This is a genomic window from Methanoculleus sp. SDB (genome assembly GCA_001412355.1).
Classification (GTDB): Archaea; Halobacteriota; Methanomicrobia; order Methanomicrobiales; family Methanomicrobiaceae; genus LKUD01.
The window spans coordinates 1-57,671 of the sequence record LKUD01000047.1; the positions used below are offsets into that span (position 1 = coordinate 1).

Sequence of the window (57,671 nt, forward strand, 5' to 3'; positions counted from 1 at the left end):
AAACTCTTTTTTAATAAATATCCCGAAATCTCCGAAGAAAATTCCCGTATATTTCGCGAGCAGATTAACAATCCCGCTCGATAGGACAAAGAAGAGGTCGGGGTCCGGAAACGACTGCCGAAACGCACCGCCCACAACGCCATCCGTTTCGCACGCCTTTTTTATGACGAACAGGGCATCATCCGGTATCGTGCAGTCGACATGCAAAAAAAGGAGGATATCCCCGCGGGTGACTGCCGCTCCGGCATTCATCTGGATACCCCTGCCCGTCGGAGCCGTGAGGAGTGTCAGGGGTGCCGGGAATTCCGGGCGGCACTGCTCGATTGCCGCAACCGTCCCGTCCGAACTCCCGCCGTCTGCGACGATCAGTTCGAAATCTCCCTGCAGGTGGGCAAGATTGTCAAGAAACGGCCCGATGGCTGCCTCTTCATTCAGAACCGGCGTGATGATCGAGATCAGGGGCATCGGGATTGCGCTCTCCAACATATCATCTGAATAGCGGAAGCGCTCGTCACATTTATTAGTTGACATGCAGAATTGGCGGTTATGAGGATCGATTACGAACGGGTAATGACAGCAGGATTCGGCGTGCTGATCCTCGGAGTTGCCTGGCTGGTCTTCTGGCTGGGCCCTGCCTTCCCTCTCTACGAGGGTGATGTGCGCTGGGCTCATAACTTCGCGTTTGCGCTTATATTCATCATCGTCGGGCTTGCTTCATGGAAACGATCAGTGTCCTCTGGCATTATCGCCGTCATCGCATCTTTTCTCATGGTCCCGGCCGAACTCGCCTTTTTTTCGGGCGAGACGGCAACCGGGATTGCCGGTGTATTTTTTGCGTTAATGCTCGCTGTCATTGTCATTGAGCGGCTGACGGGGAAGGACCTCGTCCAGCCACCGCCACGGCTGAATGCCTGGCTCAGGATTCACCTCCTCACTTTTGCATACATAGGAATTGCCCATATGCCGTTCATCTTCTTCTTCGTCCGCTGGTACGCCGCTGATCCATTCCTTCTCTATCTCCCCGTCGAACACGAACCCTCGACGTCGATCTTCAACGCAATGCTCGTCATCCTCGTCATCCTCGCCATCATGGAACGATACGTGAAAACCATCGGGAGATTCCGGGTGTCCCGGACCGACTTTTACTGGGGCGGTGCTGATGCTCCTCCTCCCGCTTGCATCTATTGGAATCTTCGGAGAATGATCACGAATGTCTATATTGTATTTCACACATTTCCTGTATAGTAATCAGGCCTGTACTGACATCGGCAGGGGGGGGCGTCGGTAAGATGGCTGAACCCGATTCTGTGGTCAGCGGAGGGTGCCTTCACCCCGATTCGTCGGAAGTCACCCGTTTTTTTGAGGAATCAAAGGTGTACTCGGTCCAGATCGAGTCGTGTCTTTCCTGTCCGCAGGGCTGCCGGTACTGCTACGCGGCAGCGGACGACGCACCCTCTGCGGAACTGCCAAAGGCGAGTATAATCCGGCTTCTTGACGAGGCGGTGGCACTGGATGTGCGTGCTATCGACTGGCTGGGCGGTGATCCCCTCATGAGAAGCGACTGGTACGAACTGATAGAGGCAGCACAGGGTCGTGGCCTGAAAAACAACATCTGGACGAGCGGCATGCCGCTATCCGATCCTCTGGTTGCAGAACAGGTTGTGAAAGCCTCTGATGGTGGTTTTATCAGCGTTCATCTCGACACCCTCGATGAGACGATCTATGGAGCCCTCCACACGGAAAATCCTGCGGGGAAGATCCGTGCGATTCTCGAGGGGGTGGAGCATCTCCTCAGGTGTGGCAAGAATCCGGACGAGATCATTAACTGCATCACGTTTACCCGGCCGCTCGCAGGAGAAGATGTCGAAAGAACGATACGATTCTTCGCTTCCAAAGGGATCCGGACGTGCCTGACACAGATTTGCATGGCCGGGCTCGGGGCGGAGCACCCGGAATGGGTCCCGACACCTGATGAGATCCGGCATGCCTGCGATGTGCGGGACCGGGTGAATTATCCCGGATCGCCTCTCTCGATGAGCACGATGGATGTGAACAAGTTCTACTGCAGCGGGATTGTCTGTGTAACGGTTGACGGGGATGTGACTCCCTGTTCTGTTATCAGAAAGAGTTTTGGAAATATCGGCGAGATGCCGTTTCGGGAGATCATCAACAAAAACCGGCGAGAGCTGACGTTTGCACCGCTCCGGAACGGAGAAATGCCCAAAAAATGCACGACCTGCCAGAACAGGCCTGTCTGCTGGGGGTGCCGGGCGACGGCATATTATACGTCCGGGGATATGATGGGGGAGGATCCGAACTGCCCCTACAAAACAGGTGGTGATACACATGATTGAGAGAAGACAGGATGTCACGATCGCTGACGTGACCGGGGCATACGCCGGAGCGGTTGGCGAAATCTGGGAAATGGTAATGGGAGAAGAAATCCACGTCGGGGGCGGACATTCGACAGATGAACTCGCACAGAGGGCCGGTGTGACCGCAGATGTCCACGTCCTTGATATCTGCAGTGCGCTTGGGGGTCCGGCACGGCATCTCGCCCGGACGTATGGATGCCGGGTTACCGGCCTCGATGCAACACCGGAAATGGTGGCGGAGGCGGCCAGAAGAACGGAGTTGGCAGGCCTGTCGGGGCGTGTTGCCTTTAAATGTGGAAATGCGCTTGATATACCGTTTCGGGCATCGACATTCGATATTATCTGGGGGCAGGATGCCTGGTGCTATGTGACTGATAAAGAGAGGCTGATTTCCGAGGCCGCACGCGTGATCAGACCCGGAGGTGTGATTGCTTTTACCGACTGGATCCAGACGGGAGTTATGTCCGAAAGCGAGTGGGAGCATCTCGTCTCCTTCATGATCTTTCCCTCGCTCGGAACGCTTGAAGGGTATGCGGGGCTCCTCCGGGAGAATGGGTTTCTCGTATCAGTCGCAGACGATTTAAGCAGGGACTTTGCCGACCATTGCCAGGCGTACAAAGACGCGCTCGAAGGAGATCTCCGGGTACCGATCATGAACCGGTTCGGGTCGGATCTCTATCAGGCGGTCGTTCGCGGAGTCGCACTCTGGGCAGACGCCGCAGATGCCGGAAAAGTGGGACGGGGTCTCTGGATCGGGCGGAGGAGAGAAATCTGAACAGTCCCCGAAATGCCATCGTGATCATGGCAAAACAACCGGTGCCGGGCACCGTCAAGACACGCCTCTGCCCGCCGCTCACACCGCTGGCAGCTGCAGAATTGTATGGTGCGTTTCTCCGTGATACTGTCTTAAACGTATCAGGAATCCGGGATGCTGATTGTTTCGTCGCATATGACCCGGAGACAGCAGGGGATTTCTTTTCCCGGATGGCACCGGAGAGGGTCCGGTGCATTGCGCAGGGTGATGGAGATCTGGGTGGAAAACTCTCCGGGATCGCAGAGAGACTGTTCTCTATGGGATACGGGAAGGTGATCCTCATGGGAAGCGACACCCCACACCTGCCCGCGGAGTATCTCACGAAGGCGCTCCGGCGGCTCGATTTTAGGGATGTCGTGCTGGGCCCTTGTGACGACGGCGGGTATTATCTCATTGGGAGCCGTCAACACCTCCCTGCTCTGTTTTCCGACATGCCGTGGAGCACATCACGGGTATTGAGCATGACGCTTGAAAGGACACGGGGAAAAGGTCTCTCCGGATATCTGCTGCCGGTCTGGTATGATCTTGACACAATAGAGGATGTGCGGAGACTTGCAGGGGATATGGCGAGTTATACGGGCGGTTATCAGTTCACATGCCCGAGGACGGAACGGGCGATTGCCGGGCTTGGAGAAGTGCTTGGTGCAGGATCGCATACGGAGGAGACAACTTGGCGGAAGTAGTGATACCTTTCAATCGCAGGAGCGCTCGCGTATTTCCTAAAAAAAATTACCTTTTTCTCATGCAGATGGTAAAAGCGAGCGCTCCTGCCGCCCCGATCACGGCAAACCCGGGGGTGGCCTCTCCTGCTGGCTCCTCCGTCTCAACCGGGCAGTCGGGATCCTGCTCGGGGCGGCAGTCGGGATCGCAGATGCCGTCCTGCACCCCGTCGCAGCAGATGTCCCCGCCGCCCGAGGGGCAGTCGGCCGGGCACGCGGTGTGGTTCTCGGGGCCGACGGTGCAGACTCCGTCGCCGCATATGGCTGAAACAGGGCTGAATTCCCTGAAATCGAGTGCCATGAGAGTGGTTGCCTCCTCCTCGGACCCGTCCGGCAGAATGCAGACGGCGCAGGTGCAGGAATAGACTGGCGAGCACCGGTCGCAGTCATGGATGGTTTTCGTTTCATAGCCCTGCCGTGCGCAGTAGCCCGCCTCGGGAGCCGATATCCCCGCGAGGAAATCCCATGTCCTGATATAGCGGCCGTCGGGGAGTCTGCAGGCGTCGACCTGCCCCGTGTCGGTCATGACCGGGACATACTCGTACCCGAGTTCGGTGCAGTACACCATCGCGGGATCGCGAAGCGCTCCTGCCGGTGCGGCGATAAGGAGCAGGGCGAGGAGCATGTGCAGGGATCGCCGGGTCATCCCGGCCTCACCCCCCGGACGTTCCATTTTTCGTTCACTTCCCACCACGAAGTGGAGGTCCAGCGGTGGTCGTAGGGGATCGACCCGAACCCGCCGGATTCACTCCCGCGCGACCAGAGGGTACCCCAGCTGTTTTTGATAATCCACTCACGGGCGGTCTCGTCCCAGCCGATGATGAGGATGCAGTGCGAGGCGCCGGGATCGCCTGCATTGTACTCGCAGGAGATGATCGGGCCGTAGCAGACCAGCGCCCGCTTCACCCGCCCCTCCTCGATCCCGTCCGTCGCACTGTCGCCGACGTCCCGCTCCCGCGAGATCGTCCATGCCCGCGAGCTCCAGTCGCTGCAGCGGCGGAAGCACCCGGGGGTTTCGATCTCGCCGCATGAGGTGCTTTCGTCGCTGTACGGGAAGCAGGTCTCATCGGGCACGCCGTCATTTTGGATGTAGTCGAAGAGGAACGGCCCCGGCCATCCACCGCAGCAGTGGCCGCTGCCCGCTCCCGCGGCACCCCAGCAGGAGACGATCGCCTGCTCGGAGAGATCGAGCTCGGGAAGGCCACGGGCGTTGATGCGCGGATAGAGGCCGAAGTCGAGCGTTCCCGCCCGGAACTCCGCGGCGTTTTCGATATTGTAGGTCGCCTCCATTGCCGCAAGGGTTGCGAAGGCGTAGCATGAGCCGCAATTGCCCTGGTTTTTCACCTCCGTGATCCAGTTCACGCCCAGCCAGTCGCGCCAGTCAAAGACATCAGGGAGATCATCCGCATGGCAGAGGTCGCAGGCGGTGTCGCAGGGCCCGCCACAGTCCACGTCGGTTTCGCCATGATTCTGGATGCGGTCGTCGCACGTGGCTGCCTGGCATGCTCCGTAACTGCAGAGCCCGTCGCAGGTGTGGGTCACGGTCGCAGCCGCACATCCGCCGCCCGAGCGGTCCGGGTAATATTCGACAAGCGTCCGTGAGTCGGTGCAGTAATCCTCGTTCGTGCCGATCCGCCCCCTTCTGTCGTAATTGAGCCCGCCGTCCGAGTCCTCGCAGACGCAGGCCCCCGAATCGCAGCCGAACGGGCAGGTGATCAGGCTGCTGTGCGCAGCAAAATGGCCCGCATAGTCGAGCCCGCAGGTGTATTCCACGAGGCTTAGCGCATTCCAGCAGTAATCAGTCTGTCCTGCCACTGTTCCCTGCACGTAAGGATTGTTCCCCCCGTCCGTATCCGGGCAGGTGCAGGCACCGTGCTCGCATGTGCCGTAGGGGCAGGCGGTGATGGTGCTCACGAGGCCGTCGGGTCCGCAGGAAAATTCCTCGATGTGGGTTGCGTTCACGCACCGGTCGGCATACTCCCCGCAGGTAGTCCGGGCGGGCGTGCAGGAGCGCACGAATGTCCCCCGCATCTCGTTCCAGATATCAGTGCAGCTCTCCTCAGTCTGGCGCTCGATGTAGACGCTTCCGGAGACGAAGGTCTCCTCGCCGCCGTCCGTATCCCTGCACCCGCAGCCGTTTCCGGCAACGGAGCCGTAGAGGTCCTCCCAGTAGTAGCGGATCCGCCCGGTATCGCTGTCATACGCTGTCAGAGAATCGCGGCAGGTGTATGCCGCGGAGGGATAGTACAGCGGATCGAGATCCGCACAGCAGTATTCGGGCTCGAGGAGATCGGTGTCGCCGCAGGCCGGACAGCAGGCGTCGCAGGCATTCCCGACACCGTCGCCGTCGGTATCGGCCTGATCGGGATTGGGTACGTCCGGGCAGGTGTCCCACAGATCGTCCACACCATCACGATCCGTGTCTCCCGGTGCGAGACGGGCGTATTCCTCGGGGGGCACCGACCCCTCGGCGTACAGGACGCCGGAGCGGTCGGCGGCGACTGCGCCGAAAGAAGGATCGGACGCAACCGGCGGGGAGACGTATTCGCAGGCGGCGTCATGGCAGGTGGTGATACGGCGCCCGTCCATCCAGATCTCGATAACCCGCGTGGCACCTGCATCGGCCGTGGTGACGATATAGCGTACACGGTCCCCGAGAGCGGGTTTCTCCGGGATCGTCCGGGTGTCGAGGAATGCGGATGTGTATGCGGCTGGCGTCGGTGTCGGCGTTGCGGTTGCCGGCGGCATGGTCGTGGCGGCCGGTACCGGCGATGCCGTCGGAGTGACGGTTGTCGGGGGGACTGTCGTGGGTGTCGGTGATGCCGTCGGCGTTGCCGATGTGGTCGGGACGGTCGTCGCCGGAATCTGCCAGCAGTACATCGGATTCTGCACCTGATCGTAGCCGCAGAGGATCTGCTGGCCCCCACAGGCGTCCAGTCCGGCGTTCTGTGCTTCTGCAGTTCCCGTGCACGTGCAGGCGGACGGGCACGTGGCGGGTACTGGTGGGGTGGGCGGCGGAGCCTGTGTCGGGGCGGTCGTGGGCGGTGCGGTTGTCGGCGTCGGTGTGGAAGTTTTGGTCGTAACCGGTATCTGGTAGCAGTACATCGGATTCTGGAATTTATCATACCCGCAGAGGATCTGCTGCCCGCCGCAGGGGGTATAACCATTTTTCTGTGCTGTCGCCGGCGTCATGCACTCGCAGCCCTTCGGGCACTCCGCACCCACGGTTCCGGTACAAACGAGGAAAAAGAGGAAAATGGCAATGCCCAGGAAAGCTACTATACGCAGGTTCACCATCATGGATCTCTCCGGCCTGATACAGGAAGTCAATCACCGTTGATTTTAATAATCCTTGGGGCTCTCTCCGACATACAGACCCCCGGTATTTTGCAGCTCAGCCATCCCGACGCCGGATGAAGACGGGATTTATCTGGTATGCTGCCATGTCGACAGCGTGCAATCACGGAGGCACAGAACCCGGTGGTCGCGGGATTTATGAATGTCTACCGGCTCGAAGGGAACTACGTCGCATGGATGGATGCGGGGTATCCGGTTGCACCGCAGGCAGGGAGGATTACCCCGAACGCGGGAAAAAAAGGGGCCCGGGGTTGCGTCATCCCGACACGACTGATCCGATCTCGTCGATATACCGCTGGTACAGGCCGAGATCGCCTCCGGCGAGCGCCCGCTGCGCCCTGTCATAGAGCTCGGCAATCTTCGCGAGTTTTTCCGCATCGCCCGCCGTGATCGGCGGAGTGGTTTCTTCACCCGTGCCGGTGCCTGCTCCTTCCCCGAAAATGACATCCAGGGCATCGGCGAGAGTTTCCTGCATCGTCAGGCGGTCGTTGTATGCGACAATTACACGCTGGAGCTGGGGCAGCGTGCCCTTCTCGGTCGCCTCGAGGTACAGTGGTTCCACGTAGATGATCGAATTCTCTATCGGGATAATGAGCGTGTTCCCCCGCAGAACGGACGATCCCGACTGGGACCAGAGCGTTATGTCCTGCGAAATCTCGGTATCCTGATCAATCCTCGCTTCGATCTGCATGGGCCCGTACGTCAGCTCCTGCTTGGAAAACTGGTATACGATCAGCTCCCCGTAGTGGGTGGGGTCCGAGCGTGCGGCCATCCAGCCGATCATGTTCTCCTTGCCGCGGGGGGTGAACGGGAGCATCAGGATGAATTCCTCTGTTTGCTCCCCGGGAAGCTTCATGATGATATAGTACGGCTCCATGGGCTGGCGGGAACCGCGGTAGACCTCATCGGGAAACACCCATTGGTCTTCCCTGTTGTAGAAAACCCGCGGGTCATTCATATGGTAAGTCGCGTAGAGAAAGGCCTGGATCTCGAATATGCCCTGCGGATATCTGATGTGTTCCCGCAGTTCCCCGGGCATCTCGTCAAAGTCCCTGAAGAGTTCGGGGAACATCTTCCGGTACGTCCGTGTCAGAGGATCGCCGGGTTCGACGACATAGTACGTGACATCCCCGTTGTAGGCATCGATGACCACCTTGACACTGTTCCTGATATAATTCAGCGGCCGGGCACTGATGGACTGCACCTGCACCGGTTCGGAATAGGGGTATCTGTCCGAGGTGACATAGGCGTCGAGTATCCAGAAGAGCCTGTTGTCGGCGATGACAATGTAGGGGTCGGGATCGTACGACATGAAGGGCGCGATGGTTCGGACCCTGTCCTTTATGCTCCGGTGCAGGAGAATACGGCTGTCCGGTTCGAGTGAGCCCGAGACGAGAAGCTCGATCGATCCGAAACGGGATGCATAGACGAATTTACGGATCACGTCGGAGAGGGCGACTCCTCCCGTCCCCTCGTAGGTGGTATAGATATTCCGCTCCCCGGCGGGATAGTCGAGTTCGTCAGTGCTCGTCCTGATTACAGCGTAGTCCGTTGTGCTTTCACCGAAATAGATACGGGGCTCGTCCAGCCGGATGTAATCAGATGTGGGGGGGATATCCTTGAGGTAGAAGCTCGGGAGACCGCCTGCCGATACGATATCGACGGGATTCATGACCGCCCCGTAGCCGTGAGTGTAGACAAGGTGCCTGTTAACCCACGTCTGCGCCTGCACAGGCAGGTTTCTGCTGTCCATCTCCCGTGGCGATATCAGCACCTCCTTGTACATGCCGTCCAGCATATAGCGGTCCACATCGACGTCATTGAATGTGTAATACGTCCGGAAGAGCTGCAGCTGTTCGTATGTCGTTTTCAGAGGTCTCCAGTCCCACAGCCTTATATTTCCGACGGTTGCGTTGTTGGCGCGGATATCATCTGCCGTGAGGGAGTAGTTAACGGGGAAAATTCGTTCACGGGCCTCATCAAGCCCGTATGCCGCCAGTGTGTTCCGGATATTGTAGTCGAGGTACGGTCTTTCAAGATTCGATTCGTCAGGTTCGACCACGAGGGCCTGCATGACACCGCTGGCGATGAGGCCTGCGATGGCGATCCCCATGAAGGCGAGGATTCCATATTTGATAATATCCACGCGTTTGAATTTCTCGTTGACCAGAAACCCGATGCCGATGGCGAAGGCAACGAACGTGAGGATCGTAAGAACAGTAAGTGTCACATTTACATCCGTATATCCCGCCCCGAATACCGCTCCGGAGGGTGAAAAGAGCAGATCAAAACGCGCCAGCCATAGCCGTTCGGCAAGCGCGGCGAAGATGAGGAACAGCAGGATGTTTAAGTGGGGAAGGAACTGCTTTAAAAATCCCATCCAGTCGAACTCTTCAGCCGCATCCACGACAAAATAGGGAGTTCGGCCCTCGCGGATCCTGATTTTCATCGCCTGAAGCAGGAATGACAGCGCCGACAGCAGTGTCGCGAATATGAACAGTCCGAGGAAAAAGCTGACAAGAAGGGAGTAAAATGGGAGGGAAAAGAGGTAAAATCCGACATCAAGGCTGAAAATGGGGTCGGGTGTGGAAAATGACGTCTGGTGAACGAATTTCAGGATTGTTTCCCACGATCCGGCGGCAGAAAGGGCCGCAAAAAAGCCCGCAATGCCGGCAATCAGGGCCACTTCCGTGAGCCGCGTTTTGGGCATGCTCCGGCCCCGTGCAGCGGTACGCGCCGCAAAAACGGCGTTTCCGTACGAGAAACCGAAAAATACGGTAAAGGCGATAAGCCCGATTATGATCGACGTGATAAGCACGGTTAAAAAAACACTCTCGTATCCGACGGCAGTAAACCAGAACCAGTCTCCGAGGAGCCGGACAATGGTCGTCAGGGAGAGAAGGGCTGCAACCAGGATGATGGCCGCGATATGGGAAGGTTTCAATGGTTTCACCACGAGTATGAGATGAAACCCCCCTGTATAAAGGTATTGGCGTTCCCGTCACGGCGTTACCGGAATATCCGGGGGGTCAATCCCCCTCCGCACTGTAGCCCGGGTGAAGCATATATACCAGGGTACCCCCAATTCCGGTACGTCATGTCCCACGCACCGCGCCCCCATGACGAATCCGTGCTCCGGCGATGGATGAGCCGCGAGGCGAAGAAGATCAACGACGGGATTGTCGCCGACAGAAAGACCCTCTCCCGGCTGCTGGAAGAGGAGCGGCCGTACGCGACGACGAAAGGGGGCGGGGAGTATCTCTTCGACAGGGCAATGCTCGGGATGCTTGCACAACGCCTCCCAATCCGCCTGCACAGGCATCTGCGCCTGCCGATTCTCTTTATCTACGTCCCGGATGTCCGGGACAGCGTATACACGGCCGACGAGTATGCCGTGGCGGCGCTGCAGGAACTCGGTGAAATTTCAGGGATGCGGACGCCGGAAAAGGGCCGGCTCTGGGTTGCAAGGCCGATTGTCCACGCGATCATGCAGGCATACCCGACTGCCGTCCAGATTGCGATAGGTGCCTGAGTGACGGGAGGGCTGCATTGTGCGGTCTTCGGATTGGTGCGAGGGAGGCCGCAGTTTCAGACAGGTATTTTACCGGGCGCTGCCTATCCTGCCGTGGGACGGTTGGATTCCATGATACCGGGAAGATATGTTCTGTATGTATGTCTTGTGCTCGTAGGCGCACTGCTTGCGTGTGGCTGTGCATCGGCGCCGGGAGAGGTGGTGACGGGCACGGTGGTCCATGTGGACATCGAGGGTGGATTTTACGGCATAATCGGGGTTGACGGTACGAAATATCTTCCGCTGAATCTTGATCCGGCTTTTGCGGTGGACGGCATGCGTGTGCGGTTTACGTACGTGCCTGAGGATCTGGCTACAATCCAGATGTGGGGCGCCCCGATCACTGTAACATGGATTGAAGAGGCGGCCGGGGAAGGTGCGCCGGAGAGCCTGTCGGACGGGACATGGGAGCTCGCGTCGCTCAGGAATGCAACGGGAACCGAAATCCGCGTGCTTGCCGGTACGCGGATCACCGCGGAATTCGGTGAAGACGGAAGCATGGCGGGTTCGGGCGGGTGCAACCACTACGGAACGGAGTATGCCGCGGGAGGCGAAGGCCTGTCCGGGGACCTCAGCCTCGGTCCGGTGTACGCAACGGAGATGTACTGCATCTCGCCCGAAGGGGTGATGGAGCAGGAGAGTATCTATCTCGGAATGCTGTCCTCCGTCCGCACCTTCCGGATAGAGGGCGGCATCCTTCGGCTTTCCGATGGTGACGGGCGGATTCTTCTCATCTTCCTGAAGGTGTGATGCGGTGTCGCGGATCCGGACAATTTCCTGTTACGGGGTTTTCCGTCTGAACTCTCCGGCCGGCACCCGTATGGAAAAGCATGCCCCTGATTGCGGTGTGCCGGTCTCCCGGATTGTCAGCCCCGTGATTGACAGGATTTCCCGTGCAAGGAAAAGTCCGTATCCCGTGTTTTTACCATAGCCGCGACTAAAAACGCGCTCCTTTTCAGAAGCAGGGATGCCAATGCCGTCATCGGCGACCATGATAATGAGGCCGTTCTGATCCGGGCTGGCGCTGACCGTTATGGTTGTCAGCGTCTCGCCGTACCGGAGAGCATTTTCCAGAAGGTTGTAAAAGACCTTCTCGACAAGAGGATCTGCAAAGACTGCAATCCCTTCGACGTCGATCGTCAGGGCAACACTGCCCATCGGGAGCATCGATCCGGCAGTACGGACCAGTTCTTCGACGGAGAACCATCGCGGCGACTGTGCGCCGATATCCTGGTACTCACGGGTGAAATCGATCTGTCGCCGGATAGTCTCGGTCGCCATCTCCAGTTTGGAGATCAGGGAACGCATGTCCGCGGTGACTGTTTTCTCTTTACCCAGTGCAAGGAAACCCTGCAGAACCGTAATCTGGTTGAGAATATCATGGCGGGTGACGCTGTTCATCAGGTTGAGGCGTTCGTTCGCCCTTTTGAGCGCCATTTCCGCCTTTTTTATTTCACTGATGTCGATGACGAATCCCCGCAGTCCGATCGTCTTTCCGTCTTTGATGATTGGTGCGGAGGAGATCATGACCGGAAACGTCGTTCCGTTCCTTCTCTGGGCAGTGTATTGCGAACCCCGGTGCCTGCCTTCTTTCAGTATCCGCCCGATATTTACCCGTGCGCGGTCCCTGTCTTCCGGTATCAGTGCTTCGAGAATGTTTATGCCGCGCCTGTAATCCTCCGCCGTGAAGCCGAATGACGGAAAAGTCTGCCTGTTGACATACGTCAGGTTTCCGCTGGTATCTGCTTCGAATATCGTTTGAGGCAGCATCTCTGCCAGATCCTTGAACCGCTGCTCACTAGCCCGCAATGCTGCCGCCGCCTTGTTCTGTTCGGTAATATCCATGGCAACAGAACTCTGGGCAGAGTCAGGGGAGGCCGGATCAATGAGCGTCGACTGAAGGAGTATATCGACGATGGAGCCGTCTTTCCGCCGCCAGTGCGTTTCCACGCTTCCCGTGCCGCCCGTACTGATGCCGTCTGCAATCGCTTTGACGACGGCTGCGTATTCGGCGTCATCGTCATAAAGTATCCGCGTCTTCTGTTGAGTGAGTTCCCCGGGTGCGTAGCCCGTCATTTCGCAGAACGTGTCATTCACCTCAAGGATGGTGCCCCTCGCGATCATAGCGATTCCCACGGGAGAAACTGCGAAAATGGACCGCAGCACCGCCTCCCGCTCTCGCAGAAGCGCTTCGGCCTCCCTCCGCTCCGTGATATCGAAAAGCAGATTCAGAGTGGCCGGTTTCCCCTCCCACGAGAACATGATGACATTGATCTCTATAGAGCGCACCGAGCCGGTGCGGTCGATGATACGGAAGGTGTAGGTGCTCGGCAGCGTTTTTCCGGCAAGGCGCTGTTCATGCCGCTCGAGCACCATCGAGCGGTCGTCCGGATGAATCAGCTGCTCCATCTGCATACCGGCAACCGATTCCGGCGTGAGGCCGAATATCTCGAGGCCGAACGGGTTCATAAATCTGATTTTGCCCTCCTGGGCGACAACGATGGCGATTCTGGCATGGTCGACAAGCTGACGGTATTTAGCCTCGCCCTCCCGCAGAATTGTCTGAAGCCGGTTTTCGGAGATGTCCCTGATAGATTCGATAGCGCCTCCGGGATTGCCGTTGTCATCGACCAGCCGGGCAGCCTTTACCCAGAGAATCCTCTCCTTTCCGCCTGGCCGGGATATTATGGTTTCTGCTTCGATACCATTCCCGTTATGCCTAATCTCATCATACAGTGCGATTCCTTCTTCGGGCCTGGTGACCATGTCGATGAGAACCGGGCGGCGGGTTCCATAAAAGGGAAGGGCATATTCAAAATCGCCCTTCCCGATCATCTCTTCGGAAAGGATGCCCGTCATCGTCTCCATGGCGCGGTTCCATGCAACAACTCTGCCGTCGGTATCGATGGCGAATGTGGCATCCGGCAGGTGTTCGATGATGGTGCGGAGCAGATTCCCGCTCTGCGGCAGGGATCGCCCGGTATGACAGCCGTTCACAAGCTGCCTGATGGAGTTGCGGAGTTCGGCAAATAGTGCTCCCGGTTCTCCGCCTTTCCTGAGATAGAAATCGACACCGGCGTTCAGCGCATCGATGACGATGCCCTCCTGCCCTCCGCCGGTGACGATGATGAACGGGATCTCACTCCCCCGCTCCCGTACCGTGCGAAACAGCTCGATGCCGTTCATGCCGGGCAGGCAGAAACCGGAGACCATGACATCCGGTTTCCCCCCCGGGAAAAGACGCAGTGCCTCCTCGCCGGAAAACGCCGTCACAAGCCTGATGTCGGGATCCCTTCCAAGATACCGGCGTGCGTCATCAAGCAGGGATGAATCACCGTCGACCATGAGCACGGTTATCATGAGGATCCCGTGTGCCATATTGTACGGCAGGAAAAATAAAAGTGTATCATGGATCAAAATCCCGTGTCCCGTTCGTCGTCAGCGTGAGAAGGCGCCCTGCGCACCAGCCAGCCGGAGGAAGCGTTCGACCACCCAGTCGTTGCGTACTTCCGGGTGAAACATAACCCCGTATACGGGGCGGGAAGGGTGGCGGACAGCCTGGATGCAGCAGTCCGAATCGGCAAGGACGGTGAGAATGCCGGGAGAGTCGACTGCGGACCCGTGCACTTCATAGGCAGGGATTGTGCGGGGCTCTCCCAGCAGGCTGTCAGCCGCCACAATACGGATGTCGGTCATGCCGATCTCGCACCGGGAGGTGATAGTCCCGCCGAAACTGCGGACGATCATCTGCATGCCGGCGCAGATGCCTAGCACAGGGCAGGGACAGCCGGGAATCCATGAAAATGCATCTTCGTCGTTCAGGTAATTCGTGTCGGCGAGTGCCGTTCCGCAGAGAATCACCGCATCGGCGCGAGCGATCTGTTCCGGGGTTGTGATCCGTGTATAATGAAGCACCCGCACCGAGTGCCCTGCGCCGGTGACAATCCGCGCGATTGGGTCGACGAATTCGGATTGGCTTAAGGAATCCTGTTTATAGCAGAGATCCACCAGCAGAATCATTTCCTTACCACCCGTGCCTCGTCGATCAGGTACCGGCCGTGGTGGTTGCGGTAGGTCGTATGTGATCGCGAGACATCGATGCGCGAATGGAAAAACGGTGCGTCAAGAACGAATGTCTCCAGTTCGCCCCCTTCTCCGGTCAGCGTGATTCGCCACCTGCCGGCGATGGATTTCAGTTCACGAAGCATTTCCCTGTCGATTGTGCGGCCCAGCCATGTCTCGTCGAAGGGCGCTGAGAAGACACCGGCAATAATCACCTCAAATCCCGCTCCGATCAGCTCTTCCATGTAGGACTCCTGGTCGGCGTGCCAGAGGGGATTGAAGCACCAGAGGCCGAGCTCATGGCAGATCCGCTGGATTCGAGTCGCCTGGTAGACGGAGAGGATCGCGCCGGTCACAATCCCCTCTATGCCGTAGAGCTCCGCTGCATGGCGGATCGCTGTTGTGAGATCTCCCAGTTCGGTCTCCTCCTCGCCTGCAGTTTCCACCTCCACGAGGGGGAGTCCCGCCGCTTGAGCCTGTAGTGCGGTTCTGCGGATGTTCGGGGTGTGGAACATGTAGCTCTCGTCGTTTCGCGAGATGATCGTGATCAGGCAGACGACCTCCTCCTTCTGCATCGCCTTCCAGCATGCAAACAACGAATCCTTTCCTCCGGAACACAGGACACCGAGTTTCATGTGCATATTTTCCTTTGGCACGGGGGTCACCGTCCCTGAGCCTGGTGTGTCCTCTCCCGGGCGATGGCGATAAAGTTTTTCAGGATAATCCGGGCATGGCGGGCATATTCCTCTTCGTATTGTGTAAAATCGGCGATCAGCCTGTCACGATCCAGCGCCGAGAGATCCGGATCCTCGTCCGCCCAGCGTACAATCATGCCGTGTGTCATTTCGAGATGCCCCTGGATGCCGTATGCGTATGTGCCTGCTTTTATCAGCTGAATCCTGCAGAGGTCACCGGTTGCAAGGACGGTGATGCCCCGGGCCGGTACAATCGTATCACCGTGGAGCTGGAACACGGGAATTGATGTGGGAAGGCCGTCACAGAGCGGATCCCTCCCGCCGTCGGCTGTCAGTGTGAAGCAGAAGAGTCTTCCCACGCGATCGCGCACCCCGATCTCGGGATACGGGCTTTTCGCCACCTTTCCTCCGGCGGTCAGTCCGAGAACCTGCATGCCGAGGCAGATCCCGAAGAACGGGATTCCTTCCCGGAGAATGCCTGCGACAGCCTCCCGTTCCCGCCGCATTTTTGCCGTATCATCGGTGGCACTGTCCGATCCGCCGAGGAGGAATACCATATCGTACGTTTCCGGGGCGGGGAACGGATCTCCGGCATCGAGATCGATCACATCCCATGCTATCCCTGCGTCCGTGAGCACGCTTTCGATGAGGCCCCCTCCTTCCCGGATTGCATTCTTGATGATGACGGCTCTCACAGGGATGAGAGTAGGGTGCGGATCGGCATTGAATTTTGCCTCGCTTCCGGGAGTTTTTTGCCGGATTCCTTAAATGATGGTGCGCCCTATCCCCTGATCGATGCTGCCCGACTCGTTTCCGTGCGATCTGATTTCCTGGGACTCCTCGTATCATCTTGCAAAAAAACTTGCCGCCCGTATCAGGGAGTCAGGATACCGTCCTGATCTGGTGATTGCCATCGGCCGTGGCGGTTTCGTCCCCGCCCGGGTCGTATGCGATTTTCTGCTCCATGAAAAGCTGACCAGCATAAAAATTGAGCACTGGGGGAGTGCCGCACAGATAAAGGAGAAGGCGATGGTCATGTTTCCACTCTCCATCGATGTGCGGGGCTTGCGGCTGCTTGTCGTCGATGATGTGACCGATACGGGGGAGACGCTGGACGCAGCCGTCCGGTACCTGGACTCCTGTAATCCCGGCGAAATCCGCACCGCCGTGCTTCAGCACAAGGACACATCGGCATTTATTCCTGATTTTTTTGCGGAACGGGTGTGCGAGTGGCGGTGGATCATCTACCCCTGGGCGGCATACGAGGATGTAAGCGGATTTGCCGGGCGGGTGCTCTCTTCCGTTCCCCTGTCTGATGCGGACGTTCGGAGAGCCCTGCTTGCACGCTTCGGCATTGCCGTCAGCGACGGTGATCTGGGGGCGATTCTGTCTGACATGATCGAATCCGGCAAAGCGGAACGGACAGAAGCGGGATGCCGGCGACCGGACCCCCCTTCGGCCTGATGCTATTCCGTGGAAATTTCCCGTGCAATCGAACAAAAATACATCTTTTCTCCGAATCCGACGAAGGTGCGCGACACCTCCACGGGAAAGATGCGCCCATCCTTCTTTCGGTGTACTGACCGGGTCCGTTCTTTTCTGCCGGGCACGGCGTCCCTCCACATGCGATCCCACGCGGCCCGAGACAGTGAAGGATTGATTGAAAAAACGGTTGTCTCCTGAAACTCCGCCGGTGTGTACCCGAGCAGTTCGCCGGCAGTCATGTTCGCCCTGTACACCGCTCCGTCACGATCGAAGATGAGGATCGAATCGGATGCATGGTTGAATGCGAACCGGGTAAAGGTAAGCTCACGCTCCACCTCATCCTTCTCTGCAATGACCTGCAGGAGGTTCATGTTTGCCTCCTGCATCTCCTGTATCCGCTCGCTCACGAGGGATTCGAGATCTGCCCGGTACCGGGTAAGCTCCGCTTCCATCTGGCGGACGGCGGTCGTGTCCCGCCCGATGCAATGATATTCGGCAGGGGTGCTGCTCCCCGTGAAAATACCCCGGAAGATCCACTCTTCGCGGCAGACCTCGCCGTCGCTCCGTATGGTTCTCACCTCGAGGGTCTGCACGGGAGTTTCCGGCGTGACTGCGGCAAGGGCCTCCCGCAGACGCATCCGGTCGGCGGGAGATAGTACCGGGGTAAACCGAAACCCGGTGAGTTCTTCATGCGTCTTGCCGGCCCGCCTGCAGAATGCGTCGCCAGCATGGGAGATTGTCATGTCGGGGCGGAGGTGGATAATCCACTCGGTCGTGTCGGCAACGAGCGCCTCGTACCGCTTCTGCCACCGTGCCGCCCGCTCCGCCATATCGTGCTCGGGGGTCTCGTTCTGAAGGATGAGGGCGCAGCCCTCCCGTCCCGTATCGAAGACGACCGGAATGAGATGGACAAGCAGATCGCACTGTGCTCCCGCGAGCACGGCCTGCAGCCGGACCGTCCCCTTCGTCCCGTAGATGGTGTCGTGGTACATTTCCGCGAGGCGCCTGTCCTTAAAGAGCGGGACGGGGAGGTCGGCGGCAGGTTCGCCATAGAGGACATCGAGCGGACAGCCGAAGAGGGCAAGGGCGGCGGCATTGACCATCACCACTTCGGTCCTCCTGTTCAGGATGACGACCGGAAACGGCGTGAAGTCAAGCAGGGACGATACTGCCATCCGGTGGGCAGGGAAATAGTTCTTCGCGGTCCCGATCTGCTTCCGGTCCACGTCCCCGCGGAGTTGCAGGATGTCGAGGTATTTTGCTGTGGTGTTGCGATGCTGGCCGAGCATCCGGGCGATTTCTGAAATGCTCAGCCCCTTCGGGAATTTCCGGAGCAGCTCCCTGATTTCTGTGAGGGGATGCGCTGTCATATGCACTGCATATATGTTGTGCAGAGGGAACATTTATCATTATTTATCATGATGGTTATGATTAAATGCATAACAGATGTGCATCACCGGTAAAAAGTAACATGATTAATCGTGTTGGAGGAAACTCATGGCCGAATCGTTTGATGTGAAACTGGAAGACACCGAATACACTCCCGACTCCTCGTACCGGAAAGAATCCTGGATCGGGGATTACCAGACTGCATATCAGCGGTTTCTGGACGATCCCGAAACTTTCTGGGCTGACATCGCCGGAGAACTGGAGTGGTTCCGCCCCTGGGATCGCGTGAAGGACTGGAAGCACCCCTACGCACAGTGGTTCGTAAACGGAAAGCTCAATATCACCTACAACTGCCTCGACCGGCATGTCAACAGCGCGAACCGGAACAAGGTGGCCCTCATCTGGCGCGGTGAGGAGGATGGCGACGAACGGCTCCTTACCTACCGGCAGTTGTACCGTGCGGTGCTGCGCTTCGGAAACGCCCTGAAAAAGCTCGGTGTGAAGAAAGGAGATACGATCTGCCTCTATATGCCGCTTGTTCCGGAGCAGGTCATCGCCATCCTTGCCTGTGCCCGCATCGGTGCGGTGCACAGCATCGTCTACGGGGGCTTCGGGGCCTCGGCGCTCAATGCCCGGATCCGTGATGCCAAGGCAAAGATCGTGATCACCGCAGATGTCGGCAACCGGCGCGGAAAGAGGGTCCCCCTGAAATCGATCGTGGATGAGGCGGTGGTGAATGCGCCGTCGGTCGAGCGCATTATCGTCCTCCGGCGGACGAAACCGCAACTCGAGCTGTACTCGGAGATGGAACTCGATTTCCATGAAATTATGGAAGATGTCGAACCGGTCTGCGAACCTGAGGTCATGGATTCCGAGGATCCCCTGTTCATCCTGTACACCAGCGGCACGACGGGTCCTCCGAAGGGCATCCTGCATACATGCGGCGGCTACATGGTCGGGACATATTATACGACAAAATACGTATTCGACCTCAAGGAGCACGACGTGCACTGGTGTACGGCGGATCCCGGATGGATCACCGGCCACAGTTACATCGTTTACGGGCCTCTCGCGGCCGGTGCGACCGTGCTTATCACCGAGTCCGTCCTGGACTATCCCGATCCGGGTGTCTGGTGGCGCATCATCGAGGATTTCGGCGTGACCATCTTCTACACGGCGCCGACCGCGATCCGGATGTTCATGAAATTCGGTGATGAGTGGCCGTCCCGGCACAACCTCGATTCGCTCCGCATCATCGGTTCGGTCGGCGAACCGCTCAATCCCGAGGCGTTCGAGTGGTACTACCGCATGATCGGTAAATCCGCCTGTCCGGTGATTGACACATGGTGGCAGACCGAGACGGGCATGGTGATGGTGACGACGCTCGTCGGCGAGACGATGAAGCCCGGGTTCGCGGGAAAACCCATTCCCGGTGTTGTCGCGGATGTCGTCGACAAAGAGGGCAATCCCGTGCCCCCGAAAATCGGAGGGCTTCTCGTGATCAAGGAACCATGGCCCGCCATGATGCGGACCGTCCACAACAACGACGAGCGGTACCGGGAGTACTGGAACACTATCAACACCTACTATACTGCCGGTGATCTGGCCGTGAAAGACGAAGAAGGCTACATCATGGTGCTCGGGAGGGCGGACGACATCATCATCGTCGCGGGCCATAACCTCGGCACGGCTGAAGTCGAAAGCGCCCTCGTCTCCCATGAAGCGGTCGCGGAGGCGGCGGTCATCGGCAAGCCCGACGTCGTGAAAGGTCAGGCGGTCAAGGCGTTCGTCATCCTGAAACTGGGATACTCGCCCTCGGAAAAACTCAAATCCGACCTCACGTACCACGTTCGGATGAGTCTCGGGCCGATTGCCATGCCCTCGGAAATAGACTTCGTACCGTCGCTCCCGAAAACACGAAGCGGGAAGATCATGCGGCGGGTCCTGAAAGCGCAGGAGATGGGCTTCGATCCCGGGGATATCTCCACGCTCGAGGAGTAATCCCTCCTCAACCCCTTTTCATCAGACAGCGTGAATCCGTGCATGAACGGCGGGGCGGTTATACCTTCTTCCGGATGGATTGCCGCGCTGCGTCTCCCCCGTTTCATACTGATCCGGTACGGGGGCGGGATCCGCAACAGCGAAATATTCGGCAGAAATCTCTACGTCCTCACGTGAAAACAGCTGTACCCCAGAAGGATACTCTCCGTCCCGACGAACTATTTTCGGCTCCATGATGCATCACCTGCAATGCCTCCGGTTGTATGCCGTTTCAACCGGAAGAGTGTTATGCATCATGGCATCATGTTGTGGTACATCTCGTTTCGACGCCATGAGTCGACGTCTGTGTCGTCCACGGGATGTCTATGTCGTTTCTATCCCGTGCACCCGTTGTGTCATGGCTGACATGTACGTCGAACATGTGTGTGCCATGAAGGGGGTGTCAAGGCCTCTCGCCGGTGGTGCCTCTGACTGCCCTCTCTCATGGCTGTATCCGTCAGGGGATTTCCCTCCTGAGGCGTACCCCCCTATGCGCGTATAGTATAAATAATTTACCTGCTTTTTCCGCTCCCTTATTGCATCCGTCGTGTTAATATTCCCTGCGCGCATACCGTTTCGTACTGTTCCGGCATCAGGCCGGTGCGGAAGGGGAGGTTCGTGAATGCACAGGACGCTCGCATGGGAGCCCATTGATATCGGGCAACGCATCCTGTTGTTGCAGCAGGGAATCGCGCGGTATCTGTCCTCTCTCCCGGAAAACCGGATGCATGATCGCGGCAAGGCATCCCGGTGGCTCGATATGCTTGATGACACTGCCTCTGCGATTGCTGCCGTCAGATCCGTGGTAATTCCCGCTATCGAGACGGATCTCGGGTACCCGCTGACCCGGCCCGACCTTGTCATCCTCGCGATGTTTCAACCCAGCACGCGCAACCTGTTTGAGGAGATCAGGGTACATTTCCGGGAGGCGGGGGACTGCACGCTCACTACGGAGGAGCTCGAGCAGATGGCCGGGCTGTCCGATGCAGCGGCAACACTTGCCTGGATTGGGGATGCAGCGCTGAAGATCGGAGTTCTACCGGAGATCTGGAGTCCCGACATCCGGAAAGCCGGTTCACTGACGGAAGAGAGGCAGCGGTACGAGAGCAATGCGAACATGGCGCGCCTCTCCGATCGGTGGGCGCTCTACCGGCACAGCATCAGGTTCGGACATGAGGAGCCGGAGGCAGACCGCGATCATCTGAAAGGGACGCTGGTTGAATCGATCCTCGGCATCATTTTTCTCGAGGGGGGCCTGAAGCGGGTGGGGGAGGCCGCCCGTCTTCTGCGACCGGGTGAGGAGACCTGACCGGACAGGTAACTGCATCCGGAATAAAAAGCGAATCGGCTTAAGCGGGCATTTCCAACTCTACGGAGAGGTGAGGATTACAATGAAGGTTATAGGAATAAATGCGAGCCCGCGGGGCGTTGCGAGCAACACGGGAAAACTGGTGGAAGCGGTTCTTGAAGGTGCCCGGGAGGCGGGGGCTGAGGTGGAGTTCGTGGATCTCTGTGCCCTGCAGATCGACTACTGCGACGCATGCGGAGCATGCTATGCAACGGGTGAATGCCCGCATATCGACGATATGGCAGATATGCTGGATCGTCTTGCCGGGGCGGACGGCATCGTGCTGGGGTCCCCCAACTATATCAACTCGGTAACGGCCCAGATGAAGACATTTTTCGATCGGCTCGCGGATGGCATTCACTGCCAGCTGCTGACGGGAAAATACGGCTGTTCAGTCTGCACTGCAGGCGGATCCCGTGCCGAAGAGGTCACCACGTACATGAACGAGACGCTCTTCCTGATGGGTGCCACGATTGTCGGCGGTCTCGGTGAGCTCATGCTGGGGCAGCCCGATGTACCCGACGATACGGTTGCCGAGGCACGGAAGCTCGGCGGCATACTTACCGGGGCGATCCGGACGAACCGGAAAGATACCGAGCAGGAGACGGCCCGCGAAGCCATGCGCGAGCATTTCCGGCAGCTTGTCACGTCCCGGAAGGACGAGTGGGCGCATGATTACGAACACTGGAGCGGGATGGGCTGGCTCTGAGCCCGGGTATGGTCAGGAGCCTTGCGGCTCCTCCTGATACAGGCGGGCACGTGACGCCTCGAGGAGGAGTGGGGATCGGCCCATGAATTCAGCCGCGGAGACGATCCCGCCGCCTGTTCCATCCGCGGTATCCCGGAGCCAGGCCAGCCCGTCGAAAGAGCGCAGGAGGTGGTGGTCGAGGATAAGGGTGCGGGCAAAGCAGAGCAGCCTGCGGGCGCGTGCAGCCGCATCCTCGCATTCCTCCGGACGTATGGCGGTACGGTAGAGGGGCGGACCCGATGCGAGCACGATTGTCGGGCGCCACCGGCAGATCAGGTCGATCGACTCGTCGTTCATCAGCTGGATGTCCGAGGCGTGGACAAACCGCTCGTCACCCTCCGTGATGCAGGTCATCATCACAGCTCCGCCCCTGCCGCCTGAGGTACCATGGGGCACGGAAGGCGAACAGCGGAGGGTGTCATCGCCGTGCCCCTCTGCCGGCCGTGCGGCGGCAGGCCCCCAGGAGCGCACGAGGTCATCACGCCGGATACGTGACCGCCGGGAGATGCCTTCCGGGCCTTTGCACCAGAAGCGCACATCCGGCCGGAGAGAGATGTCGGCAATCGCGATCTGGGAGATGTCGGGGTGCGCGAGCGGGACATGATCCCCATGGTAATGGCTGACAACGATATCCGTCGCGCAGTCCGCCGCGTTGCAAATCGCCGACCTGATGCTCCTCGCCGCCTCCTGTTCGCGCGGATGCGGCGGCAGGCCGGACCGGTGCGGCCCGAGAGCGACGCCGGGATCAATCAGAATCCGCCGCCTTCCACTCTCCACAAAACATGCCGCCGACCGTGCCCCGAGGGATTCGGCACCGAGGCAGATGATACGCACGTCTTACAACACCTTTTCTTCGCAGAAGACCGGAAGGGTGACGCCCGTCCGTTCGTCGAGTTCGCGGACGGCGTTGATTCCCACAAGTTCGGTGATGATCGCCTCCACCACGAGATAGGTGCGTGCCGTTTCTCTGATGCACCCGGTCCGGGTCTCCCTGCCCCGTCCGGTTGCGGCGTGGAGGTGAATGGCCGGCCCCTGCACGCCGGGGTATACAGTTCCGAATCCGAGCAGTTCCGAACCGCCGGCTATCTCTTCCCGCATCGGTACGGGAGGCAGAACCGGCTCGCGCGGGCCGGTGACCATCATACCCCCCCGGAGCGCACCGATGATCTGGATGACGGCCGCAGATACCCCTGTTTCGACAAGGAAATCGCCGAGCACTTCAAGCATATCCTCTCCGTCGTCGATTCTCAGGACAAACACCCTGCCTGCCCTGCCCTCTGCATACTGCATATGTGTCACCGGTTGTTTTTTCACGCTTATAGATACCGCGGCAGGGAATGGTCAGGAGATCTTTTTTGGGAAATGGCGTCCAATAAGACAGATAGTCACATGAGATATGCCCATGACCCTCTTCCATCCGTCCATGACGCCCGAGGAAAAAATTGATGTCTTCAACTCGTGTGAATTCGCAGTAACGAACGGCATGCGAATCGAGAAGGCAGGGGAGAACGGGATCAGCGTGACCATGGATCCTGCCGGAAAGCTCAATCCGAACGGTACGATCCATGGCGGTGCAATCTTCTCCCTTGCCGACCAGGCGTTCGGGATCGCCGCGAATCTCGAGTCCGTCCCGGAAGTAGCCGTGTCCGCCTCGATCCAGTATCTGGCGCCGGCAACGGGAACACTTACGGCGGTTGCCGTGAAAGTGGAGGATTCGCCCGGCACATCGCTCTTCCGCGTCGAGGTCCTGGAGGGGTCGAGGCTCATTGCGGTATTTCACGGTACCGGGTTTAAAATTCGCAAAAAATGAGTGCGGATTTGTAATCCGTGAAAGATTAATTACTCATTGGAAAGAAACGGAACTACTGATAGCCGTCCGGGGATGATGGAGATGAAGCTGTCCGAATGCAAAAAGCACTACTGCGTGGAAACACAGCGTGCGGTCGCGCCCGAGGATACTCTCGCCCGGGCGGAGGCGGTGCTGCCGCGTGCGGGGATTACCCGGGTCGCAGATATCACGAACCTGGACAGGATCGGGATTCCGGTATTCTCGAGTATCCGTCCGACCGCTGAGAACGGCGCTATCTCCGTCTACAATGGAAAAGGGGCAACTCCTGTCGAAGCACGGGTCTCGGCAGTGATGGAGGGCATCGAGCGCTTCTCCGGGGAGCTGCATGATCATGCAATCATCCACGCACGCTACGGGGAGATTGTCCGGGAGCGATCCGTACTCGATCCCTCTGATCTCATCCTCCCTCCCGGCGCAGATCCGAACGCGACCCTGCCGTGGGTCAAGGGCTGGGATATCCTTCGGGACGAGGAGATACTCGTGCCCGCCCACGCCGTTTTTCATCCCCTGAATCATGAAAGCCGGCTGTTCCGGACAAATACAAACGGCCTCGCATCCGGAAATACCCGGGAAGAGGCGGTCTTTCACGCACTCATGGAAGTGATCGAGCGTGACGCATGGTCGCTTGTCGAGGCGACCCGGAATACCGGGCCGCTTGTAACGGGGATTTCCGGGGGCCTCGGTGCCGACCTGCTGCACCGTTTCACCGACGCGTCGGTGGACGTAGTCATCAAGGATATTACGAGCGACATCGGCATCCCGACAATCGCTGCGGTGGCGGACGACGTGCTCCTCAGGGATCCCTCCCTCCTGACCATCGGGATGGGAAGCCACACAAATGCGGGCATCGCGCTCCTCCGGGCCCTTACGGAGGTGGCGCAGAGCAGGCTGACGCAGATTCACGGCGCCCGGGAGGATGCAACCGAGGCCTCTTTCAGGAAACAGCTCGGATACGAACGCACGAAACGGATGAACCGGTACTGGTTCAACGGCAGCGGTGAAGTCAGGTTCGATGAGATCTCCTCCTTTGACAGCGACGACTTTCTCACCGACATCAGGCACGTTGTCAGCGCACTCGGCCGTGCGGGGCTTCACCGCGTCATCGCGGTGGACCTGACACGGGAAGAGATCGGCATTCCGGTGGTCCGCGTTATCGTCCCCGGGCTCGAAGTCTATGCTGTTGACAAGGACCGGATGGGGGAGCGGTGCAGGAATGCACGAAGTCGTCGTATTTCTCGGCCCGAGCCTTGATCCTGTCCGTGCGCGTGCGATACTCCGCGCCCGCTACTGTCCTCCCGTGAAACGCGGCGACGTCACGCGGGCGGTGGCGGAGGGCGCCCGGATAATCGGGATTATCGACGGCGTTTTCTTCCAGGACTGCTCGGTCGGCCATCGCGAGATCCTTGCCGCACTCCGGGCGGGTGTATCGGTTGTCGGTGCATCGAGCATGGGGGCACTCCGTGCTGCAGAGCTCGACAGCCTCGGCATGGAGGGGGTTGGTGCGGTCTATGAAGCGTACCGGAGCGGCGAACTGGTCGCGGATGATGAAGTGGCGCTGATCTTCGATCCGGAGACGTACAAGCCCCTCTCCGAACCGCTCGTCAATATCAGGAGCACGCTTGCCGAGGCCGAAACACAGGGTGTTATCGACCGTCACGCCGCCGGTGTCCTTCTGTCGGCAGCACAATCCCTGTATTTTCCCGAACGCACCTATGAGGCTGTATGCGACCTGGCCCGCACCTCGCTTTCCCCGGAAGTAATTGCAGGATTTCGTGCATTTGCCGCATCGGGTGCCATCGACCGGAAGCGAAAAGATGCCGAGGCGGCACTCCTCCGGATTCGGGAAATTGCGCGGGAAAAGGGGATCGATGACGAACCGCACGATTGAGCGGAAAGAAAAAATCCTGAAAACTGATGTCCGAAACGAGGGTATACACTATCACAATCCTTAACTCGTGCCGAAAATCACTCTTATTCTGCTCCGGGGGTGCGGTGAGCCCGGACACCGGCAGAAAGATATGCGGGAGGTGAAGAGAGTGGCTGACAAGGAACGGTACCTGCGGCAGGTGCCGGTGATTGGCGAGGATGGACAAAAATCCCTCTCAGAGGCGCTGGTAGTCATTGCAGGTGCAGGCGGACTCGGATCGCCGGTTGCGATCTATCTTGCCGCTGCCGGTGTCGGCTGTCTCCGCATCATCGACCGCGACGTCGTTGAGCGTACGAATCTCAACCGGCAGGTAATCCACTGGGAGCGGGACATCGGGAGGAATAAAACCGCTTCGGCGGAGGAAAAAATCATCGCAATGAACCCTGATGTCAGTATTGACTCCCGCCCCCTCGCTATCGATGCGGAGAATGCAGCCGATCTCGTCCGGGGAGCGGATATCATTGTGGACGCGACGGATAATTTTGCAGTGAGGTACGCGCTCAACCGTGCCGCATGCGACAACAACATCCCCCTTGTCCACGGTGCAATACGCGGATTCGACGGGCAGGTCACGACGATTATCCCGGGAAAAACCGCCTGTCTCCGGTGCACCTTTCCGGAACCGCCTCCCGAGGAGGTCACTCCCGTATTCGGGACGACCGCGGGGATCATCGGCCTGATCCAGGCGAACGAGGTGGCAAAGTACCTGACAGGCGCCGGCTCTCTGCTCGAAAACCGGCTCATGCTCTGGAACGGGCGGTCGACGAAACTGTATGAGATGCCCCTTGCCCGCGATCCGGCGTGCAGGGACTGCGGCGATGCCGGAAAGAAATAAACGAGGGAATAACGTGATAAAAATACGAATTCGGGCATTTGCACGGTTCAGGGAGATATTCGGGGAAGAGACGGAGCTCTCGGTCCCGGACGGAACGACGCTTGCGGGTGCGCTGGCAGAGTTCGCGGCACGTTCGCCGGAAGGGCGGGGGGCCCTGTACGAACCGGGAGGAGCCCTGCACCGCTATGTCGTACTGATGAAAAACGGCGCACGCATCGGCCATGCGTCAGCCGGCGCGGATGTGCTCAGGGAAGGGGACGAGCTCGTCGTCTACCCTCCGGTTGCGGGCGGATGAAGAGGCAGGAGCATACGGGAATGATTGGACTTACCACCGAACCGATTGATGCGGGGAAGATGATTGAAGCCGCCAAACAGCGGAATGTCGGAGGAATTGTCGCTTTTGTCGGCACGGTCCGGGACGACGGTATCGAGTCACTGGAACTGGAGGTCTTTGAAGAAGTGGCGCAGTCGGATCTTCTCCGGATTGCCGGGGAGGCCGAGACAATGTTCGGGCTTTCCTCCGTGGACATCCTGCACCGTTTCGGAAACCTTGCTCTGGGCGAAACGATCGTGGTTATCGTCGCCGCTGCCGCCCACCGGAAAGAGGCATTCCTCGGCTGCGAGTACATTATCGACCGGATCAAGGAATATGTACCGATCTGGAAGAAAGAGTACCGTTCCGACGGTACGCGCTGGGTTGAGGGGCATGCGCCCTGATGGGGGATCCGGGGCGATTGTAAGAATGAAATCAGGGAATGAAGCCGGGCGGAGTCGCCGGGCGTCTCCCCTTTTCACACGTGTCCGATTGTCGTATGCCCCGAGATTTCCGAGTTTACCGTGCAGAGATCAGATACCGTGAGCCCGTGGACGTCGCGGTTGCCGGTCAGGCGTGCGAAGTCCTTCAGCTCCTCGGTTGATACCCGGAGAAAATGCTCGAGTTTCCGGGCCGATATGGTAACCTCAAGGCGTTTCCTGAGATCCGGATTTTGGGTGGCCACTCCGACGGGGCATGTGCCGGTGCTGCAGAGACGGTACTGCTGGCAGGCACATGCCATCAGTGCGGCGGTGCCGATGGCGACTGCATCCGCACCAAGGGCAAGCGCCTTCGCGAAATCGGAGGATATGCGGAGACCGCCGGTGATGACGAGAGAAATATTCGGGAGCCCCCGCTCGTCGAGGAACCGCCGGGCCCGGTAAAGAGCAAAAATGGTGGGTATTCCGGTGGCATCCTTGACAGACTTCGGGGAGGCCCCCGTACCCCCGGGCCGCCCGTCGATCGTGATGAAATCGGGCTCTGCAAAGACCGCGACCTCCATATCCTGCTCGATATTCCCTGCGGCAAACTTGATCCCGATCGGCCTGCCCCCCGACATCTCCCGCAGCCATGCCACTTTCCGCTTCAGGTCGTCCGGTGTCAGGATATCCTCAAAATGTGCGGGGCTGACAATGTCGTGGCCTTCGGGAAATCCCCTGAGGGCGGCTATCTCCGGTGTAACCTTCTCGGCCGGGAGATGCCCCCCCATGCCGGGTTTGGTTGACTGACCGATCTTGATTTCGATGGCATCGGCCGAAGCGAGATTTTCCGGTGTGACGGAATAGCGGTTCGGGACGTATTCGAAAATATAACGGTGAGCCGCTTCCCGCTCCTCCTCAAGAATTCCCCCCTCTCCCGATCCGATCGCCGTTTGCACCGCGGCACTCCCGCCTGCCAGAGCGAGTTTCACTTCGCGGGAAAGTGCGCCGAATGACATGTGGGTCACATAAATCGGCGTCTCGATGACAAGCGGCCGTGCGGCAGCAGGGCCGATAACGGTCCGGGAGGTGACGGGTTCGTCGGGGTTGAGCGGAAGTTTTGCTAGCTGGGCACCTTTTATCAGGATATCATCCCAGGATATGACGGGTTTTCTGGTCCGCATCGGTTCGATGATCGCAGCTCCCGTTGCGGAGATGGTGTGAATCGCCGCCATTTCCGTCTCGGTGCTGTCTGATTCACGCCTCCACTCGCCCAAGTACCCGGCGAGATCCGCTTTCTCCGCATACGATATCATGATTGCGTGTTTCGCACCGCAGACGGGGCAGGTGATCTCCTGTTCGGAGCTTACCCTATGCACCGCTTTCTCCGGTTTCAGGTGCATTTTATCGGACGAGCAGATCGGGCATGCCCATGATTGGGGGAACCGGTCCGGTTCGGTTCCGGGAGGGATGCCCAGAAGGGAGTTCCCCCGTTCGGAATCGTATTCAAATACATTGCAGACATCACAGCGGTACAGTACCATGGCTTCTCACCCGACATCTTCCGAAAATCTGGAGTTCTGGTTCTCTCCTGACAACACACCGGAATATCACGGTATTTTCACCCTATGAATATACCTGATCGACGTGTCCTGTAAAAAGGTGATCGAAAAACGCTTCAGAGCGGGCGGTGCGTGCCGTCCCGTGCCATCATGAGCGCACCCGCGTGAAGTGCGGCGAGGCCGCCGGCATGAAACGGGGGCGATGTGACCCGGAGACACCGGTGCAGGGGATCGAGCTTCTCGACGATCGAGAGGGCCAGCACCTCAAGCCTCCAGTCACAGAGGGCAACAAGGCGTCCCTCCCATGCCCCAGTGGAAAATGTCTCCGGAATATTTCCGAAAATGCCGATGTCGTCCAATGAAAGCTCCGAAGAGTGAGCATTGGCAAAATAGTCGCTGAACAGTTTTTCACGATTCCGTGCACGTTCAATCTGCGATCGGATCCGGATACCTTCGGGCACAGGGAAACGGTGCAGTTCCATCGTGGGATGATGGCGGAACGTGCGAAGAACGGGTTCGATCTCCCGGCCCCGCTGCAGGGCAACGAGATGGCAGGGCTGCAGCATATCGATCATGGCGACATGAAAGGCCTCGGCTGCCGTGCCGATGGCATACCCGGGAGAATCTATGATGATGGTGCCGGCTCCGAGCTCACGTGCCCGGTCATACAGCCTGCGTGTGGCGGAAAGGAACACCGGAACATGTCCGCGGGGGGAGGTCGATCCCGCAAACCGGAGGTGGACGGCCGAAGGGTGTGTGGAAGTGCCGGCAAAAGTGGCGAGGCCGATTGTGGCAGGCGGTCCCACCGAGGATTGTCCCGGATCCGTGTCGATGAGCGCTGCCGGCAGTCGTGGTGCAAGCGATTCGATCAGATACCGGCATAACGTGCTTTTTCCCCTGTCCGTCGCTCCGACGACATAGACCGTACTTCCTCCGGCCGCAGCAATCAGCCCTGCGAGGGTCTTCCATTCCGGGGGTACATACATCCTCCTCTCCCGCCCCTGTCCTGCAGCGATTCACTCCGGTGGAATCCCGATAAGCCTCAGGGCCGCCCGGGCCGCAGCCCGGACATCCGGCTCATCATCATTCAGAGCGGCCCGGAGGGCGCGCTCTGCCCGTACATTCCCTATTTTACCGAGCGCTTCGGCAACAGTGACGCGTACATCCTTTTTCGGATCCGAGAGAAGCGCGCTGAGCGGCTCGACGGCACGGGTTTCTTCAAGCTCGCCAAGGGCCCACGCCGATCCCTGCCTGACCCATCGATCCGGTCGTCCGAGCACGGCGATCAGGGCGGAGGCGGCCCGTGCATCCTTCAGGGTGCCGAGCGCCCGGGCCGCTACCCACTGGACGTCATTCTCGGGATCGTCAAGACAGGCGATGAGCGGCTCCAGTGCCTTCGGATCACCGATATGTCCGAGCGCCTCTGCTGCCTTCACACGATACGGGATGGATTCGTGTTTGAGCTGCGCAACCAAAATCCTGAAATTTTCTTCCTGACGTTTCGTCCGGTCCGCCATCACCCGGGCCGTCGGATCCGTCTCCCGCCGGTGCATGACCAGTATGGGGTGAAGCGGAATATTAAAAGTGAGCGGACGGGGCACGGCAGTCCCCGGGGTGCCGGCGTTACCGCCATCCGCGGAGATGGGGGGGAATCCTGCATCCCTTCAGGCGGCAGAAGGCGAGAATGATGACAATGAGCATGGCAAATATAATGAGGGCGCCTGTACCCTGCAACAGGCTTCCGATTGACTCCGTGCCGGGTATGAAACGCCATCCTGCGAAATCAACCCCGGAGAGGAGCCGTGCTGCGGTCGTTACGATGAGGACGGCGGGGATAATATAGCGGCACATGAGCCAGACCAGCCGCAGCCACACACCTCCGCCGTCAATCTGGGAACCGAGTGCAGTGCGGGGTATGAACCACGTGAAGATAACGGCAATCAGGAACGCCGAAACCGGCAGGCCGAGCTCACCCACCGTTTCATCCATAAAATCAAGTATCCGGATATCGTCGAACCTCAGCCCGAGGGCGCTGTAGCTGAGTGCCGACGGCATGCCCGCAATCATAACGAGGGCGGTGAGAAGCGCTGCGATGATGCGCCGCGAAAGCCCTGTGGCTTCACGGATTGCCGCGACGGTTACTTCCAGCATCGATACCGCCGAGGTCAGGCCTGCGAAAAAGAGGACAAGGAAAAACAGAATTCCGAGCAGATATCCGCCCGGCATCAGGGCAAAGGCCTTTGGGAGCGTCGAAAAAGCCAGTTCTGCCCCGATTGTCGGTTCAAGCCCGAATGTAAAGACGATTGGAAAAATCACGGCGCCTGCCATCAGTGCGACGACGAGGTCGGCAACGGTGATAATGATTGCCGAATAGGGAATAACGGTTTCCCTGTCCATGTACGCCCCGTAGGTGATCAGGATTCCTTCCCCGACGGAAAGTGAAAAGAACGCCTGTCCGAAAGCCGCACTCCAGATCAGGGGATTTGCGAGGACGGAAAAATCCGGAGAGAGAAAAAAGGTGATTCCTTCCGCAAATCCCGGCAATGTCGTGGCGTAGACTGCCATCAGCGCAAGAATGCCGACGCAGAAAGGAATCATGACGGTTGAGATCTTCTCTATTCCCTTCCGAACCCCTGCAGACACGACAACGCCGGTGACGGCAGCCGTCATGATGAAATAGAGCACCGGTTCGTAACTGCCGGTGAAGCGGGCAAAGGACTCTATCTGCCCCGAAGCGGAGGAGACGACATAGGCAAGCGTCCAGCCGGTGATGACCAGGTAGTAACTGAGAATGAGGAAGACCGTTGCACAGAGCAGCCACCCGATGACGTTGAAGCGTGGCCGGACATTTTTAAACGCGGAGACGACGGTTGCCCGGAAGTGCCGGCCCATGGAGAGTTCCAGCATCATCAGCGGCATGGCAAAGAGGAAGACCGCGATCAGGTACGGTATGAGGTATGCTCCGCCCCCGTTCTGGCCGAGGACCGCTGAAAAGCGCCAGATGTTGCCGATTCCGACCGCAGAGCCGATTGCGGCGAGAATAAACCCGAAACGTGATGACCAGAGCTCCATGCCGCTTCCTCTCAGTTCCTCCGGTACTGCGCGCCATCCCATAATGATTTTCATGCGCCGTGGTGAAGCGCGCCCCGAAGGGCGGAGATGACGGCATATTCCCTGATCGGTACGTGGCGGCACCGTATCCTTAATCGCCATTCTCGCCAGATTACTGTAGAGATTCTCGCGTGAACTGGAACCTGATCATTACCGACGACTGCAACCTCTGCTGTACCTACTGCCGCGGAAAAATGTACGGAACCTGCCGGAGTACTGACCCCGGCATTGCCATCGACGATACTCCCCCTCCCGATCTCAGCGTCGATCCGGCGATCCTGTACAGTTTTCTGGCGCGGGATCCCGAGGCAACGCTGACGTTTTACGGCGGAGAACCACTGCTGCGGTCTGATCTGGTGGAGATGATTATTACGGAGGCGCCGGTGAAACGGTTTCTTCTCCACACAAACGGCATCTGCCTCCCCTCCCTCGATCCCGCGCTGGTGCAGAGGTTTGAAACCATTTTTGTATCTATCGACGGGCCCGAAGCGCTGACCGATCTGTACCGGGGACCGGGAACCTTCCGCCGTGCCATGGACGGTGTCCGTTATGCGGAGGATGCCGGTTTTACCGGTGAGCTGATTGCCCGGATGACCGTTGCCGAGGCTACCGACATCGAAGCGGCGGTCCGGTATCTTGCCGGAAACGAATCCTGTCCATTCTCGTCCATCCACTGGCAGATGGACGCAAATTTCTGGGATGATTTCGGATTGCGCTCCTTTGCACCCTGGGTCCATAACTCCTACAATCCGGGCATCAGGCGGCTCGTCCGCGCGTGGCTGGATATAATGCGGTCGGAAGGCCGTGTGCCGAAGTGGTATCCCTTCCTCGTGACGGCCGAAGATCTTCTGCTCGGGAAACAGAGTCCGCTTCGGTGCGGATCGGGCCACGCGAACTATACGATCATGACCGACGGCACCATCATACCCTGCCCGTGCATGATCGGAATGCGGGACTATTATCTCGGGCATATCGCCACTGCCGATCCGCGCGGACTGCCGACAGTACCGGTTGAGGGTGACTGCACTATCTGCAGCCTGTTCGAATTCTGCGGCGGCCGGTGCCTGTATTCAAACATACTCCGCCCGTGGCCCGATGAGGGGCGAAAGCTCGTACGCTGTACGGTTGAGAACCTTCAGGGGGCGATAAACGGAGTCCTGCCGGAAATACGCGCACTTATTAGCGAAGGGCGCATTGCATCAGCAGATTTTCATCATGAAAAATATCAGGGATGCGAAGTGATACCCTGATCCGGGGCTGCCTCCTAAAGGATGGCGGATCCCAGGTATGAGAGCCCGAATACCATCAGAAACACCGCGCAGGCAGTGAGAATCATCCGGTACGCAGGCGGGGAGAGGACACGCCCTCCTCTGCTAATTGCGGTGGATACAAATGTGAACCAACCGAGATCCGCCAGCCAGTGACCTGCCATAAAGGCACCGACAGAGGCGATGCCGCCTGAGAATGCATCCAGCAAAAAAACGCCCCCGATTGTCACCCACCACAGCCAGAAATACGGGTTTGATGCGCTCGTCATCGCTCCTGCGGCAAAAGGGCTCCCCGCGAGACCTGCCGTTTGCGGTTCAATCGCTGCATCACGGCTTTCTTTCAGCGTCAGGAGCCCGAATCCGACAAGTGCTATGCCACCGACACCGGAGATCAACCCGGTATACCGTGCTATGCCGGTTCCCGCGCCGGTGAGGATAATCAGGAAAATACCAGCCTCGACGGCGATGTGCCCCGAACTCACCCGCGGGCCTGCACGCCACCCGTCGTGGAGGGCGGCTCTGATCGTCGCAACCAGCGTCGGGCCGGGGGCAAGCGCTCCGGTCAGGCCGATTGCGAATCCGAGGATAAATATCTCGGAAAGTGCATGCATCTGCGGTACTATCCGGCCCCGGAGGATAAATCTCTATCCGGTTCTCTACGCCGAGTCGTCCCGTTCCATGATGCCGAATACGATGCCGCCCGGATCGGCGCAGTATGCAAGGTACCCGATACCGGGCACCGGTGTCCGTGGCATGACGACCTTGCCCCCGTGTTCCGCAACCGCCTCGATACATGCTTCGACGGACGGCACGCTGATGGTGGGGCAGAAGCCCGCGTTGCTCACCGTATCCTCTTTTCTGAGAATGGCGCCGTTGATGCCGGGTTCGCTCTCCGGCCCGGTTGTGCAAAGCCAGTAATCGCGTGGCCCGTTCCATTTCTCACTCTTCCATCCGAATACATTCCGGTAGAATTCCGCGGTCTTTTCCGGGTCATCGGCTGCCAGTTCAAAATGAATTACCCGTGGCATGATACATCCTCCTGCACCAGAATTCATCGGTTCGCAGGGATGCCCTGCCGGGACGGCCTGCGATCCGGTCGTGGATGGAGACTCATCGCCGGATTATATATACATTGCTGCATCTCCCTGCGCGCGTTACGGAACGCTGCGGCGCAGCCCCACACCCGTCTCCTGCAGGTTGATGAAATTCGCAAATGCAACCTGAGCACGCAGCCCGGTGCAGTGGCAGGCATGTACCTCTCCGGGAGCTATATCCGCGAGATATTCAGCGGTTTCGAGAATGCGATCGGGTGAGGCCTTATAAAGGTGCAGCCCCCCGATGACGTCCGCAATCCGGTCCTCGCCGGTGATCTGCATCGCATAGTCGATCACCGAGCAGATCCCTGCATGTGAGCATCCCGTCACGATCACGAGACCCTCCGGCGTAAGGAGTGCGAGCGCACTGTCATCCGGAATCCGGTCGTCAACCCAGCCCTCACGTGTCAGAAGCTTTCCGCGAGGTTTCCACGCCTCAAATGAAAAATTTCGCGGTATTTCGCCGAGGAACACGCACGATTCGGTGAGCCATACCGGGGCTGACGAGAGGGTGAGGTTGGTGCGCCCTGCAACGACATCTGCAGATATATCGCATCCGACATCACCCGCATCTTCCCGTACACGCCGGCTGAACACATCGGGATGTGCGACAACGGCCGGGCGCCGCGAGGCCCCGCCTTCCCAGTCGTTTTCGGCAAGGAGGTGGAGGAACGGGCTCATACCGCCCGTATGGTCGATGTGCCCGTGGGAGAGAACGAGATAATCGGTATCCTGAAGCGGGATGCCCATCCTGCATGCATTCCCGATAAAAACATCAGAATATCCTGTATCAAAGAGAATCCTGGCGTCGTTTTCTTCGATCCAGAGCGAAAATCCCGGTTCCGCGCGGAAATACCGATCAATCAGCGTGTTGTTGTCACAAAGGACGGTGTAGCGCATAACACGTCGATTTTTGTACGGCATGATGATAGTTGTTTGTTCCTATCGCACTCACTGCCCGGATGAAAACCGACACCTTAATAGTTAACCCCGTGAACTATTCTCTCATGCCTCCCGTTAACGCTGTGAACGATGTACCGGGATCTATCCCGCCATCTGCACAGGTTGTTCTCGGCCTCCTCGAAGATGGTCACTGCAAGACCTTCAAGGAAGTCGCACAGCAGGCAGACATCGCCCCCCGCACGGTGCGGTTTGCGATCAGACGGCTGAAAGATCACGGTCTGATCGTCGAAAAGTTCAATTTCCGGGATGCCCGGCAGATCCTGTACCAGATTAAGCACGTCCCCGCGGCAGCAGATGATTCTGCCATCGTCGGTCCCTGGTAATGTGGTCTTTCCGGACACCCATGCCGACACCCTTATGATTCCGTCCCTACGAAATTCTGGTACAATGGAACGGGACCGCGGGACTGCACGGCAGAGGATCCGGGAACAGGCGGACCGCCAGCGTGCGAAAACGGAATCGCTTCTGTCACCCTTTGCCCAGAAAAGCGAGGCTGCCGTCCGCCGTTTCAACCGTAAGGAGCCTGATGTCCGTTCCGCTTATTCCCGGGATGCCGATCGCATCCTTCACAGCCGGGCCTATACGCGCTATATCGACAAGACCCAGGTATTCTATCTTGTGCAGAACGATCACATCACTCACCGGGTGCTGCACGTCCAGCTTGTCTCAAAGATCGCCCGAACCATAGGGCGTGTGCTGCGCCTGAATGAGGATCTCATCGAAGCGATTGCCCTCGGACACGACATAGGGCATGCCCCGTACGGGCATGTCGGTGAAGACTGCCTCTCCCGCATCTGCAGGGATCAGGGCATCGGGGGATTTTTCCACAATGCCCAGAGTGTGGCGTTTCTGGACAGCATCGAGGATCAGGATCTGACACTCCAGGTGCTCGACGGCATCCTCTGTCATAACGGTGAATCAGGAGACACAGCGCTGGCCCCCGACCTCTGTGGCGGATTTGAAGCGTTCGATCGCCGCCTTGAGCGTGTGGCTGCGGGGGAGGATCTTCACCCCATAACCCTTGAAGGCTGTGTGGTGCGCATTGCCGATACAATCGCCTATAGCGGCAGGGATCTGGAGGATGCCCGCGAAGTCGGGTTGATCCGGGGTGATGACGAAGAGGGCTGGCACTGGACGCGTGTGCTGGGAACCGACAACGGCATGATAGTCGATACCCTGATCTGGGATTTGCTCCTGAACAGCGATTCAGACGGAAACCCGCACATTCGTTTCTCGGAAGATGTCGCCGGGGCACTCGCCGATCTCCGCCGGTTCAGCACCCTGAATATCTATGAAAATCCGAAACTCACCGCGGAACGGGGGAAGATAGACCGGATGTACCGGACACTCTTTGAGACCTGTCTTGAAGACGTAGTCAGGGAAAACACGGATTCACGCATATTCAAGGAGTTTATCGGGCAGGCATGGGTATCGCCGCGGTACCGGAAGAACGCCGACCCCGCGGAAATGGTCAGGGACTATATCGCGGGAATGACGGACCGGTATTTTGAAAAACGGTTCGAAGAGATTACAATGCCCCGGAAAATCGAAGGAGCGTTTCCCCGCACCTGAAAAAAAAGAGGACCGCCTCATTTTTCCGTGAGGTGCAGGTGGGCACGGTAGACATCATTTTTCGGATCAATGCCGAGGGCTTTTAAGAAACACTCTCTTGCCTCATCCGGGCGCCCGAGTGCAAGAAGTGCCGTCCCCTTGTTATCCCACGCTACGGCGAACCGCGGATTGACCTTGAGTGCCTTATAAAAAGACCCGATCCCTTCCTCATACCGCTTGAGCTCCATCAACGCCGTTCCCCTGTTATTCCAGCTGTCGATGTCATTGGGATTGATTTTCAATGCCCTGTCATAGGCATGTACCGCCTCCTCGTATCGGCCGATGCAGTCGAGTGCGTACCCCTTGTTGTACCAGGTGTCGGCATCAGTATCCTTGAGTGCAAGGGCCTTGTCATATGCACTGATCGCCTCCTCAAACTTCTCCTCCGTACTGAGCCGCCTTCCTGTGTTGTACCAATCCTCCGCGGTTTGACCGTTGACGGTCGGCTCTTCGCGGGGCTTCTCCTCTGCAGCCGCGGGCACTTCCGGCGGTTCTTCCGCCACCACCGGCTCCTCCCCTGCTTCTGTCAGGGTTTCGGAGGACGCCGGAAGTTCCTCAGGTTGCGACTCTTCTTCTCCCAGATCCACCTCGAGAAATGACGGTTGTTCGACCGGACGGCTTTCCGGTTCACGTTTCCGGGTCAGGAGATATGCCGCACCGCCGCCAACAACGAGGATGAGTGCCAGGACAGGCAGGAGCGGGAAGGAATCGCCGTTTGATTCCGCCGATGTAGTCCGGGAGGTGACGGAAGGTGTACTGGTGACGGTCTCCGGAACGGTCATCCCGGCTTCCGGTTCACTCGTCGCCGTGACGGCCGGTGATTCCGTGGGAAGAATTACGGGATAGACATAGGTGAGAGCGTCGGAAAGGGAGGCAAGCATGAACCGCAGGTCGTCCGCGACAGCGTATGCGAGGATATCTGCCGGGAGGGTCTGCTCCCATGCAATACTGCCGTCCGTATCGAAGAGCATGATCCTTTTTGAACTGCCGGCACTGATGTACCGGTCTCCTGCGAGAAACCCGACCTTGAACACATCGCTGTCGGCCTGATATTTCCATGCGAGGGTTTTGTCCTGTGTGAAGAGGTAGACATTGTCGTTGCTGCTCCCTGCGGCGATCAGGGTGCCGTCTTCCGTAATCGCGACTGACAGGATATCGGCGCCCGAGTTGTATTTCCATTTGAGAACGCCGTTTCTGTCGAAGAGGTAAACCGCATTGTCCAGGCTGCCCACCGCAACATATCCTCCGTTCATTGATGTTGCCACCGTGGAAATCGCATCCCCGGTATCATAGACCCATAATACGATTCCGTCCCTGTCGATGAGTGCCACCTTTCCGTCGGCCGAGCCGGCGGCAACATAATTTCCGCCGCTGGTCGCGTCCACCGTAAGGATATCGTCCTCACGCTCTACCGTCCAGACAGCCTCGCCGGCGAGATCATACAGGGTGACCGTGTTGTCCAGACTTCCGACCGCGACATACTCTCCACCGGAGGCGAAGGAGAGTGTAACGACGTCATCTGACTTTGTATATGACCATAATTTGGTCCCGTCAAGGCCGAAAAGCGATATCGTATTATCCGCACTGCCGACCGCCAGATATGCGGCGTCGGGTGAGAACTCCAGAGTGAGCACATCCCCGCCTGCCAGATAGGTCCAGAGGACCATTCCCTCCGTCGTAAATACGGTAACCGTGTCGTCAAGGCTCCCCGCGGCCCCGTAGAGACCGTCGGAGGATATATCTACAGATATGGCATCATTGCCTGAACGCAGGTTCCATGTGGATTCCGTGGCCGATACGGGGATGCAAAAAAGGATGAGAATCATTACACTTGCCAACATTACGGTGAAATGTTTCATGGGTTGATACCTCGGGGATAACCTCTCCGGTTCGTATGTAGAATCCTTTACTTAATCGGACTTAATAGCACCTGTTTATGGAAAGAAAAAGGATGGTGCTTTTCCGGATTTATGCCTGTCCGATCGGGAATCAGACGCTGATCTGCCGTCGCGGACGAATGGATCACCGAATGGGTGCCCTGCTCTCACAAAGCCTTTACGGAACTCTATGCGTGCGGCCCCCGCGGGGAGATCGGGATCCGTATCGATCCCATATATCGTGATGTCATAGCGGTGCTGCCCTCCGGCCGGCGGACACGGGCCGCTGTAGCCGATACGCCCGAAATTGTCCCCTGTATTCCCCTGACGGGAAATGACACCGCGTCCCTTTCCCGCATGCTCCCCCGGACGTGGTGTCGGGTGAGGCCGGCTGCATGAAACGGGACCCTTTTCTTATACCGTAACCCAGGTTACGCCATGAGCGATGACGGTCCCGTTCGGATCTATACAGACGGAGCTTCCCGTGGAAATCCCGGGGACGCGGCATGGGCGTACCTCGTCATTCGGGGTGATTCGGTTATCGCCAGGGATACGGGATTTATCGGAAAATGCACGAACAATCAGGCGGAATACATTGCGGTGATCACGGCGCTCGAAGCTGCCGTTGCGGCCGGATATTCCACGGTTTCGCTGTATTCCGACAGCGAACTTGTCATTCGGCAGGTCAAAGGGGAGTACCGGGTAAAGGCACCTTCCCTCGTACCGCTCATCAGACGGGTCAGGGAACTGGAGCAGAGGTTTCGGAGCATTTCGTTTCATTCGGTTCTCCGATGGGACAGCTTTATTGCAATCGCGGACCGGATGTGCAATGAGACCCTCGATGCACACGCCCGATCACACAGACACTCCGGCAGGTGCGGCGAGGCGCTGCCCCCGTCGTTTTCCCTGATTCCGATCGGGAGGATGCGGACACCCTTCCGGGCACGAAGCGATGCGCCCCGGCAGGGACGCGGTGCCGGGACTGTTGGTGAGATTCACATCGACGATGCCTATACTCCCGGCCTCGAGGGGATCGAGGCATGCCGCTACCTCATCGTACTCGCATGGTTTGACCGATCCGACAGGGCGGCCCTCACCGCCACGCCGCCGGGAACCGGGATTTCACGGGGTGTCTTCTCCACACGGTCACCCGATCGGCCGAACCCCGTGGGCATCGAATGTGTCGAGCTGATCGAACGGCGGGGAAACGTTCTGAAGGTTCGTGGGGTCGATGCGCTTGACGGAACACCGGTCATCGATATCAAGCCGTACTCTCCTGCCCTTGACGGCCCGGGTTGCAGGTGAACAACCCGGATTCCCCTGCGGCGGTCAATGCAAACATCTATACTTTTAATGATGCCCGCATGAAACATATATGCTAAATCCGACGTAGCATCAGGAGAATATTTAATATGGCAGAAAATACGACTCAAGAGCCCTGCACCGGTGACTGCAAGACCTGCGCTTCTGCAAATGCATGCGACGATCCCCGCAACACCCAGACAGGACTGCCGGAGAAAGTGAGCATGGATGTCAGGCACGTCATTCTTGTCCTGAGCGGCAAGGGTGGCGTCGGGAAGAGCACGGTCGCGGCCAACCTCGCCATGTCCCTGTCCAACCGGGGGTACAATACCGGGCTGGTCGACCTTGACATTCACGGACCGAGCATCCCGATCATGCTCGGGATCGAGGATAAAAAACTCTCGTCCCTCGACGGAAAGCATATCGATCCCGTGCGAATCACCGGCACGCTGGGTGTCGTATCCATGGCATTCCTGCTTCCGGATCGAAGCACACCTGTTATCTGGCGCGGACCGATGAAAATGACAGCAATCCGGCAGTTTCTCGAGGACGTTGCATGGGGTTCTCTCGATTATCTTGTCGTCGACCTCCCGCCCGGCACGGGCGATGAAGTGCTGTCTGTCGCCCAGCTTGCACCGAATATTGCCGGTGCTGTGATTGTGACCACACCGCAGGATGTGGCAATCCTCGACTCCGGGAAGGCTGTCCGGTTTATCGAAAAGATTGGCCTCCGGGTTCTTGGCGTCATCGAGAACATGAGCGGCATGATCTGTCCCCATTGTGGGGAAGAGATTGACCTCTTTGGCATGGGCGGGGGGAAAAAGGCTGCGGAGGAACTTGGCGTTCCCTATCTCGGCAGAATTCCCATGGATCCCGAAATGCGAAAAGCGGGTGATGAAGGCCGTCCCTTTATCATCCGCCGCCAGGGCATGGACGAATCGAATCCCACATGGGCGCATGTGGACGAAGTGTTAAATACCCTTCTCAAGCAGATACAGGACTGATATGGAGTATATGGACATTCTCAGAGGCAACGGGGAGCCAATGAGCATTTACGCTGATATTGTGCGTTGCATTGAGAATTTCCAGGCATTTCCCTTTTTTATCGAGCCCGTCTATCGCGAGGCGCTCAGTCTTGGCGATGATGGCCCCGACCGCCTCCGGTTTGCCCTCGTGCGCCTGCAGGTGTATGCGGATATCCACCGGTACGAGGACATGGAGCAGACCCAGAAGATTAAATATGTCGGGCAGATTCTTGAAAAGATCATTTTTGGCGGGCTGATGCTCGAACCGCAGCTCGAAAACGGCGAGTGAATCGAAACAGCCGTCCGCGCATATCTACCCGGTCCTCCCGGACCGAAGGCCATGTCTTTTCGGAGATGTACCGGTATATTGGTCCCTTAAAACCGGGGAAACGGCCTGATGGCCGCTGATTTCAATAAACTTTTTATACGGATAGAAGGAAAGGGCTTATAAGTCTTTATTTTAATACGAAATACTATGGTCCGGATGGTCACTCGTTCGACCTGCAAACATTTTTCCTGATTGTCAGGTACTATTCAACCTGAAAAGAGGAGAGATTCAATGAATCTTAGACAGCCAAATGCAAATGAAGCGATAGGGACATCAAACCGTTCCCGGAATGTCGCCCCTGTCTCGGGTATCTGTACCCGGTGTGTCGATGGGTGCAAGGGTAGCTGCGAAATCTGGTTATCGTCGTTCCGTGGCCGTGAAGTGCTGTACCCCGGTCCGTTCGGAGAAATTACCGCCGGTGCCGACAAGAACTATCCGGTCGACTATTCTCACATCAATATTCAGGGGTACGCCGTGGGTGCACGCGGCCTTCCCGATGGCGTTGAGATTGGCCCCGATACGGCAGTCTTTGACGATGTCAATACCGAGACGTCGTATGGATGGGATCTGAAAGTGCCGATGCGTCTTCCGATCTTTACCGGAGCACTCGGCTCGACCGAAATTGCACGAAAGAACTGGGAAGAGTTCGCCATCGGCGCCGCCATCTCCGGCATCACGCTCGTATGCGGAGAGAACGTCTGCGGCATCGACCCCGGCCTCAAGTTCGACCACAATCACAAGGTTGCCGAATCGCCCGAGATGGACCGCCGTATCGAAACATATCGCCGCTTCCACGAAGGATACGGTGAAATTCTCGTGCAGATGAATGTGGAGGACACCCGGCTTGGAACCGCGGAATACGTCTCCCACAAGCACAACCTCCAGACAATCGAACTGAAGTGGGGCCAGGGTGCGAAGTGTATCGGAGGCGAGATCAAGGTAAATTCACTCTCGCGTGCAACCGAACTCAAGAACCGCGGTTATATCGTTCTTCCGGATCCCACACGCCCCGACATCCAGAAAGCCTTTGAAGACGGTGCGATTAAGGAGTTCGAGAGGCACTCCCGGCTGGGCTTTATTACGAAGGAAGGATTCCTCGAGGAGGTCGACCGCCTGCGTGATATCGGTTTCAAGCGCGTGACGCTGAAGACCGGCGCCTATTCCATGAAAGAACTTGCCATGGCGCTTCGCTACAGCTCGGAGGCAAAAATTGATCTGCTGACGATCGACGGCGCACCGGGCGGCACCGGCATGAGCCCGTGGCCGATGATGAACGAGTGGGGTATCCCGACGTTCTATATCCAGGCGCTCACGTACCAGTTTTGCGAGATCCTGAAACAGAAGGGCATGCGTGTCCCGGACATCGCCATCGCCGGCGGGTTCGCCGACGAAGCAAATGTCTTCAAGGCACTCGCGATGGGCGCACCGTACGTTAAAGCGGTCTGCATGGGTCGCGGACTGATGATCCCCGGCATGGTCGGCAAGAACATCGGGAAATGGCTCGAAGCGGGCGAGCTCCCGAAAACGGTCTCGAAGTACGGCTCGACGGTGGAGGAGATCTTCGTCTCCTACGAAGAGGTGAAGGAGAAATACGGCGAGAGAATGAAGGAAATTCCGCTCGGCGCCATCGGCCTGTACACCTATTCGCAGCGGTTCAAGACCGGCCTTCAGCAGATCATGGCGGGCAGCCGGAACTGGAGCCTCAAGTCCGTTTCACGCGGCGACGTGATGGCACTGACGGAGGAGGCTTCGGAGATATCGGGCATCCCCTACGTGATGAATGCATACCGGGACGAAGCGCTCGAAATTCTCGACGGGTGACCGCACCCACCTTTCAAACATCCTTTTTTCTCCCGATCCGCCCTACCGTATTCAGGAAAGAGCGGCATGTTTCTACCGACCAGCAGCGCGGAGATGGCCCGCCGGGGCTGGGACCGGTGCGATGTGATCATCGTTACCCCTGACGCGTATGTGGATCACCCGTCGTTTGCAATGGCGATCCTCGGGCGGTTCCTTGAGGCGGACGGCTACCGGGTAGGAATTCTCGCCCAGCCCCGCTGGCGCGACCCGGGGAGCTTCCTCGAGCTCGGCATTCCCCGTCTTGCGTTTGCCGTTTCGGGCGGCAATATGGACTCGCTGGTGCTGAATTACACGGCAAATAAAAAACCGCGGCGGGAAGATCTCTTCTCTGAAAATGGCGATCCGTTCTTCTCGAAACCGGGTGACGGAAAAAAATATCGGATTCGACCGGACCGGACGATAACGGTCTACTGCAGCCAGATCCGCTCGGTATGCCGGGAGGTGCCCCTTATCATCGGAGGCATCGAGGCATCTCTCCGGCGCATCGCTCATTATGATTACTGGAGCGACTCGGTCAGGCGCAGCATTCTCTTCGATGCAAAGGCGGACCTGCTCGTATACGGCCCCGGGGAATATGCGCTCCGTGATGCGGTGCGGGCACTGGAGGCCGGAGACGCTCTCCGGGAATGCGTCATTGCCGGCACCGCCGGTGTCCGGAAGGAAGCGGACGTGCCTGGCGATCCAATCCTTCTTCCCTCCTATTCTGCTGTTTCATCCGATACGGCAGCATTTGCCCGTGCATTCTGCTCATTTTACCGGAATTATGACCGGCGGCTGCTGGCACAGCAGCAGGACAGCCGTTTTCTCGTGCAGTTCCCGCGCCGACGCCTGACTACCGCCGAACTCGACGCCGTCTACGATCTACCGTTTATGCGGCGCCCCCATCCCCGGTATGAACACGAGATCCCGGCATATACCATGATACGTGATTCGATTACGGCACACCGGGGCTGTTTCGGGGGCTGCGCCTTCTGTGCCATTGCCGCGCACCAGGGGGCTGAAATCGTCTCCCGCAGCCCTGCATCGGTGCTCCGCGAAGCGGCGGCGATTGCGGCAATGAAGGATTTTTCCGGCACCATTTCGGATGTGGGCGGCCCCTCGGCAAACATGTATGCATCCCGGTGCCGAATCGGGGGCTGCGACCGCCCGGACTGTCTTCAGCGCGGCGACGCCTGCGAGAACCTGGTGTCCGGAACGGCTGAATACGGCTCTCTCCTCGGCGCGGTCGGCAATGTGGCAGGTGTCCGGCACGTACTGGTCTCTTCAGGAGTCCGGTTTGATCCGGTGCTCCTTGACGATGCGCTGCTTCTCCGCCTGCTCCGGCACCACATACCCGGGCAGTTGAAGGTTGCGCCCGAATCAGGATCCGATTCGGTGCTCGCTGCCATGAACAAGCCGGGAACCGGTGTTTTCTGTGCTTTTAAGGAACGGTTTGATCGTCTTGCGCGCCGGGAAGGAATCAGGAAATATCTCATTCCCTATATCATCGTGGGCCATCCCGGGGAAGGGGAGGCTGAGGCGAAGGAAACGGTCCGGTTTCTCCGTGATTGCGGCCTTGCGGGGAGCCAGTTCCAGATCTTTACCCCCTCGCCGCTGACCCGTGCGACGGCATGCTGGTATCTCGGTCATGATCCCTGTACCGGGATACCCCTGCCTGTCGAGAAAAGAATCCCTGTGCTTGAGGAGAGGAAAAAACACCTCATCCGGCGCTGATTTCGGGTGCTTCAGAGGAAATCCGGAAGAATGGCAATCGATTCGATGATCCGGTCCGGGGCGGGCACTGCAGTTGCGGCCTGCTCTTCTCTGAATTTGCCGGTGCGGACCAGAAATCCTCGCATTCCCGCACGATGTGCGCCCCCGATGTCGGTCACGACATCGTCGCCGACCATCAGGGTCTCCTCCGGTGCAGTTCCGAGTGCGTCCAGCGCGCGGGCGAAAAATGCCGGCGATGGTTTTCCTACCAGTTCGGCCTCGTTCCCTGCGGCAAACTCAATGGCACGGACAAACGGGCCGGCCGAGAGGGAGAGCCCGTCGGAATCCATCCAGTACCGGTCCTTTTCGAGTGCGATAAAGGCTGCGCCGTCCAGCACAGCACGGAATGCCCTGTTCATGGATGCGTAGGTAAAGGCATCCCCGGCATCACCGATCACCACCGCATCGGGATTGTCGTCAGTGTCGATGATTCCCTCCGCCTTAAAATCACGGGCTGCATCCCCTGTTGTGAGCAGGAGACACCGTTTCTGACCTCTTTCGGCAAGAAGAGACGCTGCTGCGGCAGCGGGGGTGACGATATGGCTTTCCGGTACGAAAAGCCCCATATCACGAAGCGTGGCGGCGATTGCGGCGCGGCATTTCCGAGTTGTGTTGGAGAGGCACCGGAACGGGATTTTCCGTGCATGCAGGGTATCGAGTGTGCGGGAAGATCCGGGTACGGGTTTTCCGCCGACCTGCAGCACACCATCGATATCGAGGAGTAGTCCGCGAATGGGCGTCATAATTGCTTCCGGGTGTGATATTCGCGGTTAAGGCTGATGATGTTTTGTTGCGTGCCGGAGGTTATCCATTGCGATCTCGCATGCCCGTCTCACGCGCCTGTTTTCGTCGGCGAGTGCCTCCCGGAGCGGTGTGCATGCGTCCGCACACCCGAGAATGCCCAGTGCATGGGCCGCAGCACTGCGTATTTCCGGTTCAGGGTCTTTCAGAGCCCGGATAAGGGCATCCATACCTTCAATGTCGCCTGTGGCCCCGAGAGCCTGGGCGGCCCTGACCCGAACCGCCGTATCCGGATCAGACAGCGCCCCTGCCAGTGCGACGACGGCGTCATGCCCGCCTGCCATGCCGAGTCCGGCTGCGGCCATCGCCCGGATTGACGGGTCATCATCACCGATCGCTGCCGCAAGCGGTGCAACCGGAAGCCGCCTGCCTGCGCGCGTGAGTGCGGACACCGCCTCCCTGATAAACCAGCGGTGCTCGTACAACGAACGCTCGAGAGCAACGCCTGCTGCCGGATGCGGATGTCCTCCGAGTCCGTGAGCGACGGCTTCACGGATATACCATTTTTGATGGCGTATACGAGCAATTAATTTCAGTATCTCTTCGGGATGCCGGATTCTTCCGATCCGTGCAACCGCCTCACTGCGGATGCGCCAGTTCTCATCGTTCAGATCACGGAGAATTTCATCACATGTGTTCATATCGGTATCCTCCCTGCCGGCATTTTCCCAATCCCCCAACATCGACGGGTCCACCAGCCCCGCCCTGTGCGGGGGTGAGGAGAGATCCCCGGCAGGCGGACAGCCACATCATCCTGCCGGAAAGTCGTCCCGGTTACTCGGACACGAATAGCCCGGTCCGCACCATGGCGGAGAGTTCAACGGGAATGACAAATATACGCCCGTCCCCGTATCTGCCTGTTCGTGCCGCCGCTCTGATGGTTCCGATTGCCTTCGGAACATCGTCATCACGGATGACCATCTCGATCTTTATCTTCGGGATCAGGTCGACTTCCATCATTTTACCGCGGTACTGCAGCTGGATGCCCTTCTGTGCACCCCTGCCCCGTACATCTGACACTGTCAGGGGGAAAAACCCGTTCTCTGCAAGGGCTGTTTTTACGTCATCGAGTTTTTCCGGGCGGAAAATCGCTTCAATTTTTTTCATGGTTCCTCACACGTAGATCGATTCACCATGCTGTGAGATATCAAGCCCCACATATTCTTCTTCTTCTGTCACTCTGAGTCCCATTGTCAGGTCAACAGCCTTCGCAATCATGAATGTGACGGCAAAGGCGTAGGCGACCGCTGCCACCGCACCCACTGCCTGGAGGGCCAACTGGGCTGAGGAACCACCGATAAGCCCGGTGATCCCGCCGATGCCGGATACTGCAAAGATTCCGAGTGCCACCGTTCCCCACACGCCGCCGACGCCGTGAATTGCCCATGCGTCGAGGCTTTCATCAAGGCTCCGGTTGAGGCGCCAGAGAAGGGCATAATAACAGAGAAGTCCGGAAACGGCACCGATGATCACCGCACCGATCGGATCGATGAAACCTGCTGCAGGAGTGATGGCACCCAGCCCGGCTATCGATCCGCTGATCATCCCGATCGAACTTGGCTTGCCGTTTATCCAGGATGCTGCCATCCACGCAAGAGTTCCGGCTGCAGCAGCAGTATTTGTCACGATAAGCGCATTTACTGCAAGGCCGTTTGCGGCAAGTGCACTCCCTGCATTGAATCCGAACCACCCGAACCAGAGAAGTGCACCCCCGAGAAGCGTCAGGGGGATGTTATGCGGCTCCATGCTGTACTGCCCGAAACCTGCACGCTTCCCGATAACCAGTGCCAGTGCCAGTGCACCCCATCCGGCACTGATATGGACAACGATACCTCCTGCAAAATCAAGGATTCCTGATGCCGCCATCCATCCGCCTCCCCAGACCCAGTGGGCAAGAGGATCGTAAACGAGCGTTGTCCAGAGGAGCCCGAAGATGATGAATGAGCTGAGTTTGATCCGTTCCGCAACCGCGGACGTGATAATTGCAAGGGTCACGGCTGCGAACATCATCTGGAATGCCATAAACAGGAGATCCGGGATGCCGGCCCCGGAGAAATCCACACCCCGCAGACCAATATACTCCAGGCTGCCGATAAGGCCACCGATATCCGGGCCGAATGCGAGGCTGTATCCAAACAATATCCACTGGACACTCACGATAGCTAAAGCGGCAAATGAGAGTGCGAACATCGAGATGAGATTTTTCCGCCGCACAAGGCCGCCGTAGAAAAGTCCTACGCCGGGTGTCATCAGCATGACGAGAGCAGTGCAGATCAGTATAAAGGCGGTATTACCACTGTCCGGTATCATAGGAGGTACTCACAATTGATAGAAGGAAGTTTTCTTCCTTCTATATTTATAATTTATGCCTAAACCATAATGATCTCGTCGGTCCTCACTGCGGCGACCATCTCCACATGTGTGATGAATATCTTCCCGTCGCCATTCTTCCCGGTGCGTCCCTCTGCCCTGATGATTTCGATGATGGGAGTTACGTCGGAGTCGGGAACGACCATGTCGATCCGGACTTTCGGGATGAGATCCACCTCTATCTTTTTTCCCCGGAACTGAAGGCAGATCCCTTTCTGGGCGCCCCGCCCGCGAACCTCCGTGACGGTCATGGGGAAGAATCCCCTTTTTTCAAGGGCTCTCTTCACCTGTTCCAGCTTTTCCGGCCGGATGATTGCTTCGACTTTTTTCATGGAATGCACCTCATGCACTGATGGATTCGCCGTGCTGGGCGATATCCAGGCCGACATATTCTTCTTCTTCGGTAACACGCAGTCCGATGGTCATATCGACCAGTTTGGCGAGGACCAGTGTCACACCGAACGCGTACCCCATAGCGACGAACGCATCGATTGCCTGTATGACGAATTGTCCGGGATTGCCGTAGATAAGGCCGTCGACACCGCCGATTGCGGCAGTGGCGAAGATACCGGTCGCAAGCGCACCCCAGAGGCCTCCCATGCCGTGGACGGCCCACGCATCAAGGCTTTCGTCAAGCCCTTTCCGGACGCGGAAGAGCAGTGCCGCGTAACAGAGCAGCCCGGCAACCACGCCGATGACAATTGCCGCCAGGGGATTGACGAATCCTGCGGCGGGTGTAATTGCCACGAGTCCGGCTAATCCTCCACTGATCATGCCGAGCGAACTCGGTTTGCCGTTGATCCATGATGCACCCATCCAGGCGAGTGCGCCGGCTGCAGCCGAGATGTTCGTGACGACAAAGGCGCTTGCGGCAAGTCCGTTCGCCGCGAGCGCACTCCCCGCATTGAATCCGAACCAGCCGAACCAGAGGAGTGCGCCGCCGAGGAGTGTCATCGGGATGTTGTGGGGCTCCATGCTGTACTGTCCGAAACCCACCCGCTTGCCGATGACGAGAGCAAGCGCGAGCGCCCCGAACCCGGAACTGATGTGAACGACCGTACCGCCTGCAAAGTCAAGAGCTCCGAGTGTTGCCGCCCATCCGCCGCCCCATGCCCAGTGGGCAAGGGGATCATAGACGAGCGTCGTCCAGAGCAGCCCGAAGACGATGAACGAACCGAGTTTGATGCGCTCGGCTATACCCGATGTCAGGATGGCCAGAGTGAGCCCGGCAAAGACGAGCTGGAAGGCCATGAAAAGCAAATCGGGGATTCCTTCACCGTCCATCCCCACGCCGGTGAGGCCAAGGAAATCCAGCCCGCCGATGAAACCGCCAATGTCGGATCCGAACGCAAGGCTGTATCCGACACATGTCCACTGGATGGTTACCAGCGAAAAAGCGATGAACGCGAGCGCGATCATGGATATCAGGTTCTTCTTGCGGACCATGCCTCCGTAAAACAACCCGACACCGGGTGTCATGAGCATGACCATTGCGGTGCAAATCAGGATAAATGCGGTATCACCGCTGTCGATTGGCATTTTTTTCATCCCCTGAGTTGGTAGCTGACCCTGGTGCTAAGAGGGTCTTTAATTTTACAAGAAGGAAGTTAGTTTCCACCACATATAAATATAACGCAGAAAAAAAAATTTCCTTTTAATAGTTTAAATACTGCCCGACTTCCCAGGGGTGGACCGCGGTGCGGAACAGATCCCATTCAATCTCCGCAATATTGGCGAGCCCCTCCACCACATGCGGACCGAGCGTGGTACAGAGCACATCGTCTTTGAGCAGGTGGCTGTTTGCGGTTCTGAGATCGCCGGGGAGGGTTTCAATGCCTGCCGCGTCGCGCTCGGCCGCGGACATCCGGAAGATGTTCGTATCGGTGCTGGGCGGCGCTTCCATCCCGTTCTTTATACCGTCAAGCCCTGCCGCGAGGATTGCCGCGAATGTCAGGTACGGATTGCATGTCGGATCCGGGCTCCGGAGCTCGATGCGGGTGCTGTTTCCACGCGGCGCAGGGACCCGGATGAGGGCGGTGCGGTTCGAAGCGCTCCACGAGATATAAACCGGGGCTTCATAGCCCGGAACCAGCCGTTTGTATGAGTTGATCGTCGGGTTTGCGAGCCGTGTGATGCCCTTGACATGGGCGAGCACTCCGGCGATGAATTGGAGCGCGATTGGCGAGAGCTGCCTGGGAGCGTCGGGATCGAAGAATGCGTTCTTCCCGTCGCGGGCGAGAGAAGCGTTCGTATGCATGCCGCTTCCGTTGATCCCGTAAATCGGCTTCGCCATGAACGAGGCATGCAGGCCGTTTAAAAGCGCGATGGTTTTCGTGGCAAATTTAAAGGTGATGACATTGTCGGCGGTATTCAGCGCGTCACTGTACTTGAAGTCAATCTCGTGCTGGCTCTCCGCAACTTCATGGTGAGACGCTTCGATGTCGAATCCCATCTCGGTCAGGGCAAGGACGATGTCACGCCGGACATTCTCCGCGAGATCGGTCGGGGCGAGATCGAAATACCCACCCGTATCCTGAAACTCGAGGCTCGGCTTCCCGTCCAGCATTTTAAAGATGAAAAATTCGAGCTCCGGTCCCGTGTTGAAGACATATCCCATCTTTTCTGCCTCGGCGAGGGTTTTCTTCAGGACATAGCGGGGGTCACCGTCAAAGGGCCTCCCGTCCGGCATGTGCACGTCACAGATAAACCGTGCCACGGTATCGGTACCCCTTCGCCACGGCAGGAGGCTGTATGTCGAGGGATCGGGCCGCAGTACCATGTCCGACTCCTCAATGCGGGCAAATCCCTCGATGGACGAACCATCAAATCCGATCCCGTCCGTTAATGCTTTTTCCGCCTGTTTTATTGGGATTGCAACATTTTTCGGCATCCCCTGGATATCCGAAAACTGGAGGCGGATGAACCGCACCTCGTCGATCTCAAGCCGATCGAGAGTTCTGGTGATCTCATCATGTACCATAGTGGGTGAATATTCCCTTCGCTTCTATTTATTCTTAGATTGCGGGAATGGCGTCACAGTGAAGGATTTTTCTTCTGAAAGCAGGAAGTATCCTGCCATATAAAAAGAAGGATGCATTAATAATTCAAGTACTTCGCAACTTCCCAGGGGTGGACAGCAGTGCGGAATGAATCCCACTCTGTTTGGGCAATAACGTTGAGATTCTCCACTACATGGGCGCCGAGCGCAGTGCAGAGCACCGGGTCTGCAAGCAGGTGCGTATTGGCCGTTATGAGGTCGCCCGGAAGAGTCTCTATGCCGAGTCTATCCGATTCCTCCTGGGTCATATGGAAAATATTCCGGTCAAGACTCTCCGGAGGAGCGATTTTGTTTCGGATGCCGTCGAGGCCGGCAGCGAGAACTATCGCAAACGTCAGGTACGGATTACACGTGGGATCGGGGCTCCTGTACTCGACACGGGTGCTGTTTCCGCGTGGTGCGGGTACCCGGCAGAGGGCGCTTCTGTTTGCGCCGCTCCAGCTGATGTAGACCGGAGCCTCATACCCGGGTACGAGCCGTTTGTACGAATTGACCGTCGGGTTTGCCACACGGGTAATCGCCTTGACATGCTTCAGGAGTCCGCCGATGAAGTAATGTGCCGTATCGGAGAGCTGGCGCGGTCCCACGGGGTCAAAGAAGGCATTTTTACCGTCTTTAAAGAGTGAACAGTTGGTATGCATCCCGCTGCCGTTGATGCCGAAGACAGGCTTTGCCATGAAGGTGGCATGCAGCCCGTTCATGAGTGCGATGGTCTTTGTCGCGAACTTGAACGTAATCACGTTGTCGGCAGTCGTCAGTGCGTCACCGTACTTGAAGTCGATCTCATGCTGGCTTTCCGCAACTTCATGGTGGGACGCCTCGATCTCAAAGCCCATATCGGTCAGGGCGAGAATGATATCGCGCCGTACGTTCTCCGCAAGGTCGGTGGGAGCGAGATCAAAGTAGCCGCCCAGATCCTGAAACTCTGTCGTGGGCTTACCGTCGATCAGTTTGAAGAGGAAAAACTCAAGTTCGGGACCGGTGTTGAATACATACCCTTCCTGAGCGGCGTCGGCAAGTACCTTCTTCAGGACATAACGGGGATCGCCCTCAAAGGGTGTATTATCTGCCTTGTGGACGTCGCAAATAAACCTCGCCACTCCCTTTCTCCAAGGCAGGATGCTGTACGTTGCGGGATCGGGTTTGAGGATCATATCCGATTCCTCGATCCGAACAAAGCCCTGGATTGATGAACCATCGAACCCGATTCCATCGGAAAGAGCTTTTTCTGCCTGGCAAACCGGAATGGCGACATTTTTTGGATGCCCCTGAAGGTCGGAGAATTGAAGTCTGATGAACTCCACGCCATCTTTTTCAATTCTCTCAAGCATTGTTGAGATCGCGTCTGTCGACATAATGGAAGATAACTTCTACCCATTGCTATTTATAGTTTCTTTAGCAAACTATAGGCAGCGCGATGACAATGAGGTCACCATATCGCTGACGATTGTGGTTATCATGTGTGGAATTATCAGTGTGATTGATCGCAGCCGCTCCCTCTTGGACGGGAAGGCGATCAAAAACGCCCTCTCCCTCATGAATGAACGGGGAAGCGGAGAAGGGGCAGGATATGCAGCCTACGGAGTATACCCGGATTTTAAGGATTGTTTCGCCCTGCATGTATTTTTTGACAATATCGTGGAGCCGAAGGCGGAAGTGGATGCAGTACTGGAGAGCTGGGGAACCATCGAACATCAGGAGGAAATTCCGACATTTGATCAGCCCCGCCTCCGGAAAAAACACACGCCATGGCGGTATTTCTATAAACCCGACGCACGTCTCATGCCGGGTACGGCATCGCCGGAAGAAGATATCGTCATCCATCTCATCAACCGCGTAAACACGGGCATCACCGGTGCCCTCATCTTCTCCTCCGGAAAGAACATCGGCGTCTTCAAGGCATCCGGGTGGCCCGAGGATGTGGCCAATTTCTATCGCATCGAGGAGTACGAGGGGTATATCTGGCTCGCGCATAACCGGTATCCGACCAATACTCCCGGTTGGTGGGGAGGAGCCCATCCCTTCAACCTTCTCGACTGGAGCGTCGTGCACAACGGGGAGATTACTTCGTACGGGACGAACCGGCGGTATATCGAAAGCTACGGGTACAAATGTACGATGTACACCGATACCGAGGTCGTCGCGTATCTCACCGACCTGCTCTGCAGGAGACACGGACTAACCCGCGAACTTGCGGTACAGGCGTTTGCCCCTCCGTTCTGGGATGAAATTGACCGGATGGCACCCGGTCAACAGCACCTGAGCAGGGCTCTCCGCCTGGCCTACGGGCCTGCGCTCATGAACGGTCCGTTTGCCATCGTTGTTGCACGGCCAGACGCGATCGTCGGATTTACCGACCGGATCAAGCTCCGGCCACTCGTTGCCGCGGAGGCGGGCGACCGCCTCTACCTTTCGAGCGAGGAGGCTGCGATCCGGACAATGGAAGCAAATCCGGACAGGGTCTGGATGCCGCGTGCCGGAGAACCGGTGATCGGGAGAGTGAAGCAATGACGGTCGGAAGTCTCCCGGTCCGGTACCGGATATCCGTGGACCATGACGCCTGCATGCTGTGCGAGCGGTGTATCGAAAACTGCCCGTATGGTGTTTTCAGGCGGGAAGGCGACCGGATTGCAATTGACTCGAGAAAGTGCACCGCATGCCACCGGTGCATCGCCATGTGTCCTCGCGACGCCATAACCATGGAGGAAAAACCGGTTGATTACCGAAGCCATCCTCTCTGGACCCGGGAAGTCCGCGAGGCGATCTACAATCAGGCGCGCACGGGACGCATCATCCTCTCGGGGATGGGCAATGTGCTCGACTATCCGGTGATCTTCGATCGCCTCGTCCTGGATGCGTGCCAGGTCACAAACCCGAGCATTGACCCGTTGCGCGAACCGATGGAACTCCGCACGTATATCGGAAAGAAACCGCGGCAGCTGGAATTTACACGCAATCCCGCCGGCGATCTCGAACTGGCGACAACACTCGCTCCGAACCTGCAGCTCGAAACTCCGATCATGATCGGGCATATGAGCTACGGAGCGATCAGCCTCAACGCGCAACTGAGCCTCGCCCGTGCCGCGAAGGAAACCGGGACCTTCATGGGGACGGGTGAGGGAGGGCTCCACAAGGCGATTTACCCGTACCAGGACAACATGATTGTTCAGACCGCGTCGGGACGATTCGGGGTCGATATCGATTATCTCGAACGCGGCGCCGCAATCGAGATAAAAATCGGGCAGGGAGCCAAGCCGGGCATCGGCGGGCATCTGCCGGGTGAGAAGGTACCCGCGGATGTTTCCCAGACCCGGATGATTCCGGAGGGCAGTGACGCAATAAGTCCCGCCCCGCATCATGACATCTACAGCATCGAGGATCTTGCGCAGCTTGTGCGAGGCCTGAAAGAAGCAACCGAATGGAAAAAGCCTGTTTTCGTCAAGATTGCAGCGGTGCACAATGTAGCGGCGATCGCTGCGGGTATCGCACGATCGTCCGCGGATGCGGTAGTCGTGGACGGGTTCCGCGGCGGTACCGGTGCGGCACCCCGGGTGTTCCGGGATCACGTCGGCCTTCCGATTGAAGCTGCGCTTGCGGCGGTGGATGAAAAACTGCGTGAGCAGGGCGTGCGGAATGAAGTGTCGGTGATTGCGAGCGGCGGCCTCCGGGAGAGTGCCGATGTGGCAAAGGCCATTGCGCTCGGAGCCGATGCCGTCTATATCGGCACTGCGGCGCTTGTGGCGCTCGGGTGCCGCGTCTGCGGGAGCTGTTACCGGAATCTCTGCCCGTGGGGCATTGCCACCCAGCGGGAGGATCTCGTTCGGCGCCTCGACCCGGACGTCGGTGCTGAACAGGCGGCAAATCTCATTCGCGGATGGACCCTCGAACTGGCAGAGCTGATGGGTGCTGCAGGCATCAACAGTATCGAAAGCCTTCGCGGCAACCGGGATCGCCTGCGCGGCTACCTGCTTGACGAAAACCTGCTGAAGGTGCTGGACGTGAAGATGGTGGGGGCGTGACGGCCTTGGCAAGAACTGTGGTTATTGATACGACAGGGATGCATTACACTCCGCTCAACCGCATGATCCGCGCAGCGGTGGCGGATGGAGCCGAAGAGATTGTACTCGAACACGTGCTGGGCCAGCGGTTTATTGGAAACGGCCTTCGCGGGAATGTCTCGATCATCGTGAAGGGTGTTCCCGGGGGCGATCTTGGCATGTTCATGAGCGGTCCTACCTGCACCGTATACGGGAACTGTGAGCATGCCCCCGGCAATACCATGGATGCCGGCAGGATTGTCATCCACGGCAGCGCCGGGGACGCTGTCGGGCACAGTATGCGGGGCGGTGAAGTGTTCGTCCGTGATGATATCGGTTACCGCGGGGGTATCCACATGAAGGCATATCGTGATAAGCGTCCGGTGCTGGTTGTCGGCGGCTCGCCCCGTGCATTCCTCGGAGAATACATGGCGGGCGGTCTCCTGCTCGTGCTCGGCATTGGCGCTTTGCCGGCGGTCACCGAACGGGGGATCGGGAGCGGCATTCACGGCGGTGAAATCTTTATCCGCGGTTTTGTGGATGACTGGTTCCTCGGAGTGGGTGCAAAAAAGTTTCCTTTCACGGACGTGGATCGTGATCGTATCCGCCCTTACATCGAGGAGTATTGCCGCCTGTATGACAGCGATGCCGAGACGCTTGTCAATGCCGACTACACGCGGATCGGCCCTGCGAGTGCCCGTCCGTTTGCGAATAAATACACATGGGAGTAGTGCGGAACAATGAAGCGAACATATGAAGATCTGAAACGTGACGTCTGGGAGACGGGCCGCTGCTCCGGCTGCGGTGCCTGTGTGGCGGTCTGCCCTGCGAATGCGATCATATTCCGCGAAGGCTCGCCCGACGCTCACCCGGTGCACACCGGCTACTGCAAGGAAGCGACGGACGGTGTCCCGTGCGGCGCCTGTTACGGGGTATGTCCGCGAACGGACGAACGAAGAGCGGCGGCGGAATCCCTCCCCCTCCTTGGCGAGTACCAAGATATTTTATCGGCGCGGGCGACGTTCGAGATCGAACGAAAACAGAGCGGCGGTGCGGTGACAGCCATCCTCCGGAATGCGCTTGAGGAAGACTTAATCGATGCCGTCGTCACCGTGGGTGAGGACAGATGGACGATGAAGCCGTTTTCCACGCTGATTACCTCGTCCGGCGATCTGGTGCACCATGCAGGAAGCCGCTACAACTGGTGGGTTCCGACGCTGGCCATTCTCAAGGAAGCGGTTGTACGGCGGAAATGCCGGCATATTGCCGTAATCGGCGTGCCCTGTGTCGTAAGTGCGATCAACGCGATGCGCGAGAGCGACAACGATCTGCTCCGTCCGTATGCACGGGCGGTGCGCCTCGTCGTCGGGTTGTTCTGTACCGAATCGTTTGATTACCGGAAACTCATCGGGGATATGCTCGGGGGAGTATATGGCATCGAGCCATGGCAGATCCGGCGCCTCAATGTCAGGGGTGCCCTTGAGGTGAGCGGAGTCGGGGGACTGATTCAATCGATTCCCCTCCGGGATCTTGAGTCCTGTATCCGGCCCGGTTGTCTCCACTGCACCGATTTTACAGCTGTCCATGCCGATATCTCTGCAGGTGCCGTGGGCAGCCCCGACGGGTACACCACCCTGCTTGTCAGGAATTCGGTCGGCAGGGGATTTGTGGAACGCGCTCTCCAAAACGGCCTCCTTGAGGAGGGG

At 58.2% G+C, this 57,671-nt stretch carries 55 protein-coding genes and 2 pseudogenes (1 of these 57 running past the window's edge); 30 read left to right on the forward strand and 27 right to left on the reverse strand.

Annotation, left to right across the window (positions count from 1 at the left end; genetic code table 11):
• Positions 1-465: pseudogene (locus APR53_09760) on the reverse strand.
• Between the two features lie 81 nt (positions 466-546).
• Here APR53_09760 and APR53_09765 point away from each other — a divergent pair.
• The 4 genes from APR53_09765 to APR53_09780 are packed head-to-tail and all read left to right on the forward strand — an operon-like array spanning position 547 to position 3,872.
• Positions 547-1,245, forward strand: a complete 699-nt coding sequence (locus APR53_09765; GenBank protein ID KQC04580.1) for a hypothetical protein — start codon at positions 547-549, stop codon at positions 1,243-1,245.
• A gap of 44 nt (positions 1,246-1,289) precedes the next feature.
• On the forward strand, positions 1,290-2,354 hold the full coding sequence (locus APR53_09770; protein KQC04581.1) for a hypothetical protein: 1,065 nt from the start codon (positions 1,290-1,292) through the stop codon (positions 2,352-2,354).
• Complete coding sequence (locus APR53_09775; protein KQC04582.1) at positions 2,347-3,150, forward strand: ubiquinone biosynthesis protein UbiE; 804 nt, start codon at positions 2,347-2,349, stop codon at positions 3,148-3,150. Before APR53_09770 ends, APR53_09775 begins: the two co-directional genes overlap by 8 nt.
• Positions 3,151-3,176: 26 nt before the next feature.
• The gene (locus APR53_09780) at positions 3,177-3,872 is read left to right on the forward strand and encodes a hypothetical protein (protein ID KQC04583.1); all 696 of its coding nucleotides are present in this window, start codon (positions 3,177-3,179) and stop codon (positions 3,870-3,872) included.
• A gap of 46 nt (positions 3,873-3,918) precedes the next feature.
• On the opposite strand, the gene APR53_09785 is transcribed toward APR53_09780, so the two are convergent.
• The 3 genes from APR53_09785 to APR53_09795 all read right to left on the reverse strand — a co-directional run bounded on the left by APR53_09785 (position 3,919) and on the right by APR53_09795 (position 10,209).
• Complete coding sequence (locus APR53_09785; protein KQC04584.1) at positions 3,919-4,581, reverse strand: hypothetical protein; 663 nt, start codon at positions 4,579-4,581, stop codon at positions 3,919-3,921.
• Positions 4,551-6,656, reverse strand: a complete 2,106-nt coding sequence (locus APR53_09790) for a hypothetical protein (GenBank protein ID KQC04585.1) — start codon at positions 6,654-6,656, stop codon at positions 4,551-4,553. The genes APR53_09785 and APR53_09790 overlap by 31 nt, the downstream gene beginning before the upstream one ends.
• 865 nt (positions 6,657-7,521) lie before the next feature.
• Positions 7,522-10,209 (reverse strand): hypothetical protein, encoded by a 2,688-nt coding sequence (locus tag APR53_09795; protein KQC04586.1) that lies wholly within the window; start codon positions 10,207-10,209, stop codon positions 7,522-7,524.
• A 153-nt stretch (positions 10,210-10,362) separates the two neighbouring features.
• Here APR53_09795 and APR53_09800 point away from each other — a divergent pair, with 153 nt between their 5' ends.
• On the forward strand, positions 10,363-10,797 hold the full coding sequence (locus APR53_09800) for a hypothetical protein (GenBank protein ID KQC04587.1): 435 nt from the start codon (positions 10,363-10,365) through the stop codon (positions 10,795-10,797).
• A gap of 111 nt (positions 10,798-10,908) precedes the next feature.
• Positions 10,909-11,586, forward strand: coding sequence for a hypothetical protein (locus APR53_09805; protein ID KQC04588.1), 678 nt, complete (start codon positions 10,909-10,911; stop codon positions 11,584-11,586).
• A 30-nt stretch (positions 11,587-11,616) separates the two neighbouring features.
• On the opposite strand, the gene APR53_09810 is transcribed toward APR53_09805, so the two are convergent.
• From APR53_09810 to APR53_09825, 4 genes are read right to left on the reverse strand one after another with little or no spacing between them, the layout of a single operon-like run.
• Positions 11,617-14,253: a hypothetical protein gene (locus APR53_09810; protein KQC04589.1), complete on the reverse strand. Its 2,637-nt coding sequence runs from the start codon at positions 14,251-14,253 to the stop codon at positions 11,617-11,619.
• Positions 14,254-14,274: 21 nt separating this feature from the next.
• Positions 14,275-14,856: a hypothetical protein gene (locus APR53_09815; GenBank protein ID KQC04590.1), complete on the reverse strand. Its 582-nt coding sequence runs from the start codon at positions 14,854-14,856 to the stop codon at positions 14,275-14,277.
• Positions 14,853-15,533, reverse strand: coding sequence for a hypothetical protein (locus tag APR53_09820; GenBank protein ID KQC04591.1), 681 nt, complete (start codon positions 15,531-15,533; stop codon positions 14,853-14,855). The genes APR53_09815 and APR53_09820 overlap by 4 nt, the downstream gene beginning before the upstream one ends.
• A 26-nt stretch (positions 15,534-15,559) precedes the next feature.
• Positions 15,560-16,288 carry a hypothetical protein gene (locus APR53_09825; protein ID KQC04592.1) on the reverse strand — a complete coding sequence of 243 codons (729 nt, stop codon included), beginning with the start codon at positions 16,286-16,288 and terminating at the stop codon, positions 15,560-15,562.
• A gap of 100 nt (positions 16,289-16,388) precedes the next feature.
• Here APR53_09825 and APR53_09830 point away from each other — a divergent pair, with 100 nt between their 5' ends.
• Positions 16,389-17,057 carry a phosphoribosyltransferase gene (locus tag APR53_09830; GenBank protein KQC04593.1) on the forward strand — a complete coding sequence of 223 codons (669 nt, stop codon included), beginning with the start codon at positions 16,389-16,391 and terminating at the stop codon, positions 17,055-17,057.
• 2 nt (positions 17,058-17,059) lie between these two features.
• Here the strand turns inward: APR53_09830 and APR53_09835 are convergent, their stop codons facing one another.
• On the reverse strand, positions 17,060-18,448 hold the full coding sequence (locus APR53_09835; protein KQC04632.1) for a histidine kinase: 1,389 nt from the start codon (positions 18,446-18,448) through the stop codon (positions 17,060-17,062).
• Positions 18,449-18,575: 127 nt separating this feature from the next.
• On the opposite strand from APR53_09835, the gene APR53_09840 reads away from it, so the two are divergent.
• From APR53_09840 to APR53_09850, 3 genes are all read left to right on the forward strand, one after another.
• Positions 18,576-20,468 carry a 3-hydroxypropionyl-CoA synthetase gene (locus APR53_09840; protein ID KQC04594.1) on the forward strand — a complete coding sequence of 631 codons (1,893 nt, stop codon included), beginning with the start codon at positions 18,576-18,578 and terminating at the stop codon, positions 20,466-20,468.
• A gap of 661 nt (positions 20,469-21,129) precedes the next feature.
• Positions 21,130-21,816 carry a hypothetical protein gene (locus APR53_09845; protein KQC04595.1) on the forward strand — a complete coding sequence of 229 codons (687 nt, stop codon included), beginning with the start codon at positions 21,130-21,132 and terminating at the stop codon, positions 21,814-21,816.
• 82 nt (positions 21,817-21,898) lie between these two features.
• Positions 21,899-22,564: an iron-sulfur protein gene (locus tag APR53_09850; protein ID KQC04596.1), complete on the forward strand. Its 666-nt coding sequence runs from the start codon at positions 21,899-21,901 to the stop codon at positions 22,562-22,564.
• Between the two features lie 12 nt (positions 22,565-22,576).
• Here APR53_09850 and APR53_09855 read toward each other — a convergent pair whose 3' ends face one another.
• Positions 22,577-23,437: a hypothetical protein gene (locus APR53_09855; protein ID KQC04597.1), complete on the reverse strand. Its 861-nt coding sequence runs from the start codon at positions 23,435-23,437 to the stop codon at positions 22,577-22,579.
• A gap of 3 nt (positions 23,438-23,440) precedes the next feature.
• Positions 23,441-23,893, reverse strand: a complete 453-nt coding sequence (locus APR53_09860; protein ID KQC04598.1) for a DNA-binding protein — start codon at positions 23,891-23,893, stop codon at positions 23,441-23,443.
• 133 nt (positions 23,894-24,026) lie between these two features.
• Here APR53_09860 and APR53_09865 point away from each other — a divergent pair, with 133 nt between their 5' ends.
• The 6 genes from APR53_09865 to APR53_09890 all read left to right on the forward strand — a co-directional run bounded on the left by APR53_09865 (position 24,027) and on the right by APR53_09890 (position 27,931).
• On the forward strand, positions 24,027-24,413 hold the full coding sequence (locus APR53_09865; GenBank protein KQC04633.1) for a hypothetical protein: 387 nt from the start codon (positions 24,027-24,029) through the stop codon (positions 24,411-24,413).
• Between the two features lie 81 nt (positions 24,414-24,494).
• Positions 24,495-25,703 carry a hypothetical protein gene (locus APR53_09870; GenBank protein KQC04634.1) on the forward strand — a complete coding sequence of 403 codons (1,209 nt, stop codon included), beginning with the start codon at positions 24,495-24,497 and terminating at the stop codon, positions 25,701-25,703.
• Entirely contained in the window at positions 25,666-26,340 is a 675-nt protein-coding gene (locus APR53_09875) for a hypothetical protein (protein ID KQC04599.1), read from the forward strand. The genes APR53_09870 and APR53_09875 overlap by 38 nt, the downstream gene beginning before the upstream one ends.
• 130 nt (positions 26,341-26,470) lie before the next feature.
• Complete coding sequence (locus APR53_09880; protein ID KQC04635.1) at positions 26,471-27,214, forward strand: adenylyltransferase; 744 nt, start codon at positions 26,471-26,473, stop codon at positions 27,212-27,214.
• Positions 27,198-27,509: a hypothetical protein gene (locus APR53_09885; protein KQC04600.1), complete on the forward strand. Its 312-nt coding sequence runs from the start codon at positions 27,198-27,200 to the stop codon at positions 27,507-27,509. Before APR53_09880 ends, APR53_09885 begins: the two co-directional genes overlap by 17 nt.
• Positions 27,510-27,529: 20 nt before the next feature.
• A complete protein-coding gene (locus APR53_09890; protein KQC04636.1) occupies positions 27,530-27,931 on the forward strand; it encodes a molybdopterin biosynthesis protein MoeE in 402 nt (133 codons plus the stop codon).
• A gap of 74 nt (positions 27,932-28,005) precedes the next feature.
• Here APR53_09890 and APR53_09895 read toward each other — a convergent pair whose 3' ends face one another.
• The 4 genes from APR53_09895 to APR53_09910 form a co-directional block, all read right to left on the reverse strand.
• Positions 28,006-29,490 (reverse strand): glutamate synthase, encoded by a 1,485-nt coding sequence (locus APR53_09895; protein KQC04601.1) that lies wholly within the window; start codon positions 29,488-29,490, stop codon positions 28,006-28,008.
• A gap of 134 nt (positions 29,491-29,624) precedes the next feature.
• Positions 29,625-30,494 carry a hypothetical protein gene (locus tag APR53_09900; GenBank protein ID KQC04602.1) on the reverse strand — a complete coding sequence of 290 codons (870 nt, stop codon included), beginning with the start codon at positions 30,492-30,494 and terminating at the stop codon, positions 29,625-29,627.
• 30 nt (positions 30,495-30,524) lie between these two features.
• Entirely contained in the window at positions 30,525-31,061 is a 537-nt protein-coding gene (locus APR53_09905) for a PBS lyase (GenBank protein ID KQC04637.1), read from the reverse strand.
• A 70-nt stretch (positions 31,062-31,131) separates the two neighbouring features.
• A complete protein-coding gene (locus APR53_09910; protein ID KQC04638.1) occupies positions 31,132-32,580 on the reverse strand; it encodes a sodium:calcium symporter in 1,449 nt (482 codons plus the stop codon).
• 170 nt (positions 32,581-32,750) lie between these two features.
• On the opposite strand from APR53_09910, the gene APR53_09915 reads away from it, so the two are divergent.
• Entirely contained in the window at positions 32,751-33,869 is a 1,119-nt protein-coding gene (locus APR53_09915) for a radical SAM/SPASM domain-containing protein (protein KQC04603.1), read from the forward strand.
• Positions 33,870-33,883: 14 nt separating this feature from the next.
• Here the strand turns inward: APR53_09915 and APR53_09920 are convergent, their stop codons facing one another.
• From APR53_09920 to APR53_09930, 3 genes are all read right to left on the reverse strand, one after another.
• Positions 33,884-34,498 carry a lysine transporter LysE gene (locus tag APR53_09920; GenBank protein ID KQC04604.1) on the reverse strand — a complete coding sequence of 205 codons (615 nt, stop codon included), beginning with the start codon at positions 34,496-34,498 and terminating at the stop codon, positions 33,884-33,886.
• 45 nt (positions 34,499-34,543) lie between these two features.
• Complete coding sequence (locus tag APR53_09925) at positions 34,544-34,915, reverse strand: hypothetical protein (GenBank protein KQC04605.1); 372 nt, start codon at positions 34,913-34,915, stop codon at positions 34,544-34,546.
• Positions 34,916-35,041: 126 nt separating this feature from the next.
• The gene (locus APR53_09930) at positions 35,042-35,881 is read right to left on the reverse strand and encodes a hypothetical protein (protein ID KQC04606.1); all 840 of its coding nucleotides are present in this window, start codon (positions 35,879-35,881) and stop codon (positions 35,042-35,044) included.
• Positions 35,882-35,988: 107 nt separating this feature from the next.
• On the opposite strand from APR53_09930, the gene APR53_09935 reads away from it, so the two are divergent.
• Positions 35,989-36,267: a hypothetical protein gene (locus APR53_09935; protein ID KQC04639.1), complete on the forward strand. Its 279-nt coding sequence runs from the start codon at positions 35,989-35,991 to the stop codon at positions 36,265-36,267.
• A 64-nt stretch (positions 36,268-36,331) separates the two neighbouring features.
• Positions 36,332-37,516 (forward strand): phosphohydrolase, encoded by a 1,185-nt coding sequence (locus APR53_09940; GenBank protein ID KQC04607.1) that lies wholly within the window; start codon positions 36,332-36,334, stop codon positions 37,514-37,516.
• Positions 37,517-37,533: 17 nt separating this feature from the next.
• On the opposite strand, the gene APR53_09945 is transcribed toward APR53_09940, so the two are convergent.
• A complete protein-coding gene (locus APR53_09945) occupies positions 37,534-39,381 on the reverse strand; it encodes a hypothetical protein (GenBank protein KQC04608.1) in 1,848 nt (615 codons plus the stop codon).
• A 207-nt stretch (positions 39,382-39,588) separates the two neighbouring features.
• Between APR53_09945 and APR53_09950 the strand changes: the two genes are divergently transcribed.
• From APR53_09950 to APR53_09980, 7 genes and pseudogenes are all read left to right on the forward strand, one after another.
• Positions 39,589-39,831: a hypothetical protein gene (locus APR53_09950; protein KQC04609.1), complete on the forward strand. Its 243-nt coding sequence runs from the start codon at positions 39,589-39,591 to the stop codon at positions 39,829-39,831.
• A gap of 39 nt (positions 39,832-39,870) precedes the next feature.
• A pseudogene (locus APR53_09955) lies at positions 39,871-40,278 on the forward strand.
• Between the two features lie 78 nt (positions 40,279-40,356).
• Positions 40,357-40,737, forward strand: coding sequence for a tRNA-Thr(GGU) m(6)t(6)A37 methyltransferase TsaA (locus APR53_09960; GenBank protein KQC04640.1), 381 nt, complete (start codon positions 40,357-40,359; stop codon positions 40,735-40,737).
• Between the two features lie 107 nt (positions 40,738-40,844).
• Positions 40,845-41,738 carry an ATP-binding protein gene (locus APR53_09965; protein ID KQC04610.1) on the forward strand — a complete coding sequence of 298 codons (894 nt, stop codon included), beginning with the start codon at positions 40,845-40,847 and terminating at the stop codon, positions 41,736-41,738.
• 1 nt (position 41,739) lies between these two features.
• Positions 41,740-42,048, forward strand: coding sequence for a hypothetical protein (locus tag APR53_09970; protein ID KQC04611.1), 309 nt, complete (start codon positions 41,740-41,742; stop codon positions 42,046-42,048).
• Positions 42,049-42,318: 270 nt separating this feature from the next.
• Positions 42,319-43,908 (forward strand): glutamate synthase, encoded by a 1,590-nt coding sequence (locus APR53_09975; protein ID KQC04612.1) that lies wholly within the window; start codon positions 42,319-42,321, stop codon positions 43,906-43,908.
• 66 nt (positions 43,909-43,974) lie between these two features.
• A complete protein-coding gene (locus tag APR53_09980; GenBank protein ID KQC04613.1) occupies positions 43,975-45,660 on the forward strand; it encodes a YgiQ family radical SAM protein in 1,686 nt (561 codons plus the stop codon).
• Positions 45,661-45,671: 11 nt separating this feature from the next.
• Here APR53_09980 and APR53_09985 read toward each other — a convergent pair whose 3' ends face one another.
• The 8 genes from APR53_09985 to APR53_10020 form a co-directional block, all read right to left on the reverse strand.
• Entirely contained in the window at positions 45,672-46,442 is a 771-nt protein-coding gene (locus APR53_09985) for a haloacid dehalogenase (GenBank protein KQC04614.1), read from the reverse strand.
• A 27-nt stretch (positions 46,443-46,469) separates the two neighbouring features.
• Positions 46,470-47,183 carry a hypothetical protein gene (locus APR53_09990; protein ID KQC04615.1) on the reverse strand — a complete coding sequence of 238 codons (714 nt, stop codon included), beginning with the start codon at positions 47,181-47,183 and terminating at the stop codon, positions 46,470-46,472.
• A 91-nt stretch (positions 47,184-47,274) separates the two neighbouring features.
• Positions 47,275-47,607 (reverse strand): transcriptional regulator, encoded by a 333-nt coding sequence (locus APR53_09995; GenBank protein KQC04616.1) that lies wholly within the window; start codon positions 47,605-47,607, stop codon positions 47,275-47,277.
• A gap of 6 nt (positions 47,608-47,613) precedes the next feature.
• Complete coding sequence (locus tag APR53_10000) at positions 47,614-48,810, reverse strand: ammonium transporter (protein KQC04617.1); 1,197 nt, start codon at positions 48,808-48,810, stop codon at positions 47,614-47,616.
• Between the two features lie 59 nt (positions 48,811-48,869).
• Positions 48,870-49,202, reverse strand: coding sequence for a transcriptional regulator (locus tag APR53_10005; protein KQC04618.1), 333 nt, complete (start codon positions 49,200-49,202; stop codon positions 48,870-48,872).
• A 10-nt stretch (positions 49,203-49,212) separates the two neighbouring features.
• Positions 49,213-50,409 (reverse strand): ammonium transporter, encoded by a 1,197-nt coding sequence (locus APR53_10010; GenBank protein ID KQC04641.1) that lies wholly within the window; start codon positions 50,407-50,409, stop codon positions 49,213-49,215.
• A gap of 115 nt (positions 50,410-50,524) precedes the next feature.
• The gene (locus APR53_10015; protein KQC04619.1) at positions 50,525-51,850 is read right to left on the reverse strand and encodes a glutamine synthetase; all 1,326 of its coding nucleotides are present in this window, start codon (positions 51,848-51,850) and stop codon (positions 50,525-50,527) included.
• A gap of 116 nt (positions 51,851-51,966) precedes the next feature.
• Complete coding sequence (locus APR53_10020; protein ID KQC04620.1) at positions 51,967-53,283, reverse strand: glutamine synthetase; 1,317 nt, start codon at positions 53,281-53,283, stop codon at positions 51,967-51,969.
• Between the two features lie 103 nt (positions 53,284-53,386).
• Here APR53_10020 and APR53_10025 point away from each other — a divergent pair, with 103 nt between their 5' ends.
• The 4 genes in view from APR53_10025 to APR53_10040 are tightly spaced (at most 38 nt apart) and all read left to right on the forward strand, a layout consistent with a single transcriptional unit that may run on beyond the window.
• Positions 53,387-54,439 (forward strand): hypothetical protein, encoded by a 1,053-nt coding sequence (locus APR53_10025; GenBank protein KQC04621.1) that lies wholly within the window; start codon positions 53,387-53,389, stop codon positions 54,437-54,439.
• Complete coding sequence (locus tag APR53_10030; protein ID KQC04622.1) at positions 54,436-55,947, forward strand: glutamate synthase; 1,512 nt, start codon at positions 54,436-54,438, stop codon at positions 55,945-55,947. The genes APR53_10025 and APR53_10030 overlap by 4 nt, the downstream gene beginning before the upstream one ends.
• Positions 55,948-55,985: 38 nt before the next feature.
• On the forward strand, positions 55,986-56,696 hold the full coding sequence (locus tag APR53_10035; GenBank protein KQC04623.1) for a hypothetical protein: 711 nt from the start codon (positions 55,986-55,988) through the stop codon (positions 56,694-56,696).
• Positions 56,697-56,705: 9 nt separating this feature from the next.
• Positions 56,706-57,671, forward strand: partial view of a hypothetical protein gene (locus APR53_10040; protein ID KQC04624.1) — the 5' portion only. The gene runs 63 nt beyond the window's last position; only the first 966 of its 1,029 coding nucleotides appear in the window; it begins with the start codon at positions 56,706-56,708; its stop codon lies beyond the right edge, outside the window.

What these genes read in the sequence shown, in the direction of transcription:
- APR53_09925 (KQC04605.1), bottom strand. Translation starts at nt 34,915, where the DNA reads ATGCCACGGGTAATTCATTTTGAACTGGCAGCCGATGACCCGGAAAAG.
- APR53_09820 (KQC04591.1), bottom strand. Translation starts at nt 15,533, where the DNA reads ATGAAACTCGGTGTCCTGTGTTCCGGAGGAAAGGATTCGTTGTTTGCA.
- APR53_10000 (KQC04617.1), bottom strand. Translation starts at nt 48,810, where the DNA reads ATGATACCGGACAGTGGTAATACCGCCTTTATACTGATCTGCACTGCT.
- APR53_10015 (KQC04619.1), bottom strand. Translation starts at nt 51,850, where the DNA reads ATGGTACATGATGAGATCACCAGAACTCTCGATCGGCTTGAGATCGAC.
- APR53_09985 (KQC04614.1), bottom strand. Translation starts at nt 46,442, where the DNA reads ATGACGCCCATTCGCGGACTACTCCTCGATATCGATGGTGTGCTGCAG.
- APR53_09905 (KQC04637.1), bottom strand. Translation starts at nt 31,061, where the DNA reads ATGCACCGGCGGGAGACGGATCCGACGGCCCGGGTGATGGCGGACCGG.
- APR53_09965 (KQC04610.1), top strand. Translation starts at nt 40,845, where the DNA reads ATGGCAGAAAATACGACTCAAGAGCCCTGCACCGGTGACTGCAAGACC.
- APR53_09940 (KQC04607.1), top strand. Translation starts at nt 36,332, where the DNA reads ATGGAACGGGACCGCGGGACTGCACGGCAGAGGATCCGGGAACAGGCG.
- APR53_09970 (KQC04611.1), top strand. Translation starts at nt 41,740, where the DNA reads ATGGAGTATATGGACATTCTCAGAGGCAACGGGGAGCCAATGAGCATT.
- APR53_09850 (KQC04596.1), top strand. Translation starts at nt 21,899, where the DNA reads ATGAAGGTTATAGGAATAAATGCGAGCCCGCGGGGCGTTGCGAGCAAC.
- APR53_09800 (KQC04587.1), top strand. Translation starts at nt 10,363, where the DNA reads ATGTCCCACGCACCGCGCCCCCATGACGAATCCGTGCTCCGGCGATGG.
- APR53_09880 (KQC04635.1), top strand. Translation starts at nt 26,471, where the DNA reads ATGCGGGAGGTGAAGAGAGTGGCTGACAAGGAACGGTACCTGCGGCAG.
- APR53_09960 (KQC04640.1), top strand. Translation starts at nt 40,357, where the DNA reads ATGCGGACACCCTTCCGGGCACGAAGCGATGCGCCCCGGCAGGGACGC.
- APR53_09910 (KQC04638.1), bottom strand. Translation starts at nt 32,580, where the DNA reads ATGGAGCTCTGGTCATCACGTTTCGGGTTTATTCTCGCCGCAATCGGC.
- APR53_10025 (KQC04621.1), top strand. Translation starts at nt 53,387, where the DNA reads ATGTGTGGAATTATCAGTGTGATTGATCGCAGCCGCTCCCTCTTGGAC.
- APR53_10020 (KQC04620.1), bottom strand. Translation starts at nt 53,283, where the DNA reads ATGTCGACAGACGCGATCTCAACAATGCTTGAGAGAATTGAAAAAGAT.
- APR53_09995 (KQC04616.1), bottom strand. Translation starts at nt 47,607, where the DNA reads ATGAAAAAAATTGAAGCGATTTTCCGCCCGGAAAAACTCGATGACGTA.
- APR53_10035 (KQC04623.1), top strand. Translation starts at nt 55,986, where the DNA reads ATGCATTACACTCCGCTCAACCGCATGATCCGCGCAGCGGTGGCGGAT.
- APR53_09935 (KQC04639.1), top strand. Translation starts at nt 35,989, where the DNA reads ATGCCTCCCGTTAACGCTGTGAACGATGTACCGGGATCTATCCCGCCA.
- APR53_09865 (KQC04633.1), top strand. Translation starts at nt 24,027, where the DNA reads ATGACGCCCGAGGAAAAAATTGATGTCTTCAACTCGTGTGAATTCGCA.
- APR53_09975 (KQC04612.1), top strand. Translation starts at nt 42,319, where the DNA reads ATGAATCTTAGACAGCCAAATGCAAATGAAGCGATAGGGACATCAAAC.
- APR53_09890 (KQC04636.1), top strand. Translation starts at nt 27,530, where the DNA reads ATGATTGGACTTACCACCGAACCGATTGATGCGGGGAAGATGATTGAA.
- APR53_09895 (KQC04601.1), bottom strand. Translation starts at nt 29,490, where the DNA reads ATGGTACTGTACCGCTGTGATGTCTGCAATGTATTTGAATACGATTCC.
- APR53_09770 (KQC04581.1), top strand. Translation starts at nt 1,290, where the DNA reads ATGGCTGAACCCGATTCTGTGGTCAGCGGAGGGTGCCTTCACCCCGAT.
- APR53_09790 (KQC04585.1), bottom strand. Translation starts at nt 6,656, where the DNA reads ATGCCGCCGGCAACCGCAACGCCGACACCGACGCCAGCCGCATACACA.
- APR53_09780 (KQC04583.1), top strand. Translation starts at nt 3,177, where the DNA reads ATGGCAAAACAACCGGTGCCGGGCACCGTCAAGACACGCCTCTGCCCG.
- APR53_09765 (KQC04580.1), top strand. Translation starts at nt 547, where the DNA reads ATGAGGATCGATTACGAACGGGTAATGACAGCAGGATTCGGCGTGCTG.
- APR53_09815 (KQC04590.1), bottom strand. Translation starts at nt 14,856, where the DNA reads ATGATTCTGCTGGTGGATCTCTGCTATAAACAGGATTCCTTAAGCCAA.
- APR53_09990 (KQC04615.1), bottom strand. Translation starts at nt 47,183, where the DNA reads ATGTTGGGGGATTGGGAAAATGCCGGCAGGGAGGATACCGATATGAAC.
- APR53_09900 (KQC04602.1), bottom strand. Translation starts at nt 30,494, where the DNA reads ATGTATGTACCCCCGGAATGGAAGACCCTCGCAGGGCTGATTGCTGCG.
- APR53_09775 (KQC04582.1), top strand. Translation starts at nt 2,347, where the DNA reads ATGATTGAGAGAAGACAGGATGTCACGATCGCTGACGTGACCGGGGCA.
- APR53_09870 (KQC04634.1), top strand. Translation starts at nt 24,495, where the DNA reads ATGAAGCTGTCCGAATGCAAAAAGCACTACTGCGTGGAAACACAGCGT.
- APR53_09840 (KQC04594.1), top strand. Translation starts at nt 18,576, where the DNA reads ATGGCCGAATCGTTTGATGTGAAACTGGAAGACACCGAATACACTCCC.
- APR53_09805 (KQC04588.1), top strand. Translation starts at nt 10,909, where the DNA reads ATGATACCGGGAAGATATGTTCTGTATGTATGTCTTGTGCTCGTAGGC.
- APR53_09875 (KQC04599.1), top strand. Translation starts at nt 25,666, where the DNA reads ATGCACGAAGTCGTCGTATTTCTCGGCCCGAGCCTTGATCCTGTCCGT.
- APR53_09945 (KQC04608.1), bottom strand. Translation starts at nt 39,381, where the DNA reads ATGATTCTCATCCTTTTTTGCATCCCCGTATCGGCCACGGAATCCACA.
- APR53_09860 (KQC04598.1), bottom strand. Translation starts at nt 23,893, where the DNA reads ATGCAGTATGCAGAGGGCAGGGCAGGCAGGGTGTTTGTCCTGAGAATC.
- APR53_09930 (KQC04606.1), bottom strand. Translation starts at nt 35,881, where the DNA reads ATGCGCTACACCGTCCTTTGTGACAACAACACGCTGATTGATCGGTAT.
- APR53_09980 (KQC04613.1), top strand. Translation starts at nt 43,975, where the DNA reads ATGTTTCTACCGACCAGCAGCGCGGAGATGGCCCGCCGGGGCTGGGAC.
- APR53_10030 (KQC04622.1), top strand. Translation starts at nt 54,436, where the DNA reads ATGACGGTCGGAAGTCTCCCGGTCCGGTACCGGATATCCGTGGACCAT.
- APR53_10005 (KQC04618.1), bottom strand. Translation starts at nt 49,202, where the DNA reads ATGAAAAAAGTCGAAGCAATCATCCGGCCGGAAAAGCTGGAACAGGTG.
- APR53_09785 (KQC04584.1), bottom strand. Translation starts at nt 4,581, where the DNA reads ATGGAACGTCCGGGGGGTGAGGCCGGGATGACCCGGCGATCCCTGCAC.
- APR53_09830 (KQC04593.1), top strand. Translation starts at nt 16,389, where the DNA reads ATGCTGCCCGACTCGTTTCCGTGCGATCTGATTTCCTGGGACTCCTCG.
- APR53_09920 (KQC04604.1), bottom strand. Translation starts at nt 34,498, where the DNA reads ATGCATGCACTTTCCGAGATATTTATCCTCGGATTCGCAATCGGCCTG.
- APR53_09885 (KQC04600.1), top strand. Translation starts at nt 27,198, where the DNA reads ATGCCGGAAAGAAATAAACGAGGGAATAACGTGATAAAAATACGAATT.
- APR53_09835 (KQC04632.1), bottom strand. Translation starts at nt 18,448, where the DNA reads ATGACAGCGCATCCCCTCACAGAAATCAGGGAGCTGCTCCGGAAATTC.
- APR53_09845 (KQC04595.1), top strand. Translation starts at nt 21,130, where the DNA reads ATGCACAGGACGCTCGCATGGGAGCCCATTGATATCGGGCAACGCATC.
- APR53_10010 (KQC04641.1), bottom strand. Translation starts at nt 50,409, where the DNA reads ATGCCAATCGACAGCGGTGATACCGCATTTATCCTGATTTGCACCGCA.